Origin of the sequence: Rhizobium sp. BK619 (assembly GCF_014195245.1) — a bacterium.
Taxonomy (GTDB): Bacteria; Pseudomonadota; Alphaproteobacteria; order Rhizobiales; family Rhizobiaceae; genus Rhizobium; species Rhizobium acidisoli.
Window position 1 is genome coordinate 1 of record NZ_JACIBH010000004.1, and the last position, 57,671, is coordinate 57,671.

46 protein-coding genes and 5 pseudogenes (1 of these 51 running past the window's edge) are annotated in these 57,671 nt (G+C 61.9%); 30 read left to right on the plus strand and 21 right to left on the minus strand.

The features are described from left to right. Positions 1-752: 752 nt before the first annotated feature. The 4 genes from FHX14_RS08105 to FHX14_RS08120 all read left to right on the plus strand — a co-directional run bounded on the left by FHX14_RS08105 (position 753) and on the right by FHX14_RS08120 (position 7,338). On the plus strand, positions 753-3,011 hold the full coding sequence (locus FHX14_RS08105) for an EAL domain-containing protein (RefSeq protein WP_184377017.1): 2,259 nt from the start codon (positions 753-755) through the stop codon (positions 3,009-3,011). A gap of 4 nt (positions 3,012-3,015) precedes the next feature. Beyond that, positions 3,016-3,228, plus strand: a complete 213-nt coding sequence (locus FHX14_RS08110) for a hypothetical protein (protein WP_184376813.1) — start codon at positions 3,016-3,018, stop codon at positions 3,226-3,228. Positions 3,229-3,338: 110 nt separating this feature from the next. Further along, on the plus strand, positions 3,339-6,584 hold the full coding sequence (locus FHX14_RS08115) for an adenylate/guanylate cyclase domain-containing protein (protein WP_184376814.1): 3,246 nt from the start codon (positions 3,339-3,341) through the stop codon (positions 6,582-6,584). 73 nt (positions 6,585-6,657) lie between these two features. Further along, positions 6,658-7,338, plus strand: coding sequence for a peroxiredoxin-like family protein (locus tag FHX14_RS08120; RefSeq protein ID WP_003586427.1), 681 nt, complete (start codon positions 6,658-6,660; stop codon positions 7,336-7,338). Positions 7,339-7,375: 37 nt separating this feature from the next. Here the strand turns inward: FHX14_RS08120 and FHX14_RS08125 are convergent, their stop codons facing one another. Next, complete coding sequence (locus FHX14_RS08125; RefSeq protein WP_184376815.1) at positions 7,376-8,281, minus strand: LysR substrate-binding domain-containing protein; 906 nt, start codon at positions 8,279-8,281, stop codon at positions 7,376-7,378. A 103-nt stretch (positions 8,282-8,384) separates the two neighbouring features. Between FHX14_RS08125 and FHX14_RS08130 the strand changes: the two are divergent. The 4 genes and pseudogenes from FHX14_RS08130 (at position 8,385) to FHX14_RS08145 (ending at position 12,160) form a co-directional block, all read left to right on the plus strand. Then, positions 8,385-9,127, plus strand: a pseudogene (locus tag FHX14_RS08130) (SDR family oxidoreductase). A gap of 2 nt (positions 9,128-9,129) precedes the next feature. Continuing rightward, positions 9,130-9,834 carry a cupin domain-containing protein gene (locus FHX14_RS08135; protein WP_184376816.1) on the plus strand — a complete coding sequence of 235 codons (705 nt, stop codon included), beginning with the start codon at positions 9,130-9,132 and terminating at the stop codon, positions 9,832-9,834. Then, positions 9,831-10,934, plus strand: a complete 1,104-nt coding sequence (locus tag FHX14_RS08140; protein ID WP_003586433.1) for an FAD-dependent oxidoreductase — start codon at positions 9,831-9,833, stop codon at positions 10,932-10,934. The genes FHX14_RS08135 and FHX14_RS08140 overlap by 4 nt, the downstream gene beginning before the upstream one ends. Continuing rightward, positions 10,931-12,160, plus strand: a complete 1,230-nt coding sequence (locus tag FHX14_RS08145; RefSeq protein ID WP_184376817.1) for an MFS transporter — start codon at positions 10,931-10,933, stop codon at positions 12,158-12,160. Before FHX14_RS08140 ends, FHX14_RS08145 begins: the two co-directional genes overlap by 4 nt. Here the strand turns inward: FHX14_RS08145 and FHX14_RS08150 are convergent. Both FHX14_RS08150 and FHX14_RS08155 read right to left on the minus strand, forming a co-directional pair. Continuing rightward, positions 12,133-13,630 (minus strand): annotated as a pseudogene (locus FHX14_RS08150) (winged helix-turn-helix domain-containing protein). The gene FHX14_RS08145 and the pseudogene FHX14_RS08150 overlap by 28 nt on opposite strands. A gap of 78 nt (positions 13,631-13,708) precedes the next feature. Beyond that, positions 13,709-14,620, minus strand: a complete 912-nt coding sequence (locus FHX14_RS08155; protein WP_184376818.1) for an agmatinase — start codon at positions 14,618-14,620, stop codon at positions 13,709-13,711. Positions 14,621-14,787: 167 nt separating this feature from the next. Here FHX14_RS08155 and FHX14_RS08160 point away from each other — a divergent pair, with 167 nt between their 5' ends. After that, a complete protein-coding gene (locus tag FHX14_RS08160) occupies positions 14,788-15,957 on the plus strand; it encodes an MFS transporter (RefSeq protein WP_184376819.1) in 1,170 nt (389 codons plus the stop codon). Between the two features lie 34 nt (positions 15,958-15,991). Here the strand turns inward: FHX14_RS08160 and FHX14_RS08165 are convergent, their stop codons facing one another. Further along, positions 15,992-18,835 (minus strand): M16 family metallopeptidase, encoded by a 2,844-nt coding sequence (locus FHX14_RS08165; protein WP_184376820.1) that lies wholly within the window; start codon positions 18,833-18,835, stop codon positions 15,992-15,994. Positions 18,836-19,032: 197 nt separating this feature from the next. Here FHX14_RS08165 and FHX14_RS08170 point away from each other — a divergent pair, with 197 nt between their 5' ends. Next, positions 19,033-20,022, plus strand: coding sequence for a substrate-binding domain-containing protein (locus tag FHX14_RS08170; protein ID WP_184376821.1), 990 nt, complete (start codon positions 19,033-19,035; stop codon positions 20,020-20,022). Between the two features lie 62 nt (positions 20,023-20,084). On the opposite strand, the gene FHX14_RS08175 is transcribed toward FHX14_RS08170, so the two are convergent. The 6 genes from FHX14_RS08175 to FHX14_RS08200 all read right to left on the minus strand — a co-directional run bounded on the left by FHX14_RS08175 (position 20,085) and on the right by FHX14_RS08200 (position 25,768). Then, complete coding sequence (locus tag FHX14_RS08175; protein ID WP_184376822.1) at positions 20,085-21,350, minus strand: ABC transporter substrate-binding protein; 1,266 nt, start codon at positions 21,348-21,350, stop codon at positions 20,085-20,087. Between the two features lie 25 nt (positions 21,351-21,375). After that, complete coding sequence (locus FHX14_RS08180) at positions 21,376-22,212, minus strand: carbohydrate ABC transporter permease (RefSeq protein ID WP_184376823.1); 837 nt, start codon at positions 22,210-22,212, stop codon at positions 21,376-21,378. Next, entirely contained in the window at positions 22,209-23,132 is a 924-nt protein-coding gene (locus FHX14_RS08185) for a sugar ABC transporter permease (protein ID WP_184376824.1), read from the minus strand. The genes FHX14_RS08180 and FHX14_RS08185 overlap by 4 nt, the downstream gene beginning before the upstream one ends. Then, a complete protein-coding gene (locus tag FHX14_RS08190) occupies positions 23,125-24,348 on the minus strand; it encodes an ABC transporter ATP-binding protein (RefSeq protein ID WP_184376825.1) in 1,224 nt (407 codons plus the stop codon). Before FHX14_RS08190 ends, FHX14_RS08185 begins: the two co-directional genes overlap by 8 nt. Beyond that, positions 24,345-25,175: a metallophosphoesterase gene (locus FHX14_RS08195; protein WP_184376826.1), complete on the minus strand. Its 831-nt coding sequence runs from the start codon at positions 25,173-25,175 to the stop codon at positions 24,345-24,347. The genes FHX14_RS08190 and FHX14_RS08195 overlap by 4 nt, the downstream gene beginning before the upstream one ends. Before the next feature lie 197 nt (positions 25,176-25,372). Beyond that, positions 25,373-25,768 carry a hypothetical protein gene (locus FHX14_RS08200; protein ID WP_184376827.1) on the minus strand — a complete coding sequence of 132 codons (396 nt, stop codon included), beginning with the start codon at positions 25,766-25,768 and terminating at the stop codon, positions 25,373-25,375. 209 nt (positions 25,769-25,977) lie between these two features. Here FHX14_RS08200 and FHX14_RS08205 point away from each other — a divergent pair, with 209 nt between their 5' ends. After that, positions 25,978-26,166 carry a hypothetical protein gene (locus tag FHX14_RS08205; RefSeq protein ID WP_003586446.1) on the plus strand — a complete coding sequence of 63 codons (189 nt, stop codon included), beginning with the start codon at positions 25,978-25,980 and terminating at the stop codon, positions 26,164-26,166. A gap of 45 nt (positions 26,167-26,211) precedes the next feature. Here FHX14_RS08205 and FHX14_RS33450 read toward each other — a convergent pair. Next, positions 26,212-28,584 (minus strand): annotated as a pseudogene (locus FHX14_RS33450) (alpha-amylase family glycosyl hydrolase). Positions 28,585-28,915: 331 nt separating this feature from the next. Here FHX14_RS33450 and FHX14_RS08215 point away from each other — a divergent pair. Together FHX14_RS08215 and FHX14_RS08220 are read left to right on the plus strand one after the other, a co-directional pair. Then, positions 28,916-29,254, plus strand: a pseudogene (locus tag FHX14_RS08215) (calcium-binding protein); the annotation flags it as partial. A gap of 127 nt (positions 29,255-29,381) precedes the next feature. Further along, on the plus strand, positions 29,382-29,684 hold the full coding sequence (locus FHX14_RS08220) for a hypothetical protein (RefSeq protein ID WP_184376828.1): 303 nt from the start codon (positions 29,382-29,384) through the stop codon (positions 29,682-29,684). Between the two features lie 25 nt (positions 29,685-29,709). Here the strand turns inward: FHX14_RS08220 and FHX14_RS08225 are convergent, their stop codons facing one another. Then, positions 29,710-31,815 carry an ATP-binding protein gene (locus FHX14_RS08225; RefSeq protein ID WP_184376829.1) on the minus strand — a complete coding sequence of 702 codons (2,106 nt, stop codon included), beginning with the start codon at positions 31,813-31,815 and terminating at the stop codon, positions 29,710-29,712. Then, positions 31,812-32,552 carry a response regulator transcription factor gene (locus FHX14_RS08230; RefSeq protein WP_003586455.1) on the minus strand — a complete coding sequence of 247 codons (741 nt, stop codon included), beginning with the start codon at positions 32,550-32,552 and terminating at the stop codon, positions 31,812-31,814. Before FHX14_RS08230 ends, FHX14_RS08225 begins: the two co-directional genes overlap by 4 nt. 236 nt (positions 32,553-32,788) lie before the next feature. Between FHX14_RS08230 and FHX14_RS08235 the strand changes: the two genes are divergently transcribed. The 10 genes from FHX14_RS08235 to FHX14_RS08280 all read left to right on the plus strand — a co-directional run bounded on the left by FHX14_RS08235 (position 32,789) and on the right by FHX14_RS08280 (position 43,364). After that, positions 32,789-33,781, plus strand: a complete 993-nt coding sequence (locus FHX14_RS08235) for an ABC transporter substrate-binding protein (protein WP_037073079.1) — start codon at positions 32,789-32,791, stop codon at positions 33,779-33,781. A gap of 116 nt (positions 33,782-33,897) precedes the next feature. Further along, positions 33,898-34,923, plus strand: coding sequence for an ABC transporter substrate-binding protein (locus tag FHX14_RS08240; protein WP_012483807.1), 1,026 nt, complete (start codon positions 33,898-33,900; stop codon positions 34,921-34,923). Between the two features lie 88 nt (positions 34,924-35,011). Further along, positions 35,012-37,243, plus strand: coding sequence for an iron ABC transporter permease (locus tag FHX14_RS08245; protein ID WP_184376830.1), 2,232 nt, complete (start codon positions 35,012-35,014; stop codon positions 37,241-37,243). After that, complete coding sequence (locus FHX14_RS08250; protein WP_184376831.1) at positions 37,240-38,301, plus strand: ABC transporter ATP-binding protein; 1,062 nt, start codon at positions 37,240-37,242, stop codon at positions 38,299-38,301. The genes FHX14_RS08245 and FHX14_RS08250 overlap by 4 nt, the downstream gene beginning before the upstream one ends. A 31-nt stretch (positions 38,302-38,332) precedes the next feature. Continuing rightward, positions 38,333-39,154: an inositol monophosphatase family protein gene (locus FHX14_RS08255; protein ID WP_184376832.1), complete on the plus strand. Its 822-nt coding sequence runs from the start codon at positions 38,333-38,335 to the stop codon at positions 39,152-39,154. 132 nt (positions 39,155-39,286) lie between these two features. Beyond that, the gene (locus tag FHX14_RS08260; protein ID WP_184377018.1) at positions 39,287-39,820 is read left to right on the plus strand and encodes an NUDIX hydrolase; all 534 of its coding nucleotides are present in this window, start codon (positions 39,287-39,289) and stop codon (positions 39,818-39,820) included. A 60-nt stretch (positions 39,821-39,880) separates the two neighbouring features. Beyond that, the gene (locus FHX14_RS08265; RefSeq protein WP_184376833.1) at positions 39,881-40,387 is read left to right on the plus strand and encodes a helix-turn-helix domain-containing protein; all 507 of its coding nucleotides are present in this window, start codon (positions 39,881-39,883) and stop codon (positions 40,385-40,387) included. A gap of 13 nt (positions 40,388-40,400) precedes the next feature. Beyond that, positions 40,401-41,666 (plus strand): beta-ketoacyl-ACP synthase II, encoded by a 1,266-nt coding sequence (gene fabF / locus FHX14_RS08270; RefSeq protein ID WP_184376834.1) that lies wholly within the window; start codon positions 40,401-40,403, stop codon positions 41,664-41,666. Positions 41,667-41,746: 80 nt separating this feature from the next. Then, positions 41,747-42,175: a DUF4864 domain-containing protein gene (locus FHX14_RS08275; protein WP_003586468.1), complete on the plus strand. Its 429-nt coding sequence runs from the start codon at positions 41,747-41,749 to the stop codon at positions 42,173-42,175. Between the two features lie 106 nt (positions 42,176-42,281). After that, entirely contained in the window at positions 42,282-43,364 is a 1,083-nt protein-coding gene (locus FHX14_RS08280) for an acyltransferase (RefSeq protein ID WP_184376835.1), read from the plus strand. Positions 43,365-43,366: 2 nt separating this feature from the next. Here the strand turns inward: FHX14_RS08280 and tgt are convergent, their stop codons facing one another. From tgt to coaD, 5 genes are all read right to left on the minus strand, one after another. Then, the gene (tgt, locus tag FHX14_RS08285) at positions 43,367-44,497 is read right to left on the minus strand and encodes a tRNA guanosine(34) transglycosylase Tgt (protein ID WP_184376836.1); all 1,131 of its coding nucleotides are present in this window, start codon (positions 44,495-44,497) and stop codon (positions 43,367-43,369) included. Next, positions 44,494-45,579 carry a tRNA preQ1(34) S-adenosylmethionine ribosyltransferase-isomerase QueA gene (queA, locus tag FHX14_RS08290; RefSeq protein WP_184376837.1) on the minus strand — a complete coding sequence of 362 codons (1,086 nt, stop codon included), beginning with the start codon at positions 45,577-45,579 and terminating at the stop codon, positions 44,494-44,496. Before queA ends, tgt begins: the two co-directional genes overlap by 4 nt. Positions 45,580-45,655: 76 nt before the next feature. Beyond that, positions 45,656-46,165: a peptidylprolyl isomerase gene (locus FHX14_RS08295; protein WP_184376838.1), complete on the minus strand. Its 510-nt coding sequence runs from the start codon at positions 46,163-46,165 to the stop codon at positions 45,656-45,658. Positions 46,166-46,193: 28 nt separating this feature from the next. After that, positions 46,194-46,766 (minus strand): peptidylprolyl isomerase, encoded by a 573-nt coding sequence (locus FHX14_RS08300; protein WP_003586475.1) that lies wholly within the window; start codon positions 46,764-46,766, stop codon positions 46,194-46,196. An 89-nt stretch (positions 46,767-46,855) separates the two neighbouring features. Continuing rightward, entirely contained in the window at positions 46,856-47,350 is a 495-nt protein-coding gene (coaD, locus tag FHX14_RS08305) for a pantetheine-phosphate adenylyltransferase (RefSeq protein ID WP_012557666.1), read from the minus strand. Between the two features lie 195 nt (positions 47,351-47,545). Between coaD and FHX14_RS33000 the strand changes: the two genes are divergently transcribed. The 3 genes from FHX14_RS33000 to FHX14_RS33360 all read left to right on the plus strand — a co-directional run bounded on the left by FHX14_RS33000 (position 47,546) and on the right by FHX14_RS33360 (position 48,187). Further along, entirely contained in the window at positions 47,546-47,719 is a 174-nt protein-coding gene (locus tag FHX14_RS33000; RefSeq protein WP_246713365.1) for a hypothetical protein, read from the plus strand. A 141-nt stretch (positions 47,720-47,860) separates the two neighbouring features. Continuing rightward, entirely contained in the window at positions 47,861-48,016 is a 156-nt protein-coding gene (locus FHX14_RS08315) for a hypothetical protein (protein WP_003586478.1), read from the plus strand. Between the two features lie 36 nt (positions 48,017-48,052). Further along, positions 48,053-48,187, plus strand: coding sequence for a hypothetical protein (locus FHX14_RS33360; RefSeq protein ID WP_018445350.1), 135 nt, complete (start codon positions 48,053-48,055; stop codon positions 48,185-48,187). Between the two features lie 190 nt (positions 48,188-48,377). On the opposite strand, the gene gyrA is transcribed toward FHX14_RS33360, so the two are convergent. Beyond that, positions 48,378-51,203: a DNA gyrase subunit A gene (gene gyrA / locus FHX14_RS08320; protein WP_184376840.1), complete on the minus strand. Its 2,826-nt coding sequence runs from the start codon at positions 51,201-51,203 to the stop codon at positions 48,378-48,380. A gap of 249 nt (positions 51,204-51,452) precedes the next feature. Between gyrA and FHX14_RS08325 the strand changes: the two genes are divergently transcribed. Further along, complete coding sequence (locus tag FHX14_RS08325; RefSeq protein WP_012557663.1) at positions 51,453-52,100, plus strand: MarC family protein; 648 nt, start codon at positions 51,453-51,455, stop codon at positions 52,098-52,100. Positions 52,101-52,186: 86 nt separating this feature from the next. Here FHX14_RS08325 and FHX14_RS08330 read toward each other — a convergent pair whose 3' ends face one another. Next, positions 52,187-52,690, minus strand: coding sequence for a single-stranded DNA-binding protein (locus tag FHX14_RS08330; protein ID WP_184376841.1), 504 nt, complete (start codon positions 52,688-52,690; stop codon positions 52,187-52,189). A 283-nt stretch (positions 52,691-52,973) separates the two neighbouring features. Here FHX14_RS08330 and uvrA point away from each other — a divergent pair, with 283 nt between their 5' ends. The 3 genes and pseudogenes from uvrA (at position 52,974) to FHX14_RS08345 (ending at position 57,186) form a co-directional block, all read left to right on the plus strand. Next, entirely contained in the window at positions 52,974-55,895 is a 2,922-nt protein-coding gene (gene uvrA / locus FHX14_RS08335; RefSeq protein ID WP_184376842.1) for an excinuclease ABC subunit UvrA, read from the plus strand. Continuing rightward, a pseudogene (locus tag FHX14_RS08340) lies at positions 55,892-56,354 on the plus strand (GNAT family N-acetyltransferase). Before uvrA ends, FHX14_RS08340 begins: the two are co-directional and overlap by 4 nt. Positions 56,355-56,379: 25 nt before the next feature. Continuing rightward, positions 56,380-57,186, plus strand: a complete 807-nt coding sequence (locus FHX14_RS08345; RefSeq protein WP_184376843.1) for a DUF72 domain-containing protein — start codon at positions 56,380-56,382, stop codon at positions 57,184-57,186. A gap of 41 nt (positions 57,187-57,227) precedes the next feature. On the opposite strand, the gene FHX14_RS08350 is transcribed toward FHX14_RS08345, so the two are convergent. Further along, a protein-coding gene (locus FHX14_RS08350; RefSeq protein ID WP_184376844.1) for an NAD(P)H-hydrate dehydratase crosses the window boundary here: on the minus strand, positions 57,228-57,671 show its end. The gene runs 1,029 nt beyond the window's last position; only the last 444 of its 1,473 coding nucleotides appear in the window; the start codon falls outside the window, past its right edge — the gene reads right to left on this strand; its stop codon occupies positions 57,228-57,230.

Sequence of the window (57,671 nt, forward strand, 5' to 3'; positions counted from 1 at the left end):
ACCCGGCCCAGCCGGTTCGGTCGGGGGCTGATCGCCAGTGCCAGTGTCGCGTTTCTAACTGGCTGGCGGCGCCGCACCTCTAACCAGCTTTGACAGTTGTTGTAGCCGCAAAGTTAGCATGTCCTGTTTCTGCAAAGTTGGAATGTCACACTCCCCGCGTTTTCGATTACGTGGGAGATGAGATGACAAGCCAGCTGGCTGGCAATCCCTGAGAACAAAACTGGAGGCAAGCCTGCCATAACTGTAGAATGTTTAGCCCGTCGCGATGGTCGCGCAGCGATCCGAGCCAGCACATGGGACGACGAATTTCTTCGCGAAGCTCTCGCTGCATCATCCAAGATTCCGCAATCATTTCTGCGTGTTCCGCCGGGTATCATTCGTTCACCAGGTCGTTCAGCGACCAGCGACGTCAATGTCGGCAAGCAATTCGATATTTGGAAGCACGGTGCGGGCCCGTTCAAACGTAAAGCGGATAACCGTCCACCAAGATCAAGAGAATAGAAACTTAGGAAGCTGAAGCCGACGAGGCACCCTCACCCCGATCTGCCCAAGCAATCAGCACCAGCCAGTCAGATCGTGCCAGGTCATCGCGCAGTGTCGCAGACAAATGTCACAACAAAAACAATGACCTGGATATTTCGAAATATCTTGACGCGATACAGGATCGGCTTTTCTCGCAGGCTGGCCGGTTTAGCGTTGCCTTAAAGAAACTGTGCAAGGATGCACCTGTGTCCATCCGCGCCGGCAACCTGATGAAGTTTCGAAGAAATCCAAAGATAGTACGTGGCCTTGCCGCCTCCGCAGCCAGCCATGCAACCGCATTTGCTCCGGCACTATTTGCGGCGATTATTGCAGTCATTGTCGTCTGGGTCGCAACGAACTGGCGGCTGGAGCGATCGCTGGCCGAAGAACGCTCGATTGTGGCGGGCGAGCTTGCCACAATATCATCTCGGCTTCAGACGAACCTCAATAGCAATGTGAAGCTGCTGCAAGGTCTGGCGGCTGGCATCGCAGTCGACCCGGCAATGGGCCAAGACGGATTTTCCAAGCTTGCCGCGCAGATCCTGCAGCCCGATTCACAATTGCGCAGTTTCGCTGCGGCGCCCGACATGGTGGTCAAATGGGTTTACCCGGAAAAAGGAAACGAAAAGGCCATTGGGCTCGACTACCGAAAGAATGATAAGCAACGGGCTGCGGCGATGCTGGCGCGCAACACCCACAATATCGTTCTGACAGGGCCGGTGGAACTCGTCCAAGGCGGAACCGCTTTCGTCGTCAGGTGTCCGATTTATATGAATGACGGAAAGAGCCAGATCTTTTGGGGTCTGCTCTCCGGAATTGTAGACATTCCAAGGCTTTATGGCGATAGCGGCCTTGGATCGACCGAACTAGAGGTTGCCATCAGCACGGTGCCGGAGCCAAATTCGCCGAAACAGGTTTTTCTCGGAAATCTGGAAACTTTTTCGAAGCAGCCGGTCGTGACATCGGTTGACATGGCTTATGGCCGATGGACTTTCGGTGCGGTGCCCAAGAACGGATGGGGCCAAAATAACGGGATCGGCATTTTTGAGTTTTATGCAAGCCTGTTGGCCCTCTGTGTCGTTGCGCCGATCATTTGGATCGGCTTCCTGACCAAATCACGCCAAAGAACGATCGAGAAGCTTCGCCTTCACAAGAAGAAGCTCGTTCGAGCGCGGCAACGGCTGGAATATTTGTCGTTGCACGACGCCCTGACGGGGCTGGCGAACCGACGGTTCGTCGACCAGATGATCTCGCAACCACGGAGACCCGATGGCGAAGACTGTCTGATCCTCATTCATATCGACCTCGACCGATTTAAAGAGATCAACGATACCAAAGGGCATGCCGGCGGTGACATGGTCCTGCAAACAACCGCTTCGCGTCTCGCCGATTTGACCGGCCCAACCGACGTCGCGGCTCGGATCGGCGGGGACGAGTTCATCTTCGCCAGATGGAGCGCCAATCCCGAGCCTGAAGCAGCCGAATTGGCCAAACAGATCGTCGACGCGCTCCAGCAACCCATTCTTATCGACGGGGCGGAGTATGTGGTCGGAGCAAGCGTCGGCGTTGCCTGGGAGACTGAACCTGCCTCCGGGCGGGATCTCGGTCAGTTGCTTCTCAATGCCGATTTGGCTCTATACGAAGCGAAGAAGGCGGGCCGCGGCCGCGCGGCCATTTTCACCGAAGAGCTTCGCAGCGCCGCAATCCATTCAAAAGAATTGGCAGATGAGTTCAATCAGGCGCTCGACCGCGATGAGCTCGTTGCATTCTTCCAGCCGCAATTCCATGCAGATACGTTGGCTATATCAGGCGTCGAGGCCCTCGCCCGCTGGGATCACCCGCGAAAAGGTCTGCTCGGCCCGAACAATTTTCTCGACGCAGCGGAAAGGCTGGGGCGTAGCGGCGACATGGATAGGCTGATCCTGCACAAGGCCCTGTTCGAGCTGACGAGATGGGACAGCCTGGGAATGCAGATCCCGCGTGTCTCCGTCAATATATCGGCGCGCCGACTGGCGCAGGCAAATCTGCTCGCCGAACTGTCCGGGCTTCCCGCAACGAGGGGTCGCCTCTGTTTCGAGCTGCTCGAGACAATTTCCTTCGACGAGCTTCAGCCTGCCCTCAACGAGGTCATTCCGGCAATCAAAGCGCTCGGCATTGAAATCGAGATCGACGATTTCGGCACGGAACATGCCAGCATCATCAGTCTGCTTCGATTTGAGCCGCGACGACTTAAGATCGACCGCGAAATTATCAAGCCGATCATAGCCTCGCCATCACAACGCCGCCTGGTTTCCTCGATTATCGAAATCGGCCGGTCACAGAATATCGACATTGTCGCCGAGGGCGTGGAGACAATGGAGCACGCGAAGATCCTGAAAGATCTCGGTTGCCATTTGCTGCAAGGCTACGCTCTGGCGCGGCCAATGACGTCGGAGCAGTTGATCGAATTTTGCCGCACGAAGGACAAAGGACTGACGCAGGCAGGCTGATGCGATGATGGGCTTGCGAAGCTTCGATCTCATCCCGCCGCAAGCCGCAACGGTGGCGAGGGAATCCTCGTCCGTGCTCACCCTCGTCTCGATGGCTGCCCTTGGCCTGTCGGTGAACATGCGGACAGACTTTGCCTCCGGCGGGCGCGGGCTGCTGTCGATGCTGGCGCTGGCGTTTATGAGCGCCATCGGCCTGATGATCCTTCACGCCAACTGAAATCCTGCTTGCGGGCCTCACGCAGGAGGTTCATGCTTGTCTTCTGTTTTGAGGCGTCGGTTGCGGCCGGGATAGCCGTCGCATATCTGGCCTTTCGTGGGACGCGTGCGATGGAGTGCGCCGGCTGCGGTTTCGATATTCAGAGTGGTTTTGCCTTCTGCCCGCGATGCGGCGCCAGGCAGCCCCTCTCTTGTGCCGCCTGCGGCTGCGCCTGTCAGCCGGATTTTGCCTTCTGCCCGAGATGCGGCGCGGCGATCTCAGGCCAAGTCCCGCCTGCGCCGAAGCCAAGCATCGAGGTGGTGCCGCATAAATCAGACAGCGATGCCGACCGGCGGCCGGTCACGGTGCTCTTTGCTGATCTCTGCGGCTTCACTACGCTGAGCGAGCAGATCGACCCTGAAGTCATGCGGGTGCTGCAGAACGAATTGTTCGAAGAGATGACCCAGGCGGTCGAGGCTTATGGCGGCTTCGTCGACAAGTTCGTCGGCGATGCGCTGCTGGCGCTGTTCGGCGCGCCGGTTGCCCATGAAGACGACCCGGTCCGGGCGCTCGGTGCCGCACTCGACATGATCCGTCGGGCGACTGACGTCGGCGACCGCTGGCGCTCACGCGCCGGCGTACCGCTGCGTCTGCATATCGGCATCAATAGCGGGCCCGTCGTCACCGGCGGCTTCGGCGCGGTCAGCACCAAATCCTATTCGGTGACCGGCGACACGGTGAACACCGCCCAGCGGCTGCAGTCGATGGCCGGCGAAAACGATATCCTTGTTGGGCCGCTGACCTATCGCCTCACCCGCCATGCCTTTGCCTTCGACAGTCTCGGCGCGCAGACGCTGCGCGGCAAAAGCGGAAACGTCCTCGTCCATCGGCTGGCAGGACTGCTGGAAGCGCCGCATACGGCGCGCGGGCTCGAAAGTTTCGGCCTTCAGGCGCCGATGATCGGACGCGATGGCGAGTTGTCGCGGCTGCTGACCTGCCTCGATCTCGCCTGCGGCGGCGCGGCGCAACTCGTCCGCCTGATCGGCGAAGCCGGTATCGGCAAATCCCGGCTGGTCAACGAATTCGTCGGCACCGCCGGCGATGCGGACCGTTTCCCCGGCCTTGCCATCCGCAAAGCCACCTGCTCTCCCCTCGGCGAACAATCCTATGGCACGCTCGCCGCGGTCGTGCGCAGCGCTTACGGCATCGGCGAGCGGGATGATCTCGCCAAAACACGGCAGCTGCTGACAACCGGATTCCGCGCTCTCGATCTCACCCAAGAGGATGTTGAGGGGCTTTTGCCGCTCTTTCTGCATGTCCTCGGCCTCGGCGATCCCGACGGGGCATTACGGCACATCGAGCCGGAACAGCTGCGGCGACAAATCTTCTATGCGGTGCGCACAGTCTTCGAGCGGCGGCTTGCCCAAGGCCCTCTGCTGCTCGTCATCGAGGATCTGCATTGGGCGGACGTTGCCTCGCTGGAAGTGCTCCGCTTCATGATGGATCGGCTGGAGCGCAGCCGGTTGATGCTGCTGGCGATCTACCGGCCGACATCGCAGACCGACCCACTGAACTCCGATCGCGTCAATGTCACCGTGCAACGTCTCGACCCGCTCTTTGCGGCCGATGGGCAGAAGCTGCTTGCTGCCTTTTTTGGCGAGAGCCATAACAAGCTGCCGGTTGCCATGCGCAAGCGCATCCTGGATCGGGCCGGCGGCAATCCGCTTTTCATCGAAGAAATCCTGCGTGGACTGATCGACATGGGCACGCTGCACCATGACGGTCATCGCTGGCATGTCGCAGCCGACGACACCGATGTCGATATCCCGGTCAATCTGCAGGCGCTGCTGCTTGCCCGCGTCGATCGCCTGCCGCAAGAGATGAGACGCTTGGCGCAGGAGGCTGCGGTCGTCGGCCCAAAGTTCGATACCGCCCTGCTCCGCACCGTCGCATCCGACCCGGCCGGCGTCGACGCGGCGCTGGATTATCTCTGCGATGCCAATATCATCGAGGAACTGCGCGACCCGGATGTGGCCGGGTCACCGGGCTATCGCTTCAGCCAGACGCTGATGCATGACGTCATCTACCATAATCTGCTGCTGCAGCGACGCATGGAGCTGCATGGCAGGATCGGCCGGGTTCTGGAGCGCCAATATGGCGAGGCGCCCGACCGGGCCGAGCATCTGACGCAGCTCGGCCATCACTTCAGCCTGACCACTGAGAAGGCCAAGGGCGCCGGCTACCTGATGGCGGCGGGCGATCTGGCCCGCAAGACCTACGCCAATGACGATGCCATGCGGCTCTACCATCAGGCCCTTGCCGCCTTCGCCAACGAGCCGGAGGTGTCGCCGGAACAATTGGCACTGATGGAGCGTCTTGGCGATCTCTGCGGCCCCGCCGGCCGGCGCGATGCTGCCTTGACCCATTATCAGCGGGCGCTTGCGATCCACCGCACCAAGGACGATCGGATCGCCGCAGCACGGATCCTGCGAAAGACCGGCCGTCTGCATCTCGACGCGGGGCGCCGCGACCAGGCGGAGACCCATTGCGCCGCGGCCGAAGCGTTGATCGCGACGATCGATGCGCCGGTCGAACATGCGCACCTGCTGCAGGAGCGCGGCCATCTGGCCTTCCGCATGGGCGATCAGGCCGCTGCCGCCGAATGGGCGACGCAGGCGCTGCAACGCCTGCAAACGCTGCCGGTCGACGGAACGACCGAGGCCGGACGGGAGGCAGCGCGGGCGATGGCGGAGGCATTGAACACCAAGGGTGCGGCGCTGGCGCGGCTCGGGCGCCGCCGCGATGCGGTGCAGGAAGTCGAGCGCAGCCTGTCGGTCGCTGAAAAGGCCGATCTGCAAAGTGCGGCGTGCCGCGCCTATTCCAATCTCGGCGTTCTCTACACCATCGTCGATCCGGCCAACGCCATCAGGATCTGCCGGCGCGGACTGGAGGTCGCCACCCGTATCGGCGATCTCGGCTTCCAAGCGCGGCTTCTCGCCAATCTCGCGGTTTCCTGCTGCACCTTTACCGATCGCTGCGCGGCCGAGGGTGTGCCGGCGGCGGAGAAGGCCGTCGAAATCGACCGGGCGCTCGATCAGCGCGACCATCTCTCCGTGCCGCTGATCGTCCTAGGGCAGATTCATCAATGCCACGGGCAGCCGAAGCTAGCTCGTAAGTATTACGAGGAAGCCCTTGAGGTTGCGAAGGAAATTGACGAGCCGCAGCTGCTCTTTCCGTGCTATGATGGCTTGGCGACACTGAGCCTCGAACATGACGATATGGACGAGGCGGAACGGTACTTCACGCTGGCGCAGGATGTGTGCATCCGCCACAACCTCGATCCAGGCACACTCGTCGTTTTGCCGTTTCTCGACTGACCTTCCTCCTGGTGCGACTTTTCGGAGAGCGGTTAGTCCAATCAAGTCAAATAGATAAAGGGAGGAATTAATCATGCAGGAGAACCACTCGGAAAGACCATTACAGCCTGGAGATCGCGCGCCGAACGTGGTGCTGGATGCGATTACCCGCCAGGGCAAGATCGCCATCGATGATTTTCGCGGTCAGAAACCGGTGCTTGTCGGGCTGTTTCGCGGGCTGCATTGCCCCTTCTGCCGCCGGCAGATCGCCGCCATGGCCGAACTCACCGGTGCATTGCAGGAAAAGGGCATCGACAGCCTGACTGTCGTGAATACCCCGATCGAGCGTGCCCGCCTCTATTTCCGCTACCACCCGCTTCCCAACTTGCTGGCCGCCTCCGACCCGGAACGGATGTCGCACAGGGCGTTCGGCCTGCCGAATGTCCAGTTCACCGAAGACGAGAATGACTGGCCGCATAAGCTCAGCATGAGCACGGTGACCTCGATGCGTATCGACATGCCGGGCGAGCTCCCGGAGCCGATGGACGTGATGGCGGCGGTGGACTATCTCGACAAGGCCGATGGCTACGAATTCACCGAGGATGACACGCAGATGATTGCGACCGGCCACGGTCAGCTCGTCGGCGAATTCCTGCTCGACCGAGATGGCGTCGTACGCTGGTGTTTCACTGAAGTCGAGGACGGTGGCCGTCATATGTTCGGTGGTCCGGCCCCTCGGGAAGTGATGTCGGCAGCGTCGAATATGGCTGTTTGAAGCGAGTAGTCTTTCGTTCGGGATTACTCCTCGGCGTCTATCTCGGGCGCGAGGCCAGCCAGTCGTGAAAGGCTGCAACCTCGTATCGACGCAACGCCTTTGGCGCTGCGACGATGTAATACGCCCACTTCACAGGCCAGCGGACATCCGGCAACAGATGGACCAGCCTGCCGCTGTCGAGTTCCTGTGCCACGAGCGCCTTGCGCACGAGGGCGACGCCCCTCGCCGCGACGGCAGCCTGGATCACTGCCGCCGTGGAATTGATCTTCAGCCCGCGTTCTGCGGGAACCTGGTTTGCGCCGGATTTGGCCAGCCATTCCGCCCACGTCGGAAAGTCGCCGCCCGGATGCGGCGTGCCGTCATGGATCAGCGTCTGTTCGACGATCCAGCCGGCGGTCACCTCCCGATCCACCCGGAGCAGCCGATTGTGGCAAACCGCGATAATCTCCTCGCTCATGAGGAAAGTCGATTTCACACCCTTCCAGGCGCCAAGACCGCAGCGTATGCCGATATCAGCCTCGCCCTGGGCCAGATCGATGACCCTGTCGGAGACATCAAGCCGGACATCGATCGTCGGGTAGTTCGTCGAGAAGTCGTCCAATCTTGCCAGCAGCCAGTTGGCAACCAGCGCCTGGGACGCCGTGACCACCACGACCGACCGGGCTTTCCTGCCGCGAAGTTTCCGCAGCCCGGTTTCGAGACGATCGAGCCCTTCCGCGATATCATTGAGTGCATCCTGGGCCTCGTCGACGGGGGTCAGCCTTTCGGCACCTGAACGACTTCTTCTGAACAGTGGATAGCCGACCCAATCCTCCAGCGACCGGACGAGCTGTCCGACGGCCGGAGGCGTGACATCCAGCTCGGCTGCCGCTCCGACAAAGCTGCCATGTCTCGCGGAAGCCTCCAGCGCCTGCAGGGACTTCAATCTGTTCAGGTCTCTCATCCCGCTCACAACAAAGATTTTCTTTCTTTGCGGTATGCCCGCTTTTCCTCGCCAATGCAATCTCAAGCGCTACCCTGGAGGCAAGACAAAGAGGTTTGTGAAGATGTTTCAGGGAAAGACAGCGTTGATCACCGGCGGCTCGAGCGGGATCGGTCTCGCGGCCGCGAGGCAATTGCACGATGGCGGTGCGCGGGTGGCCATTGCCGGCCGATCGCAGGAGAAGCTCGACAACGCCGTGGATGATTTGGGCGGTGGTATCGTTGCGATCCGTGCCGACATGTCCTCGCTTGATGATCTGAATCGCATGCGCGAAGAGCTTCAGCATGCGTTCGGGTCGCTGGACATTCTCTTCGCAAATGCCGGTGTGGCGCTCGGTACGCCGCTCGCAACCACGGAGGAAGAAACCTACGACACGATCATGGATGCGAATGTGAAAGGTGTCTTCTTCACGGTGCAGGCTGTCCTGCCGCTGATGCGCGAGGGCGGCTCGATCATTCTCAATACCTCCTGGCTGAACCAGGTCGGCACGCCGGGACGGGCGGTCCTTTCCGCTTCCAAGGCGGCCGTTCGCTCCTTCGCGCGGACGATGTCGGCCGAACTGATCGACCGCAAGATCCGGGTGAATGCCGTCAGCCCCGGCTCGATCGAGACACCTATTCACCGCGAAAGAACCAGACCGAGGAAGAGTTTCGCGCCTATGCGGAGCGGGTCGGCGCACAGGTGCCGATCGGGCGCATGGGCAGGCCGGAGGAGATCGCAGCCGCCGTCTGCTTCCTTGCCAGCGACGCGTCGAGCTATATGCTCGGTGCGGAGATTGTCGTCGACGGCGGCAGATCGGAGCTTTGACCATGTTGCTCAACGACAACCTCTCTGAGCGCGCCCTCGTGCATGCCGGCCGGCTCGAATGGATGCCGAGCCCCACGAAAGGCGTGGATCGGCGGATGCTGTTCCGCATCGGCGGCGAAAAGGCCCGCGCCACCTCGATCGTGCGTTATGCGGCCGGCAGCCGGTTCCCGCATCACGAACATCCAGGCGGCGAAGAGTTTCTCGTTCTGGACGGCATCTTTCAGGACGAGAGCGGCGATTTCCCCACCGGCAGCTACGTTCGAAATCCTCCCGGAACCGGACATGCGCCGGGAAGCGAGAACGGGTGCGTGATCTTCGTCAAGCTCTGGCAGTTCAAGCAAGGCGACCGGGAACGGATCGTCCGCCTGCCCGGTCAAGGTCGAAGCGGCGAGCTTGGCGGTGCGGTAACGTCGTCGACAACCCTCTTCGATGGAGCAGACGAGCGTGTGAGGCTCGAGGACTGGCAGGCACACGCCGACATCGAGCTCGCCAATCCCCAAGGACTTGAGCTGCTGGTGATCGACGGCTCCCTGACTGAGGCCGGCGACACACTTGAACGCTGGAGCTGGCTGCGCCTTCCCCGGGGGCAAATATTCCGCGCGCGGGTCGGAGATCACGGCGCAAAGGTCTGGTACAAGTCGGCCCCTCTGCTTCACAACGACGTCTGTAGCTTCGACCAGGTCGACTATAAAGGGCACGCGAGATGAAGGCATGCAGAGTAGCCGTCGTTGGTGCCGGCCTCGCCGGCCTTTATGCGGCCCGCGCGCTCCATGCTTCGGGTATCGATGTGATCGTTCTCGAAGCGCGGGATCGGCTGGGCGGCCGCATTCTGACGGCCGATGAAACCGGCATGCCGGCGGAAGACGGCTTCGACCTCGGCCCGTCCTGGTACTGGCCGCAGATGCAGCCGGCGATGGAGACGATGATCGGCGAACTCGGCCTGCATTCCTTCGCGCAGAACAGCGAGGGCGACGTGATCATCGAAAGGATGTCCCGGGAGACGCCGCAGCGCTACCAGCCCACAATGATGGAGCAGCAGTCGATGCGGCTTTCCGGCGGCACAGCGTCGGCGGTGCGCGCATTGGCGCGCGACATTCCCGCCGACCGGATCCTTCGCAATGCGACGGTGACGGCGATGTCGCTGTCCGGCACCGGGGTTCAACTCACCGTCGAAAGAGGCCAGGGAAGCCGCGACACCCTCCATGCGGAGCAGGTTGTCGCCGCCCTCCCGCCGCGGCTGCTGGAAGCGACGGTAAGCTTCAGCCCGGAACAGGATCCGGCAACCGCTGCCCGCTGGCGCGACACTGCCACATGGATGGCGCCGCACGCGAAGTTCTTTGCCGTCTACGACGAAGCATTCTGGCGAACAGCCGGGTTGTCGGGCACCGCGCAGAGCATGGTCGGACCGCTGGTGGAAATCCATGACGCGACGACGGCCTCGGGCAACGCCGCCCTTTTCGGCTTCCTGGGTGTCGGCGCCGATCAGCGCGTCGCACTCGGCGAGGAGATGTTGAAACAAGCCTGCCTGGCACAGCTCGCCAAATTGTTCGGCTCCGCGGCTCTTAAGCCTCGGGCGGTTCTGTTGAAGGACTGGGCAGCCGATCCGCTGACTGCCACCGCCGCCGATCGTGTCGGCGGTGCGCATCCGCTGCCGGGAAACTCGCAATGGGTGTCTGGCCTGTGGAAGGACCGCCTCATCCTGGCCGGCAGCGAGACAAGTCCTTCCGAACCTGGTTATCTCGCCGGCGCAGTCGTCGCTGCCGGTCGTGCAGTCGCCGACATTCTTTCGAAGATGGATTCCCGATGAACGTCATGCATCAGGCCTCGGCCGACCCGGTAGCCGCAAAGCGCAACTCCTGGGTGCTCACCGTTGCGCAGGCCTTCGGGGGCGCCAATGCTCCAATCATCGTCTCGCTCGGCGGCCTGGTCGGGCAGCATCTGTCGACCGATCCGGATCTCGTCACGCTTCCCGTCAGCCTGCTCAGCCTTGGGCTGGCACTCGGGACTCTGCCTGCCGCCTGGGTGATGCGTCGGTTCGGACGCAAGCCCGGATATCTGCTGGGCTCGGTGATCGGCATGGTTTCGGGCCTGATCGCGGCGCTCGGGATCGTGCTCTCCAGCTTCCTGGTCTTCTGTCTCGGCACCTGCCTCGCAGGCTTCTATTCCTCCTATGTGCAGAGCTACCGCTTCGCCGCGACCGACAACACCACTGCAGCGCAGAGCCATAAAGCGATCGCCCGCGTCATGGTCGGCGGCCTGATCGCCGCGATCATTGGCCCGCAGCTCGTCATCTGGACGCGCGACGCTTTGCCGGGGACACCCTTCGCCGGGAGCTTCCTCAGCCAGGCCGTTCTCGCCGCCCTGGCGTTTCCGGTGCTGCTCATGCTGCGCACATCGACGCCGCCGACGGCTCACGCGTCGGAAAGCGCGCTGGAGCGGCCCCTTGCCCAGATCTTGACATCGCCGCGCTATCTGCTCGCCATCGCAACCGGTGTCGTGTCCTACGGGCTGATGACCTTCGTGATGACCGCATCGCCGATCGCCATGGTCGGGCATGGTCACTCGATCGACCAGGCGGCATTGGGCATCCAATGGCATATTCTCGCCATGTATGCGCCGAGCTTCGTCACCGGCCGCCTGATGGTGCGCTTCGGCAAGGAACGGGTCGCGGCCGTCGGCCTGCTCCTCATCGGCAGCTCGGCGGCCGTCGCGCTCTCCGGCTTCGACATCTCCCATTTCTGGCTCTCGCTGGTTCTGCTCGGGATCGGTTGGAACTTCGGCTTCATCGGAGCAACCGCCATGGTGGCCGACTGCCATACGCCGGCCGAACGCAGCAAGATACAGGGGGCAAACGACTTCGTGGTCTTCGGTACGGTCGCCTGCGCGTCCTTCTCCGCCGGGTCGCTTCTCCACAGCTCCGGCTGGGAAACGATCAACTGGATCGTGCTTCCGGCAGTCGCCCTGGTGCTGGTTCCCTTGGTCTGGCGGGCGGCGCGGCCCGGCGATCACTCGGGAAGTCCGGCCTTGCGGTAGCCATCGACGAAATGCTCGAGCGTGCGAGCGTCGCGGAATGGCTCGGTCGCCGCCCAGTGGCCAATGGAGAAATGCGGGTTGGCGACGAGGAAGAGCGCGTGCCTCGTCGAGCCGGCCGAGCTGGGCAAGGCTTGCCGCCAGGAAACGGCGTGAGCTTGTGCGATAGGTCTCGTCGCGGCGCAGCGTCTCGACGGCAGCCGCATATTGCCCGGCCGCATATTGCGCCTGGCCGAGCGTCAGATAGTACCAGCTTGCCGGAAACGGGTTCAGCCGGAACGCTTTGCGAATATGCTCGAGCCCCTCGCCGACCCGACCGGCAAGGACGGTGATGTCCGATAGCGCCGCAAAAGTATCGGCCTCATTCGGGTCGAGCTCGATCGCCTTGGCGAATGCCGCATCCGCTTCGGCGAAGTCGCGCTCATAGGCAAACAGGTAAGCCAGGACCCAACGGCAGCCGGCATCGTTGGGATCGAGCGTGACGGCCCTGCGTGCCAGTTCTAAAGCGAGGTTGCGGTTGAATTCCGTCGGCCCGCCGCTATGGATCCGTCCCATCCAGTGGTTCATGGCGAGCCAGCGATAGGCCTCGGCATAATCGGGGTCGAGGGAGACGGCTCGCGTCAGCATCAGATGCGCCTCCTCAGCCGCCTGCGGGGAAACATCCATCAGCCTGCGGGCCCGCACACAAAGGTCGTAAGCCTCGAGGCTGCTTGGCCGATTGCGCGGCGGTGGGGAGCGCAGCCGCCCGAGCAGCGCCTCGACGATCTTCTCCGCCACCTCGTCCTGAACGGCAAAGATATCGTCGAGGCTGCGATCGAAGCGTTCGGCCCACAGGTGATCGCCGCTGACGGCGTCGATCAGCTTGGCATTGATGCGGACCCGTCCTGCGGCGCGTCGGGCACTGCCTTCGAGCAGGTAGCGCACGCCGAGTTCCCCAGCGATCTCTCGCATGTCAACCGCCTTTCCCTTGTAGGAAAAAGTCGAGTTGCGGGCGATAACGAACAGGCCCGGCATCCTGGAAAGGTCGGTAATCAGGTCTTCGGTCAGCCCATCGGCGAAGAATTCCTGCTTGGGATCGTTACTGATATTGACGAAGGGCAGCACAGCAATGGATGGCCTGTCGGGCAGCGGCAAAGCCTTTCGTTTGACGCCGCCGAGCAGATTTAAGGCTCCGGTGAAGCGGTAGCCGACGCGCGGAACCGTGGCAATCCACTCGCCGCCGTCAGCAGCCGGGCCAAGCAGCTTTCGCAGCTGCGCGATCTGGACGGTGAGGTTGCCCTCCTCCACCGCCCTGCCCGGCCAGGCCGCATCCATCAACTCGGCTTTGCCGAGAATTTCGCCCGGCCGCCCGACGAGCGCCGCAAGCAGCTTCACCCCGCGGTCGCCGACGGCCACGGGATCCTCATTCCGAAGGAGCGTTCCCGCCGCCGGATCAAGCACGAACGGACCAAAGGCAAAACGCGATCCCTGCATAGGCGCATCCTAGAGTCTTTAAAGCTTGGATGAAACTGTTCGTCCGTGACACCATGCACGGCGCTGCGAGAAGCAGGATCAAGCCTGGCGGACGATGGCGCCGATCGCATTGACGAGAAGCCGCGAGGCGGTGAGCGCCGACAGGCCGTCAATGTCGGCGGGAGGATAGAACTCGACGAGGTCGAATCCCGCAATCCTCGTCCGCCTGCCGAGGCCGGCGATCAGGTCGATCACTTCAGTGTAGGTGAGGCCGCCAGGGGTCCGCGCCGCCACACCGGGCATGATGCCTGGATCGATGCTGTCGCAATCAAGGGTGACGACGACCTGCGCTCCTTCCGGGATATGCTGGAGGGCGGCGCCGACGCCCTGGCTATGAACCTCGCGAGCGGTGACAAAATAGCTGCCATAGCGTTGCGCCGCTTCGATGTCGGCGGTGCGCGCGCTGCCGACGCTGCGCAGGCCGACTTGCACCATGCCGGCGACATGCGGCATCTCGCTCGCCCGGCGCATCGGACTTGAATAGCCGTGATGTTCGCCATGCACCTCGTCGCGCCAATCGATATGGGCGTCGATCTGCAGGACCCAGACCGGCCCTTGCGCCGCAAAGCCGGCAAGGAAAGGAATGGTCACGGAACAGTCGCCGCCGAGCAGGATCGGTATGGCCGGCAGTGCCAATACCTCACGCGTCTTCACCTCGATCCGAGTTCGGTTGCCGATATTGTCGTGCATGGCGGTCTCGACATCGCCGGCGTCGATGCATGAGATCGGCTGGCCGTCGAACAACGGACCGCCGAGATCGAAATCCCAGTGCTCGACGAGCCCGGCATCGTCCTGGCTTGCCGCACGGATGGCGCCGGCGGCCAAGGCATAGCCGCTGCCGTCCTTGCCGGGATAGGTGGTGCCGTGGGCGGCCGCGAAAATCACCGCGCGGGGCAAACGCTCATCGGCGAGGCGATTGGGAAAGCCGAGAAAGGAGGGCGAGGCGGTCATTTCCTGATGGTCCTGCGTTCGATCCTGACCTGTTTAGCGCCTTTGGAAATTTTTGAGAACTTTTTGGGAGAGCTTAATTACGCCGCTCGCCATATCCCGCAGAATTCATCCTCCCGAGCCCGGGTTCCAAGGTTCTAAGAACATTGAGGTCTGACGAGGACATCTGCATGAGCGCCGAAAACATCCTATCACCGAGGGAGGCCCGTATCCTATGGGCGGCGATGGCGGGGATCATCGCGACCGTTACGGTATTCGCCGTGGCGCAGGGGCTGACCTATCCGCTGCTGAGCTTCATCCTGGAGCGGCAGGGAACGACATCCGTCCTGATCGGCCTGTCGGCGGCGATGACGCCGTTGGGTTTCATTGTATCGGCGCCCTTCATTCCGGCACTCTCGCTGCACCTCGGCGGGGCGCGGCTGGCCATTCTATGTTCGATCCTGGCCGCCCTCACCCTGATTTCGATTGGCTGGACGCAGAATGTTTGGGCCTGGATGCCACTGCGCTTTCTGCTCGGCGTCTTCGCCAATCCGCTCTATGTGATCAGCGAGACCTGGCTGATCTCGATCACGCCGGCGCCGCGGCGCGGCCGCATCATGGGCCTATATTCGTCGATCGTTTCGGCTGGCTTCGCCATCGGTCCGCTGTCGCTCGGCCTTACCGGCACGGAGGGCTGGCCGCCCTTCATGATCGGTGTCGCGGCCTTCATCACCTGCGGCTTCATTGTGGTTGCCGTCGCACCAGGCGTGCCAAAGATGCCTCGCCACGGCGAGGCAACATCGCTCGGCAGCTTCTTCGCACTGGCGCCGCTGCTGTTGTTTGCCGTTTTCACGGCTGCCGCCTTCGAGCAGATCCTGCTTTCCCTATTCGCGGTCTATGGTGCGGCCCTCGGCAGTGCCGAGGAACGGATCGCTTCGCTCATCACCTGTTTCATCGCCGGCAATGCCGTGATGCAGATCCTGCTCGGCCGCTTGGCCGAACGGCTGGGCTCGACAGGGACCATGTCATTTTGCGTCCTGGCTTGCGTTGCCGGCTGCCTGCTGCTGCCGCTGGTCTTCAACGCATGGCTGATCTGGCCGCTGGTTTTCGCCTGGGGCGGGGTGTCGTTCGGGATCTACACCATGTCGCTGATCCAGCTCGGCGAGCGTTTCACCGGCCAGGCCCTGATCGCCGGCAACGCGGCCTTCGCCTTGGCGTGGGGCATCGGCGGCATGGCGGGCTCGCCCGCGGCGGGATTGGCGATGCAGCTGATCGGACACCAAGGGCTGCCGATGTCGCTTGGCCTGCTCAGCTGTGTCCTGGCGGTGTTTCTGATGGCTGGGAGACGGCGCCGCGGCTGAGCGATGGCACGACGACGCTCAAGCCCCAGTCCGCCTATCTTACCGCCGCCGGCAGCACTTCGAATTTCCAGAAGTTCTCCGGGCTGAAATAGGTCCCGGCAAACGCGCGAATATCCCCGACGGTGACCTTGTCGTAGCCACTGAGACTGTCGCGTATCCGCTCCAAGCGACGCGGATCCGTCTGAGCGCCCCGCAGAGATTCGATCCAATATTCGTTGCTCTGCCGCTGATGCTTCAGTGTCTCGATGATCGGTTCCCGGGCGCGCGCGAACTCGTCCGGGGAGACATCATGCGACCGCAGGTCATTGGCGATTTCGTCGGCAAGTGCATAGAAACGCCCGATCTTTGCCGGCTCCGTCTCGACGTAGAAAAATGCGTAGCCATAGCCGGGGATTTCCCGTGACAGGTTCGCGTCACCCTCCAGGACATAACTTGCGCCTTCCGCAATACGAAACTGGTCAATCAGCCTGTTCTGGAAAATCTGGGTGGCGATATTGGCGGTAAAGGACCGCGGCAGATCTGAGAGCAAATCGCCGATCGGAGCCCCGAAGGCGGCGGCCGCATTATCCGCCCTGCCGCTATGGGTCAGCAAAACGGGCGTCTTGTTCGCCGCCGGAAAACGCACGTCACCCCAATCCTTGGCCGGCGCCGCCTCCGGCCGCGGCGGCAAAGCGCCAAAGGTTTCGGCTGTCATCCGGATCGCGTCATCCACCGAGACGTCGCCGACGATGGTGACATCGATCGGGCCGTTGGAAACCATAGGCCGGAACTGCGCCTCGAAATCGTCCGGCCTGGCGGCGGACAAGGCAGCGCGATCGGGGAAGGTCCAGCGCGGATCGCCGGAATGCACGAGACCTCCGAAATCGCGACTGACAACGCCGCCCGGGGTCGCCTGATACTGATCGAGGCCGCTCAAATAGGCCTGCTGCACCCGCTTGAATGCCTCCGGGCGGTATGCGGGATCGGCGGTGTATGCCGTCATCAATTGCAATTGCGTCGCTAGATCTTCAGTCCGCGTGCGACCGTCGAAACTGAAGGAACTGTCGCCGACCGAGAAGTCGATGCCGACGATGTTGGGCGTCAGCGCTTTCTGGATGTCCTGGTAATCCATGGCCTTGACGCCGGACAGCGCGACAGCCGGAGATGCCCAGATCGGGACGGGACGGTCCTGCGGCAGGTCCAGCCGGCCGCGGCCGATATCTTCGCGCACCAGCACTTCATTGGCGCGCAGCTTGGTCGGCTTGACCGTAAGCCGGACGCCGTTGGAAAAGCGCACCATGGTCACGCCGAGATCGTCGACGGCGCGGCGTTCGACCACGGCGCCCGGCTCGCCGAAATGGATGTAGGGCCAGGCGACGTCGGCTGCACCGGATGATGCCGAGACGGTTATAGCCTTTGACGCATCATAGGCTTGCCGAACCGCGTCGGCTCCACCCTGGGGTGATTGGGCCGTCTGCAGCACGACCTGCGGACCGTTACCGGAGAAGGCATGCCGTAGCGCCTGATTGACCTCGGCCGCCGTGACGTCCTTGGTGATCGTCTCGAACAGCGAAAGGTCTTCGGCGGGCGACGTGAAGACCTGATTGTCATCGACGCTGCTGGCCAGCATGGAAGCGATGTCGGTGGTCGTCCGCGTCGCGGCTCCGGCCGCAGCAGCCCGGAGGAACGAGCGATATTCCAGGATTTCACGATCGAGTTCAGCCTGCGAAACGCCGAACTCCTCGATACGCCGCTGTTCCTGGTCGATGGTCGCGAGCGCCGCCTGCCATTTATCCGGCTCGGAATTCGCCACGATCAGGACGATATGAGCGGAATCGAGGAGATCCTGGGAGCCGGCAATCGCACTGATGAAAGGTGCATCCGCCTTGCTGGCAATGGTGCTCACCCGGCGTTTGAGCACCAACAGGCCGAGATCTTCGATCAGCTGCGTGCGGCGCTTGGCAAATGTGTCAGGCGCGGCGTCATTAGGACGCGTCCAGGCAATCTGGATGCTGGTCATGCCGCCGGGAACAGCGAGGACGTCGGCGCTTTCCCCTTTCGTCTCCAGTGTGCCCAGATCCGGTTTTGTCGGTGCCGGACCCACGGCCTTCCAGTCGCCGAAGTGTTGCCGGATTTGGGCTTCCATGGCGGCCGGGTCGATATCGCCCACCACCATCAGCGTTGCCCGCTCGGGCCGGTAATTGGCCCGGTAGTAATCACGCACGAGGTCCACAGGCGCATTGCTGATGATGTCGGTTTTGCCGATCGGCACGCGGATGGTGGCGCGGCGGCCGGCAAGCAAGGAATTCATGATTCCGAGCCCTGCGCGATATTGCGGCGTGTCGCGCAGCCGCTCCTCCGACAGGATGACGCCGCGTTCGCGATCGAAGGCGCCGGCATCGAGGGTCAGTTCGCTTGCCGTCTCCCGCATCAGCATCAAGCCCGTCGAAACCGTGTCGGCATCGACCTCGGGAAGATCGAGCGCATAGACAGTCTCGTCGTAAGAAGTGTGGGCGTTGGTATCAGGCCCGAAGGCCAGGCCTTTGCGCTGCAGGATACGGATAATCTCCCCTTCGGCGACATGCGTCGAACCCTTGAAGGCCATGTGCTCCAGAAAATGCGCCAGGCCCTGCTGGTTGTCGTTTTCCTCAAGTGAGCCGGAGCCGATGCGAAAGCGGATCGCTGCCTGCCCGGGTGGCGTGGCATTGCGCATGATCGCAAACCGCATTCCATTGGCGAGCGTGCCGAAATGGACGTTGGTGTCGGCTTGGAGGTCGCTTTGCGTTTGTGGCCAGGACGTCGACGAGGTGTCCGCATAGGCCGACGACGCGAAGCTTGCGACCAGGGCGACCGTCGCGAAAAACCGCCAGGCAGCGGAGCATTTGATTTTATGAGACATTCTTGTCCAGGGATGAGCGTGAAAGAGATGGATCGCGTTGATCCGACTATTCCACAGGTTGCATTTCTCTTCAACTTCTATGTGTGCCAATGGACGAGACGGCAAAACTCCGGCCAGCCGCTTCCGCCAATGTCAGACCAATGTCATCGAAACCTCCTAAGGGATTGCGCCTTATCTGTCACCAGGAGGCGTTTTCGATGGCAACATTGCAGCAGGTCGCTTTCCGGGCCGGATGTTCGCTGGCAACAGCAAGCCGGGTTCTCAACCGTGACGGACCGGCGAGCGACCTGATGGTGCGCAAGGTACGCCGCGCCGCCGCAGAACTCGGCTATCGCCCGGCCGGCCTTTCCGCCGGGCGACTCGGGCGCCGGCCGGTGGTCGGCGTACTGATTCCGAGCATCACCAATCCTGTGTTTGCCTCGTCGCTGTCGAGCATCCAGAACCGCATGCTGGTCGCCGGCCACGGCGTGTTGATCGCCCAGTCGAATTACGATCCGGCGCGCGAGGCTGACGCCGTCGCCGCCCTGCTCAACGACCGGCCGACCGGGCTGATCCTCACTGTCTGCGATCCGTCGACCAGCGAGGCGCTGCTGGCCAGACTGCCGCCGACCGTGCTGCTCAACAACCTGCCGACCGCGCAGTTTCCGGCGGCCGTCACCGCCGACAATCGCGGCGCGGGCCGCGAGATCGCCACCTTCCTGATCGGCATGGGCCATCGCCGCATTCTCTTCCTCTCCGGCAATTTCGCCGCCTCCGACCGCGCCCGCCTGCGCTACCGGGGTTATCTCGACGCCATGGCCGAGAACGGGCTGCCACCGCTCGACGCCGTGCAGATTCCCTTCGTCGGCGGCTACGACCAGATCGACCTCGGCACTGCGATGACCGCGCTTGCGCCGACGGCGATCATCGCCTCCAACGACCTCCTGGCGCTTGGCGTCATCGGCGCGCTGAAGCGCGAGGGGCTGTCAGTGCCGGGGGATGTGTCGGTCGCCGGCTTCGACGGCATCGCCATCGGCCGGCTCATCGATCCGCCGCTGACGACAATCGAAATGCCGGATGCCAGCATGGGGGCGACGGCCGCCTCGCTGTTGCTCGACATGGCGGAGAACGCTGCCCCTGCCCGCCATCTCGATGTCGCCTATGCACTACGCCGCGGTGGCACGGTGCGGGCCATCCAAGACGCTTGAAAACAAGGAGGGCCGCCATGCGCTCGGCGTAGCGGCCCGGCCCTTCCTTATCGGAAAAGCGATCAGCTGCGCGGCAGCATGCCCTCGACATCGGCGGCCGCGTCGTCGAGCGCTTCCTTCGGCTCGGCCGACTGGTCGACGATGCGCGAGAGGTTGTCGACGATCGTCTGGGTGACCTTGACGCCGTTCGAGCCGGGGAAGGCATACCACGGGATCATCACCGGCATCTGGCTGAGGCCTGCCTGGAACAGCGGGTTCTGCTTGTAGAAATCGCCGAGATATTCAGGCGACTTGGCGGCAAGCTCGTTGTTCGGGACGTAACCGGTGCCGGGCACGACGACGGAAGCGCCGTAAGGGCCGGCGGCGAATTTGGCGAACTTCCAGGCGGCATCCTGCTTGGCGGCGTCATGCGTCAGGATGACGACGGCGTTGCCGCCGGTGGGAAGACGGCCGTTCACCGGATCGATCAACGGGATCTTGGCGGTGCGCAGATCGAACTTGTCGCCGACATTCTTGATCGTGTTGCGCAGCGCGCCCGTCGTCTGGAATTCGAAACCGACCTTGCCGGCTGCGAAAGCCTGTTCGCCGGCGGGCTTGGTGAAGACCGGCATGCCGCCCTCGGTGACCAAACGATGCAAGACCTCGACGGCCTTTTCGCCTTCCGAGCCGTTGAAGGCGACCTTGCTTTCGTCATCGCTCAGCATCCTGCCGCCGGCGCCGAAGAGCAGTGCCGAGAACATCCAGTCGTCGCCCTGCCAGCGGAAATCGATGCCGTCGACGCCGTTGCCGAGCGCCTTGATCTTGCCGCCGAGCGCGATGACCTCGTCCCAGGTCTTCGGCGGATTGTCGGGATTGCCGCCGGCCGCCTTCACGAGATCGGCGTTGTAATACATGATCGGATTGGAGGTCGCGAAAGCGAGGCCCACCTGCTTGCCCTTGACCTGGGCAAGTTTGAGGATCGTGTCGGAGAAGCCCTGCTCGGCCATGTTGCCGTCTTTCTTGACGAGCGGGCCGAGGTCGACGGCAACGTCGCGTTCGTCGAGCATGCGCAGGCGGTTCAGGCCGATGAAGGTGATGTCGGGCATTTCGCTGGTGCCGACCTGGCGAAGGATCGTCTGGATGCCTTCTTCATAGGTTGCCGAGGGGCTGGCGAACTGGATCTTGATATCGGGATTTTCCGCCATGAACTTCTTCGAGATCGTGTCCATCACGTCCTTGAAGAAGCCCGGCATCGGGTAGTGAACCGTCAGCGTCGTCTCGGCATGCGCGGGAAGCGCGATTGCCATCGATACGGCCGCTGCGGCGAGAAGCTGGGTGATATGTTTCATCGCTCGTTCTCCTGGTTGAAGCCGGTCAGCCTTTGAGACCGGTCATGGTGATGCCCTCGACGAATCGCTTCTGCGCAAGCAGGAAGGCGGCGACGAGAGGAAGGGTAATGATCAGGGTCGCCGCCATCAGCGCGCCGTAGTCGTCGCCGGCCTCGGCGGCGCGGAAATACATCAGCCCGAGCGGCGGCGTGGCATAGTCCTGCTTGCTGATGACGATCAGCGGCCAGTAGAGATCGTTCCAATGGGCGACGACCGAGAAGATCGCGAAGGCGGTGACCGCCGGCCAGGCATTCGGCACGATGACGCGGGCGACGATGCCGAGTTCCGACATGCCATCAAGACGGGCGGCATGGATGAGATCATCCGGCATGGCGCGGAAGAACTGCAGGAACATGAAGATCGCGAAGACCGAAATGGTGAAGGGCGCGACAAGAGCGGCATAGCTGTTGAGCAGCGAGGCGCGGTCGAAGGCGACATAGAGGGGCAGCGCCGTCGCATGGATCGGCACGAGAAGGCCGAGCATGACCAGCACCATCATGGCCCGCGCCGCGCCGAAGCGCAGCTTCGCCATGGCGTAGGCGCAAGGGATCGCCACCAGCACCTGGAAGAAGAAGATCAGCCCGCAGACGACGACGCCGTTCCACAGGAGCCGTGCCATCGGCACCCGGCTCAAGGCCTTGGCGAAATTCTCGGCATAGGCGAGATGCGCCGGGATCAGCGACAGCGACGAGGTGAAGATGTCGCTCTGCGTCTTGCCGGCCGCCGAGATCATGAAGATGTAGGGCGCGAGGAAGACGATCGCCCCAAGGGAAAGCAGGCTGAGGCGGATGATCCTGCCGAGGGAAAAAGCGCTCGTCATCATGTGTAATGCACCCGGCGGTCGAGAATGCGGTACTGCAGGAACATCAGCACCACGAGGATCAGCAGAAACACCACGGTCATCGCCGAGGCATAACCGACGCGCAGGTAGACGAAGCCCTCCTGGTAGATCGTAAAGAGCAGTACCTCGGACGCCCTGTTCGGACCGCCCTCGGTCAGCGTCTTCACCGTCTCGAACACCTTGACCGCATTGGTGATGCTGATGGTGATGACGAAGAGCGTCGTCGGCCCGAGCATCGGCCAGGTCACCAGCAGGAAGCGGTCGAAGGCGGATCTGGCGCCGTCCACTTCGGCTGCGGCGTAAAGCTCGCGCGGGATCGCCGTCAGCCCGGCGAGGAAGAGCACCATGTTGAAGCCGGCAGATTGCCAGACGCCGATGATCGACAGGCTGTAGAGCACCGTGCCGGAGCTGCCCAGCCAGTTCGGGCGCGGCAATCCGGCAAGCGCCAGCAGCGCGTTGAGCGGGCCGATCGTCGGGTGGAACATATATTGCCAGACGGTCGCCATGGCGACGATCAGCGAGGCGACCGGCAGGAAATAGGCGGTGCGGAAGAAGCTGCGGGCGGCGGTTTCGCTTTCGATCAGCATGGCGATGCCGAGACCGAGAAGGATCGAGACCGGTGCCACGATCGCCGTATAGACCGTGGTATTCCACAGTGACTTGCGAAATGTGCGGTCGGTGATCAGGTGAGCGTAGTTCTCGAAGCCGACAAAACGGAACTTGCCGTAGCCGAGTTCGAAATCGGTAAAGCCGAGCACCACGACAGCCGCGACCGGCAACAGCACGAAGAGAAACAGCAGGATGATCGCCGGCAGCACCAGCATCCAGGCGATGCGCGCCTCGCTGCGGCGATGGGCAATGGCGGAATGACCAGGGATGGCCAGGGAGGCGACGCTAGCCATGCGCCCTCTCCCGCTCGGCATCGGCATCGGCATTGGTATCGGTACCGGCGAGCCCGGCATCAGCGGCGCTGAGCCCGGCATCGCCACCGGCGACGAAGCCGGCCAGCCGACTGCCGTCCTCGGCAAAGATCAGCGTCCGGCCGGGCGACAATCGCAGCCCCACGGCATTGCCCGCCGCAAGCCCGCTGGCCTCGGACGGCTGCACCTTGGCGATGATAGTCTCGCCGATCGCGTCGAGCCGGCAATGGAGGATGACTTCGGATCCCAGGAATTCGACGCGTTCGATCCGGGCGGCAAGGCCGTCATGCCGGCTCTTGGCGAGAAAAACGAATTCCGGGCGAATGGCGAGCGTCACCGGCATCTTCCTGTCCGGCGCATTTTCAAGCGTCAGCCGCAGGCCGCCGCAGAGAACGACGCCGCCTTCGGCAAAGGCCGGAAGCAGGTTGATGCGCGGCTGACCGATGAAGCGGGCGACCTCGATATGGGCCGGATCGTCGTAGATGACCTGAGGGCTTGCGATCTGCAGCAATCGGCCGCCCATCATCACGGCGACGCGGTCTGCCATCGACAGCGCTTCCGCCTGGTCATGAGTGACATAGAGCGTCGGCACGCCGGCGCGGCGATGCAGTTCGACGATCTCGCCGCGGGCATGGACGCGCAGGTTGGCGTCGAGGTTGGACAGCGGCTCGTCCATCAGGAAGATGCTCGGCTGGCGCACCATGGCGCGGGCGAGCGCCACGCGCTGCCGCTGGCCGCCCGACATCTGGCCGGGCTTGCGGTCGAGCAGATGATCGATCTTCAGCGATGTCGCCATTTCCCTGACGTCGCGGGCGATCGCCGCACGCGTGGCGCGCTGGCCCGGAATCAGCGAGCCCACGAAAGGCAGCCGCTCTGTTCTCGACAGCCGGCGCATTGCCAGCGGCACGGCGATATTCTCGGAGGCGGTCAGATGCGGATAGAGTGCATAGGACTGAAAGACCATGGCGATGTTGCGGTCGGCAGCCGCCACGCCAGACATATCCCGTCCGCCGATCAGGATTTCGCCATGATCCGCATGGTCGAGGCCGGCCAGGACGCGCAGCAGCGTGCTCTTGCCGCAGCCGGAAGGGCCGACCAGCGCGATGAATTCGCCGGCGCCGACATCGAGGCTGACGCCATTGAGGATCTGGTTGCCGCCGAAGGCCTTGGTGATGCCGCGAAGCGAGAGCGCGCTCATTCGACGGGTTCCCGCGGCTTGACAGCCTGGGGATAGACCTCGAGCACGACGTCGTCGAGTACATGCGCGGTCATGCCGGGAACGGCGACGATCTCGCTTTCGACCGCTGTATCGAACTCGTGGACGACGGCGCCGATCAGGCGCTCGCCCGGCATCTCGCGCTCCATCTTGTCGATGATGAAGGCCGCTGACGGACCCCAGGTCAGCTGAGTGTTGTCGAAGCGGCCCTGCCAGGCCCAGTGAAGGTGGCCGCTGGCAAACAGCGCCACGTCATGGGCTGCTATCAGATCATAAAGCCGCCGGCGCTGCGCTGGGCGAACGCTCCAGTAGCCGGTATCGCCTTCATCGCGTGCATCGACGAACAGTGGCTTATGCGCGAAGAGAGCCACGCGCCGACCTGCCCTGTCTTCGAGCGCCTTGGCGAGCCATTCGAACTGCGCCTCTTCCTCCTCGTCCTCATGGCCGAGCAGCAGCGAATTCAAGCCGATGAAGCGCCAGCCGGCCGCATCCTCCAGCCAGCGATCGTCACCGGCAAGGCTGCGCCAGCGGGCTAGCCGCTCTGGATTGACGGGCTGGTCGGATCCCTTGAGATGGCCGACATCGTGATTGCCGGGAACGATCAGCATCGGGATCGACACCTGGCGCATCAGATCCATCGAGAAGGTGATGTCCTCGTCCTTGTCGGCGCCATCGACGGTGAGATCGCCGGTATGGATGACCAGATCGGCGCCGGTCGCTTCGATCCAGCTCAGAAGCGGCGCCCAGTTGCCGTTGAAATGCGGCTTGTTCGGGCTGAAATGGGTGTCGGTGATCTGAATGATTTTCATGAGCGCGTCTCCGAGACCTTGGAAGCGCGTCGTGCGCACTTCCTTCTCGGGCCCTCTCTAGAAGGCTCCCATGTCAATCAGACATCTGATGTTTTCAGCTGTTTCTCAGTTTTGACATCGATCTGTCATGCAAGGAGAAGGCTGCCCGCCGGAATGGGCAGCCTTTTCCAGCCTTTGGAATTCAAAAGGGGGTGCGATCAGTGCGGTCGCGCGTTGGCAGGAATGGACGATACCGTTGCCGAGACAGGGTCGCTTGCCGGAAAGCTGTCCTCAAGACCTTCATTGAGCTCCTCCTCCAGCACCGCGCTGTCGTGGGTCGAACGGGCGCTCGGTTGGCCGATCAGGCCCTTGCTGCCTTCGTCGAAATTGCCGTTGCTCAAGGCATCGTATCGATTGATGCTGCCATCCGCCTCCCCGCCGGCAAAGCTGGTCAGCTGAACCATCATCACCTTGGCGTGGTCGACGGCCTTGGAGTGGTCGAGTTCGCCGTGAGAGTTGTCGATCTTGACGGATATCGATTCCCCTCCCTCGCCCAAGAATTCGACGGTGAAGATGTCACCGGCCTGTGACACTCGCGTATCGATCAACTGCATGGAAACCTCCTGTGTCCGTCGATATCAACGGCAATCACGGTCCGTGAGTTCCACGGCAAGGTCATCCAGCGCCGACGTGTGTGGCCCGGACCCTGGCAACCGCTGAGCCTTTCAGTGGCGCTTATGGTTAATTTATTAATAATTCAGGATTTATAAAGGGAACGAAGCGGCCTTTCCGAGTGTTGATGGTGCGCCGCGGAGGAACCCCGATGATCCTGAAAATCCTTGCCCCCAAGATCGACACCGATAGCCACGACACCGGCACTTATGCCGATGGGATCTTTGCCGAAAACCGGATCGATCTGTCGGCTCGCCGCGACGGCCGCCGCCGCTCGCAGCACGAGCGCGATTACGGTGCCGGCAGAAAACTGGAAAACCTGCCGGTCGGGTTTGCCTGAGCGCCGTGCGCACCACTTGCCTGCTGCCTTGGAAGGCGCGACGCGTCACAGCCTGCGAAACACCAGGACGCCTGAGGCAGGCAGCACGGCATCGAGCATTCCCGCCGTGGCTCTGATCCTTCCGCCGCCGTTGCCGACATTCCAGCCGCCATAAGCCTCAGCATCGCTGTTGAAAATCTCTTCCCAGAGGTCGTCTCCCAGACGCTCGCTGCGCAGCCGATAGCCATGCTCGAACGCAGCGTCCTTCAGCGATCCCACCACGAGGAAATCGTCGTCATCGTTCCACCGATGAAACGCGACCACCCGGTCTTCGTCATGGACATAAGGAATGGCGATGTTGCGAGAGCGAATGGCTGCCTCTTTGATGCTGAGGGAGATCAGGTCGCGATAACAGCTGATAATCCCCGCCCCGTTGCCCGCAGCCTCGCCGAGGATATTCTCCCGGTTCTCCAGGAAATCATTGTAGCGATAGGGCTTCTGGGCGCCGATTTCCTCGCCCATGAAAAACATCGGCGTCCCGGCCGATAGCAGCGTCATCGCCGCCGCAAACCTGGACCTCGCCTCCGCCCAAGCCCTGGTCTCGCCGACGATCGGCGCGAAATTGACCGCGATGACAGCGGTTCGTGCCGACCCTTCACGATTGCCGCAATCGTCGTGCGACTGGTTGTAGACCACCTTCGATCGCGCGCTCGTTTGCAATGCGCCGGCAAGCGACGACATGGTCAGCGCCCGATTGTCGCCAAAACCGGCATTCTTCAAAAGCTGCGCCTGCGCGCCGCCGTGATATTCGACAAGGTTGTGATGAAAATCGCCGTACCAGGTGGCGTCGAAGCCGAGCCCATCGCCGGTCAGGCTCGGCGCCGTCATTGCCGACCAGTCCGAATAATCCTCGGCCGTCAGGAAAAGCTGCGGCTTGAGCAGCCGCATCGTGCGGGTCCACTGCTTCAGGAATTTGGCGCCGAAGGCTGCAGCCCGATCGGCGCGGCGGCCGTCGGCATGCAGCACCGGATATTGATGGATCGAACTGGTCTGATCGAGCCGGAAGCCATCGATATGGCAGACGGAGACGAGAAATGCCGCACTCGAGATGAAAAGCTGCCGAACCGCCTCCTCGTCGAAGGCAGGCGCCCATCCCGTCGAGATGTTGTCGATATAGCCGCCCGTGGGATCGGCGTAGTCGTGGGGGCGTCCCTCATACCAGTAGTAGATATTGCGGGTGGGATCGTTGGAATCATAGGCCTATTGCGCCCGCTCGCCATCCGGATCGAAGTGGTTGTAACAGACATCCAGGATGACGGCGATGCCCTGCTGATGGCAGGCTTTGACGAACAATTTCAGCCGGTCGGTGCCGCCGGCGCCCTGATCGGCGGCAAAGAAATGCGACGTGCCGTAACCCCAATTGGCCCGCGTCTCGAATTCGGCGATCGGCAACAGTTCGACGGCGTTGACGCCGAGCGCTGAGAGATGCGCGACGAAGGCGATCGCATCATCGAGCGTTCCCGGCGCTGGTTTGCCGAAACCGAGCGCGCCGACATGCAATTCATAGATCACCAGATCCTCGAGCCGGTCCGGAAGGTTGCGGCCGGCCACGAATTCGTCAGCCCAGAAAGCCTCTGCGGCAAGCACCCGTCCGGACGGCAGCACCACCCGCTTCGGGTCGCAGACGACCGAGCAGCTCTGCGGTCCGTCCAAACCAGCCGGCGATCCGTGATAGGCCGCACCATCCGGATCGAAATCTCCCGCCCCGATCTGCATCAGCGACCATATGTCGGTCCGGTAGGCAAGCGATCCGTCATCCTTGGTGATGCGATACATATAGGGCGTGCCGACCATCCCGTCGAAATCCGAAAGGCGGTGATCGTCGCCGGTTTCAACGGTCCAGAACCCGTCGACGGTTCTTCGCATGCCGATGGTCCCGAGCGCTCCGGTGCCGTCGTCGGCGACGTAGCCGATGGCGGGATCGGCGAGCACCAGCAAGACCTCCCGGGCGTTCGGCGCCCAGACCGAGTAACGAATGCCGTCGGCACCGTTGCGCCTTTCAATCCGGTTCGCCCCCAGACGGCCAATCCATGTCAGATAATAGGTCTGCGGCTCCATGCCCGGTTGGAGTTCGAAGGAGCATTCCCGACGCGACGAGGCCTCGTCGTCCAGTTCCGCGGCGATCGCCCATAGATCCGCCACGCCCGGCCGGTCAAGCTCGATACCCCAGCGAAAATTCGTGCCGATCTCGCCATCGGGAAAGGAAACCCTGGCGACGAAGACATCATAGCCATCTTCGTCCTCGGAGCGCTGCATGGGAACCGACGTCCAGTCGGCCGAAGGGCGGCCGCGCTGGTCCCAACTGCCGCAGAGACGGACATTGTCGAAGGCCGTCGACGGCAGACCGCTGCGAAACCGGAAATGAACATTGACGGTCATCGGAACCTCCAGATGCTTCGGATTTCCCGGCTTTGCTGATGCGGCCGTCTCACCCAGGCATGATCTGCCGCCCGACGGGAAAAATGCAAGCAAAGATTAATTGTCTTATTGCATAAATTGCCGCCCGATACGGGCCACATTCAAGACAACAAATCATGATTAACAAGCGGCAATGCACGGCCCTCCGCGTGTATTAAAACGAATTGGCGACGGAAAGTAGGGATATTTTCCCATGGCCGATTACGGTGTAAACTGGGAGAAGACTGTGCCTCAAGCCGTTAGAATAAACGAGATTATTCGCTCCCTCGGAATTGATACTCATATCGATAGCAAAGCCGATGCAGACATGCTGACCGGCGGCGATAGCTTCGCCTTCGATGTGAAGCCCGACAATATGAGCGTCGACAAAATCCGGGATTTCTCCTCCGCGGCTGAAGACAAGCTGCTGCTCGACCATTCGATTTTCGCCGCGCTCAGCCTGTCCGCATTTTCGGATGAGAGTTTCGTTCACGGCAAGAAAGCGCTCGAGGCGGATGACAAGCTGATCTACGATCAGGCGAGCGGCATTCTATCTTTTGACGCGGACGGGAGTGCGGCGGGCGCGGCAATCCATGTCGCGGAGCTCGACAATTCCGCAGAGCTTCACTTCAAAGATTTCCTGCTGATCTGACCCGGTCAGGGCCGTCGCGGTTCTGCGGCGGCTGCCACACCACACCGCGTTTCCAGCCTGCTCTTGCCGGCACGGCATTCCCGGCCACATTCCTCCGTTGACGCCACTTGCAGCACTGGAGACGTTCTTGCCCTGGATCGCCTATATCGTCCATTTCATCGCCGCGGCATTTCTGACCAACGGCATCCCGCATTTCGTCAACGGCGTCAGCGGCCGGCGCTTCCGCATCCCGTTTTCGCCACGGGGAAAGCTCGGCTCGCCGATAGCAAATGTCGTCTGGGGCTGGGCGAATTTCCTGATTGCCTTCCTGCTGTTTGCCAATATCGGGCCGCTCTACATCGGTACGCCCGGCGATACGATCTTCGTCGCAGCCGGCATGCTTGTTACCGGCATCGTGCTCGCCCGGATTTTCGAGGGCGATGAGCGCTAATTTGGCGGCGCTTCCTGACCGCTGATCACGAGCGCAACTCGGTCGGGAAGCTAAGCCTAACGGTCGTTCCGTGCCCAGGGGAGGAATAGATGGATGCCTCCCCGCCGCTCTGACGGACAAAGCCGTACACCATGGCAAGGCCGAGCCCTGCTCCACCGTGGGAACCTCGCGTGGTGAAATAGGGCTCGAAAGCTTTGTCTATCACCTCTGGGCTCATGCCTATGCCGCTGTCGGTCACCGAAATAAGCAAGATTTCCGTCGTTGCCGTCGCGCCGATAACGATGATGCCTCCCAGCGGCATCGCTGCCGAAGCGTTGAGACAGAGGTTCAGAACGGACTGTTCCAAGAGGGCCGCGTCGAGCGATACGACCGGCAGGCCGGCATCCAGGTCCAGCTTGATATGGCATTTTGCACCGACGGCGATCTCCAGGATATCGGCCATCCCGCGAAGGAGACTGGCGACATCCACCGGGCTTGGATAGAACGGCTGCTGGCTGCCGATCGATAACATGCTGCCGGCTAGCGATCGTCCCCTCTCGGCCGCCTTGCGGATCCGGGCAATGTTGCGTTTTTGCCGATCGTTGAAGCCGGTTTCACGCTCCAGAAGGCCGAGGCTGCCGGTGATGATGCCGATCATGTTGCCCACTTCGTGGCTCACCTGATGCGTCATGCGCATGATACCGTCCAGCCGCTGAACCTTTGCCGCTTCCGCCTCCTGTCGATCCATCAGCGTTACGTCGCGTGCCAGAAGAACGATGCCGCCCTCCGGCTGTCGTGACATGGAGATCTCAATTACCCGCTGGTCGCCGGTCCGATGGCGGACGACGGCACGCTCCAACAGGGCGCCGCGGTCGGGATCGGAGGGCAGCAAGGCGGGATCAATCTCCGGCACGGGCTCGACAAACCGGCGCAGCGGCAATTTGCGCGCGGAACCGGAGTGCCCAAACAGTTCGATGATCCGCCTGTTCATGGTGATCGGTCGCCCCATCTTGTCGAAAAGCGCGATCCCCTCGTTCATGTTGCGAAAGGTCGACCGGATGGTGCGGGCGGCGGCTTCTGCCGTGCGTCTCAATCGAGACACGCGATCCACGCTGTCCTTGAACGCGCGGAACGCATCCAGCAGACGCACAAGCTCGGTTTCATTTCCGCCGTAGGCTGGCGGACCGACTTCGTTTTCACCCTTGGCGAGCGCATTCATGCCGTTCGACAGCGCCACGATGCCCCGTGACACGCGCATGACCGACCGGATGGAGAATATGGCCATGACGAGCACGAGCAGAAACGCCAAGGCCACGGTGACCAGGAGCCGGCTCAAGGCATCGGAGGTCGAAAGCAGATCGTCATTCAGCTGGCGTGCAACTGCATCGCTTTGCGTCTCCGTTGCATGAGAGAGGTCGCGGGAGACGGCATGCAGCTTTGCGACCGCCGCCCGGATCGCGAACATATTCAAAAGGTATCGTGTTTGAGCTTCGAACACACGCTCATACGGCTGCAACTCGGCAGGCGAAATCCTCGACTCCGGCTCGGTCCCCCCTTGCGCCTTGGTGGTACCCGCCACGTATCGCCTGCGAAGTTCGCCAAGCTGGAAAAGACTGTCGGACGTGGAAGCCGCTTGCACGATTCCGTTCACTTGACGGCGCAGATCGGGATCGACAATGCCCTTGCCGGTCGCCACCTCCCCTAGCGCCGCCGCGGCTTCAGCCTTGTGGTTCTGGGCGGCGTCGGCGTCCCTGGCAAGCACAAGCGTCTGTGTCCTGATAAGGTCGAGAAGCTCAACCATCCTCGCGCTGGCAAAGCCGCGCGCAGACTGGTCTGCTCCGTGCGGCTCGGCCGTCTTCAGCAGGCTGTCGACCTGCAGCACGACAGCGCGGCTCTCGCTCGCCACCCGGTAAGGCGAGGTCGAGTTCATCAGGAAGGGCGCGCTCGACACCAGATCGGATACTTGCCGGGAAACAAGCGAGGCTTTGGCCAGGCTCGTGAAGGCCTGTAGGCCATAGGCAGCCATTTCGTCACGGGCGCGCTGCAGCCCGTAGATCGCGATCGCTGAAAGACTGAATACCAGGAAGCAGATGAAGGCAATCGCGAAAGGCAAGCGAAAGGCAATCGACGACAGAAAGGAGCGGCTGATCACGCTGACGGCTCGCCGTCGCCGGTGTGCAGGACATAGCCCTTTCCGCGTCGTGTCTTGATATGGCGCGGAAGGTCGGGATTACGTTCGATTTTCCGCCGGAGCCGCAGAACCAGGACGTCGACGTTGCGGTCGATGTAGCGATCACTTTCCGAGCCGAGCCGATCGAGGATCTGCGCCCGGCTCACCGGCTGATTGGGGGTCTGGGCAAGGATTTCAAGCAAGGCGAATTCAGCCGTCGTCAGCGTTTTACTGCGATCTGCGAGGCAGACGGCTTGCCGGCCCATCAGATCGATGGCCCAGTCGCCAAGCAGCAAAGAGGGACGTCCGTGCTCCCGCTCGCTCTCCTTTTCCTGTTTCAGCGACGGCACGGTTCGCCGTAAGACAGCTTTGATGCGGGCCGTCAGTTCGATCGGTTCGAACGGCTTGACGACATAATCATCCGCAGCGGTTTCCAGGCCGAGGACGCGATCTGCAGCACTGCCGGCTGCCGTCACCATGACGATGCCGATATTGATCTCTGACCTCAGTTTTTGGGCGAAAGCCCGGCCTGAAGTACGCGGCAGGTTATGATCGACAAGCACCAGATGCATCTGCTCTCGCGCCAGGATATCGGTCGCCTCCTCGGCGGATCCCGCGCAGGTCGGTATCCACCCCTCGGCCTCGACGAGATCGGAGATAAGCTCCGCCATATCAGGATCGTCCTCGACGATCAGAATTCTAACCTTCTGATTCAGCACAGCTTGATCCTCCCCCCGCTATCATAGGCATGCCGCCGCCAATGTTCAAAGACTTGCTGATGATGAGGTTTGTCACATTTGTAATGAATGTAACGTCGTTCGGCTCGGCGGTGAAAAATCGGTAACCATTCTTCGATTGCGGTGACGTGAAGATCTGACATGCTGGCTGTGGAGATTGGAACGGGAAGGTTCCAAGGGAGGCTTGCGTGAGAACATTGACCGCTTTTGCTGCGGGCATGGCTTTCTGGCTGTGCGGCGCAAGCCAAGGCATGACCGAGGCGAGATTGAACGTCCTGTGCGGCGTCGACGAAGCTTGGTGCATGGCCATGGAAAAAGCGTTCGAGGCCCGGGCGGGTATCGATATCTCGATGGTTCGCAAGAGCACCGGCGATATACTCGATCAGATCCGTGCCGAAAAATCACATCCGACAGTGGATGTCTGGTGGGGTGGAACTGGCGATGCCCATCTCCAGGCTGCCTCAGAGGATCTGCTCGATCGATATCAGCCCGACCATGAACACGATATGCTGCCTTGGGCGCAGAACTTTTTTGCTATGTCCGGGTCACGTTCGGCCGCCATATATGCGGGGGCTTTGGGGTTCGCCTACAATTCCGATCTCCTTGCAGCGCTGAAGCTTCCGGCCCCGACCTGCTGGCAGGACCTGACGAAAGCGGCCTATCGCGGCCATATCCAGTCCGGCAATCCAAACTCCTCCGGAACGGCTTTCACGATGCTCGCCACGCTTGTGCAACTCCTCGGCGAAGAGGAAGCGTTCCGGTACATGGCCGCGCTCAACCGCAATATTGTCGAGTATACCCGGTCCGGCTCGGCGCCGGTAAAGGCTGCCGCCCGGGGCGAGATCCTGATCGGCATCTCGTTCATGCATGATGCGGTCACCCTGAAGGAAGCAGGCGCCCCTCTTGTCATCGTCGCTCCCTGCGAAGGGACGGGTTACGAGATCGGTGCGGTCAGCATCGTCAAGGGCAGCCGCAACGCCAGAGCCGCCCAGGCCTTTGTCGATTTCGCCCTCAGTCCGGAAGGCCAGGCGACAGGAGCCGCCGCCGGCCAGAACCAGGTTCCGTCGAACGCCAAAGCGGCTTTGCCGCCGGCCGCCCCCGACATCACCATGATCAAGATGGTGGATTATGACTTTGCAACATTCGGCTTGTCCGACGAGCGAAGTCGGCTGTTGACCCGTTTCGACACCGAGATTTCCCCGACCCAATAGGCCGGCATCCGACTGCCATCCGACATTCGACACACGGTGCGATCGACGCGCCGCGACGGGCAGCGCGTGTGTCGCTGACCCACCCCCTCTCAGACGCAAGCAACAGGAGGATACCCATGCGACTGACAGTTCTTTCCACGCTTCTCTTTGCCGGAACGGCGCTGGCTGCCGGTTCGGTCCAGGCCGCTGGCGAGCTCAACCTCATCTGCTCGGCCGATGTCGTCATCTGCGAGCAGATGCAGGGCGACTTCGAAAAGGCTCACGACATCAAGGTGAATATGGTGCGCCTGTCCTCGGGCGAAACCTATGCCAAGATACGCGCCGAGGCTCGCAATCCAAAGACCGACATCTGGTGGGCCGGCACCGGGGATCCGCATGTCCAGGCAGCATCGGAAAACCTGACTCTGGAATACAAGTCGCCGATGCTCGATCAGTTGCAGGATTGGGCGAAAAAGCAGGCCGAGAGCACCGGCTTCAAGACGGTCGGCGTCTACGCCGGCGCGCTCGGCTGGGGCTACAACACCGAGATTTTCAAGACCAAGGGTTATAAGGAACCCCGATGCTGGGCCGATCTCCTGGCGCCGGAATTGAAGGGCGAAATCCAGATCGCCAATCCGAACTCGTCGGGCACAGCCTATACGGCACTCGCTTCGCTGGTGCAGATCATGGGCGAAGACCAGGCCATCGACTATCTGAAAAAGCTGAACGCCAACGTCTCGCAATACACCAAGTCCGGATCGGCTCCGGTCAAGGCGGCGGCGCGGGGCGAAACGGCGCTTGGTATCGTGTTCATGCATGATGCCGTCGCCCAGACCGCCGAAGGCTTTCCAGTCAAGTCGGTCGCGCCCTGCGAGGGCACCGGCTATGAAATCGGCTCCATGTCGATCATCAAAGGCGCCCGCAATCTCGACAACGCCAAAGTCTGGTACGACTGGGCGCTGCGGCCCGAAGTTCAGTCGCGCATGAAGGATGCCAAGTCCTTCCAGCTGCCGTCGAACAAATCGGCGGAGGTGCCGAAGGAAGCTCCGAAGTTCGAAGACATCAAGCTGATCGACTACGACTTCAAGACCTATGGCGATCCGGCAAAGCGCAAAGCCCTGCTGGAGCGCTGGGACCGGGAAGTCGGCGCCATTGCCAACTGAAGATCGATGAATGACGCGGCATCCCGGACGAATCCAGGATGCCGCTCCATTCCCCCATTTCATCAACGTGAAATAAGTGAGGTATGCCATGAGACGTGGCAATCGCCGATTGGACATCGTCCTTGGCCTGGGGGCGGCTGCCCTGATCCTGGTCCCGTGGTATCGCATCGAGGGCGGCTTCTTCGGATTCAAGTGGCTGTCTGCATTCCCCTTCTCTGCCGATACGGCGCCAGGCCTGCTGCAAATCCTACAGCATGGAAGAACTTGGCTTGCCGGCGTTGTCCTGCTCTTTCTGCTCGGCTGTTTGGCGCGTCTGGTGGGCGATCCGATGCGGCGCGGAACCCTGCTCGCCTGGATCGGCGCCGTCGGCCTCGTCTTCCTGTCTCTGCAGGGACTGGCAATCGGCTTTTCTGGCTGGACCTGGGCAATCAGTGAAAACCTGTTCGGCATGTTGTCCGAAGGACAGCCTTCGATGGGTGCCGGCGCGGTCCTCTTGGCGCTCGTCTTCGTTCTCCTCTTTGCCTTCGGACTGGCCGAACGCGGAGTGATGAAGGGAGACGCCTTCATCGTCGGCTCGATTTCCATTCTGGCGTTTCTGGTCACCGTTTTCGTTTTCTACCCGATCGGCAGCATGTTCATCGCTTCGGTGCAGGATTTCGATGGCTCCTTCAATCCGGATGGTCTTATACGCAACATCCAGGACCCCGGCATTTGGAGCCTGGCCTGCATAGCGGGCGAAGAACGTTGCGGTGTTGCCTGGCGTACGCTCCTTCTCGCCCTCATGACCGCTTCCGGCTCGACCCTGCTCGGCCTCGGCTTTGCGCTGGTGGCGACGCGCACGCGCTTTCCGTTCAAAAAGGGCTTGCGCCTGCTGACGGTGTTGCCGATCATCACTCCGCCCTTCGTCATCGGCCTGGCGCTGACGCTTCTGTTTGGCCGCGCCGGCGTCATCACCGAGGCCTTGTCCAGCCTCCTGGGTATAGAGCCAGGCCGCTGGCTCTATGGGCTCACCGGCATCTGGATCGCCCAGGTCCTGTCCTTCACGCCGATCTCCTTCCTGGTCCTCATCGGCGTCGTCGAAGGCGTCAGCCCCTCGATGGAGGAGGCATCGCAGACCCTGCGTGCCGGTCGCTGGCGCACATTCTGGCGCGTCTCCCTGCCGCTGATGAAGCCGGGTCTCGCCAACGCCTTCCTGATCGGATTCATCGAGAGCATGGCCGATTTCGGCAATCCGCTCGTGCTCGGCGGCACGCATGGCGTGCTTTCGACGGAAATCTTCTTTGCGGTCGTCGGATCGCAGAACGATCCGTCTCGCGCGGCCGTTCTGGCCATCGTGCTCCTCTGCTTCACTCTCTCGGCATTCCTTGCCCAGCGTCTCTGGCTGTCGGGCAAGAGCTTCGCCACGGTCACCGGCAAAGGCGACAGCGGTGCTCATATCGCCTTGCCGCGCGGCCTTTCCATTGCCGTGCATGCGGTGGTCGTTCCGTGGATGGCCTTCACCGTCGTCGTCTATGGAATGATCCTCATCGGCGGCTTTGTGAAAACCTGGGGTCTCGACAACTCGTTGACGCTCGACCACTACATTCGCGCCTTCTCGATCGGTTTCTCCAATGGTGAGATCGCGTGGACCGGCGTGGCGTGGAATTCCTTCTGGACGACGATGGAGATCGCGCTCGTCTCCGCACCCTTGACCGCTGCGGTGGGCTTGCTCACGGCCTACATCATCGTACGGCAGAAATTCGTCGGGCGGAACGTCTTCGAATTCGCCCTGATGATGAGCTTCGCCATTCCCGGAACGGTCATCGGCGTCAGCTATATCATGGCTTTCAACCTGCCTCCGGTCGAGATGACCGGTTCGGCGCTGATCCTTATCCTGTGCTTCGTCTTCCGCAATATGCCGGTCGGCGTTCGCGGCGGCATCGCGGCGATGAGCCAGCTCGACAAGAGCCTGGACGAGGCGTCGCTGACTTTGCGTGCGGACAGTTTCCGCACGATCCGCAAGGTGATCCTGCCGTTGCTGCGGCCAGCCATCACCGCTGCGCTGGTCTACTCCTTCGTTCGCGCCATAACCTCGATCAGCGCCGTCATCTTTCTCGTCAGCGCGGAATACAACATGGCCACGTCCTACATTGTCGGCCTCGTCGAGAATGGCGAATACGGCGTGGCGATCGCCTATTCATCCATGCTGATCGTGGTGATGAGCATCATCATCGCCGGCTTCCAGCTTGCCGTCGGCGAACGCCGCCTGCGCCGCGAAAATCGCGTCGCCGGCACCAGCCCAGCTCCCTCTGTTCCTCTCGGTCAGGAGAAAACCGCATGATCACCGTCAAACCCGGTTCCGTCACCTTCCAGAACGTGCGCAAGTCTTTCGGTGCATTCACGGCCATTCCGGACCTTTCTCTCACCATCGAGCCCGGCACGCTGGTAACCTTGCTCGGCCCATCCGGCTGCGGCAAAACCACCACGCTGCGCATGCTGGCCGGGCTCGAGCATCCGACATCCGGGCGCATCCTGATCGGCGGCACGGATGTCACCATGCTGCCGGCCAATGAGCGCGATGTCTCGATGGTGTTCCAGTCCTATGCCTTGTTTCCGCACATGACGTCGCTTGATAACGTCGCCTACGGTCTGCAGTCGTCGGGCCTCGGCAAGAAGGAAGCCCGGGAAAAGGCCGAGGAAGGATTGAAGCTCGTCGGCCTTGCGGGCATGGGCCATCGCCTGCCTGCCGAGCTTTCCGGTGGCCAGCAGCAACGCGTCGCGGTTGCCCGCGCCCTTGTGCTTGAGCCGCAGGTGCTGCTGCTCGACGAACCGCTTTCCAACCTCGATGCGCGTCTGCGCCGCCGGGTGCGTACGGAAATTCGCGAATTGCAGCAGCGGCTCGGTTTCACCGCCGTCTATGTCACTCACGACCAGGACGAGGCTCTCGCGGTGTCCGACCGCATAATCGTCATGAAGGATGGCGAGATCGCCCAGTCCGGGACGCCGCGCGAGCTTTACGAAGCGCCGGCCTCGTCCTTCATCGCCGACTTCATGGGAGAGGCCAATGTCATCCCCTGCGAGGTGGTCCGCCTTGAAGGTACGGAGGCGCTCATCCGCGTGGCCGGTGTGGACCACCGCCTGCCAGGCCGCAGCGCGAAGCCCGGCATGGCGAAACTTGCTGTCAGGCCCGGATCGATCACCATAGCACCGCCCGGCCAGCAAGGCCTGGCGGGACGCGTTCTCCACAGTGCTTATCTCGGCGGACATGTCGAATATGAAATCGAGACCGACGTCGGGACGCTGTTCATCATCGACCATGCCGTCGAGAGAAACCTTCCGCCTTCGAGCGATGTTACACTCGGGTTCGAGAACCGTGGCATTGCGCTGATCAATACCTGAAACATTTGGAATGCGAATAAAGGATAGCAACATGACTATGCATGACACCGACCTGGAGCGGCGCTTTGCCCTGGCCAAATCCCTTGCTGCGGAGGCTGGCGCTTTGGCGCTCGATTATTTCAACAAGCGCGAGACTCTTGTAATCGAGACAAAGCGCGATCTTCAGGATGTCGTGTCGATCGCGGATCGGAACGTCGAGACCTTTCTGCGCCAGCGGGTTGCAGCAGCAATTCCCGAGGACGGTTTCCTCGGCGAGGAGTTTGGCCATCAAGTGGGACGTTCCGGCTACACCTGGGTTGTCGATCCGATCGACGGCACCGCGCCCTTCGTTAATGGCATGCCGACCTGGTGCGTTTCGATCGCTGTCCTCTATCAAGGCGTCCCGGTCATCGGCGTGATCCAAGCGCCCTGTGCGAATGAGCTTTATGCCGCAGCCGCCGGCCTTGGAGCGAGCTTGAATGGCGAGAGGCTTTCGCTCGATCCTTCCCGCACGATACAGAACGCCATGACGGGTATTGGCTGCAATACCCACGTCGCTCCAGAGATTGTCGGCTCCATCATAACAGCGTTGCTTGCCAGCGGCGGCACGTTCATCCGGAACGGCTCCGGAGCGCTCATGCTTGCCTATGTGGCTGCAGGACGTCTTGTCGGCTATTACGAACCTCACATGCGGGCTTGGGACTGCATGGCGGGCTATTGCCTGGTCAAGGAGGCTGGGGGCGAGTACCTACCCTTTCCGACCGAGGGGGAAGATCTGTTTAAGGGGCATCCTGTCCTTGCGAGCAACGTTTCCGCCTATCCGGAATTGTTGGCTATCCACAATCTGCGCGACGGCAACGGGATCGGATTGTAGAGCAGGCTAGGTGGCGGCGAGCGCAAGACTGACAACGGCGGTTGTTTGCTCGTACAACTGATTGTCATAGTCTGCCATGAACACGCTCAGGCAGATGAAGAACAAGCAAATTCACCCCCCCCCCCCCGCGCCATGAAGACTCCGAAAAAACGCAGCAAGCCTCGAACAGACAAGTCTCAGCCATTGCTGCGGCAGCTCGCCGCCGTTCCTGCCAAGCTGTTTTCGGGCGCATTCCGCCAACAGTACGGCGCGATTTGCTTCCGCTTCATCAATGACGGACCGGGGATCGAAATCCTGGTGATCACATCGCGCGAGAGTGCGCGCTGGGTCATTCCGAAAGGGTGGCCGATGAAAGGGAAGAAGCCGTTTGAAGCGGCGGCGATCGAAGCCTGGGAGGAAGCAGGCGTGCGTGGAGCGGTGAAGAAAAAACCGGTCGGCCGCTACACCTATCTGAAAGACCTCGACGATGGCGACGTAGCCCCCTGTATCGTCGATCTGTTTCAGGTTGAAGTCATCGAAATCAGCAACGACTTCAAGGAGCACGGCCAGCGCATTCTCGAATGGGTCAGCCCCGATGAAGCGGCGCGACGCGTTCGTGAGGTCGAACTGAAATCGCTGCTCGTCGAATTCGAAGTGCGCCCGCGCAATAAGCGCAACCCTCGCTGACGGCCGTCACCTCCGTTAAGTGACTTGCATGATGATAGTCAATGCTGTAGTGACATCCCTATGCAGCGGACAAGCTTCAGCCAATTCAAATGCCCGGCGGCGCGCGCGCTCGACAGCGTCGGCGACTGGTGGAGCATCCTCATCCTGCGCGACGCCTTTCAGGGGCTGTCGCGCTTCGACGATTTCCAGAAGAGCCTCGGCGTGGCGCCGAACATCCTGACGCGGCGGCTGAAACACCTGACGGATCAGGGGCTGTTCGAGCGGCGGCTCTATCATCAGCGCCCTGCCCGCTACGAATATCGGCTGACGGACAAGGGCCGTGATTTCTTTCCGGTGCTGATGACGCTGTTTTCCTGGGGAAGCCGGCACATTCCGGAAGAAGATCTTGCCTTTCTGCTCGGCGACGCCGCCTCCGGCAAAGAGCGCCAGGCGGTGCTGGTCGACGCACTGACCGGCGAACAAGTGACTCCCGAAAACACCAGCCTGCTTGCAGGCCCCGCAGCCGACGACGCGGTGCACGAGCGGATCACCCGCATGCGCGCCTGGTATCTCGGCATCGACGCATAGAGAGGAAAATACCATGGATCGCATCGTCGTCACCGGCATGGGACTTGTCTCGCCGCTCGGCACTGGCGTCGAGCTCGCCTGGAGGCGCCTTCTTGACGGCGGCTCGGGGCTGAGGCTGCTTTCGGACGATGTCGTCGGCGAGCTGCCGGCCAAGGTCGGCGGCATTGTTCCGGGCACGACCGAGGATGTGGAGGCCGGTTTCGATCCCGACCGTTACATCACGCCCAAGGACCAGAAGAAGATGGACCGCTTCATCCAATTCGCCATGGCGGCGACGGAGGAAGCGGTGAAGCAGGCCGGCTGGATGCCGGTCGACGAAGCGAAACGCGAGCGCACCGCGACGATCATTGCCTCCGGGGTCGGCGGTTTTCCTGCCATCACCGAAGCGGTGCGGATCGGTGAGGCGCGCGGCGTCCGGCGGCTGTCCCCCTTCACCGTGCCCTCCTTCCTCGTCAATCTCGCCGCCGGTCAGGTCAGCATCCGTTACGGCTTCAAGGGGCCGCTCGGCGCGCCGGTGACGGCGTGCGCGGCCAGCGTCCAGGCGATCGGCGATGCGGCGAGGCTGATCCGCTCCGGCGAAGCGGATGTGGCGATCTGCGGCGGCGCCGAGGCCTGTATCGACAAGGTGAGCCTCGGCGGCTTTGCCGCTGCGCGCGCCCTTTCCACCGGCTTCAACGAGACGCCGGAGCTGGCGTCACGCCCCTTCGACACGGCGCGCGACGGTTTCGTCATGGGCGAAGGCGCCGGCATCCTGGTCATCGAAACTCTTGAGCACGCGCTTGCCCGCGGGGCGACACCGCTCGCCGAACTCGTCGGCTACGGCACGGCGGCGGATGCCTACCATATGACCTCGGGCCCCGAAGACGGCGACGGCGCGCGCCGGGCGATGGAGGCAGCCCTCCGGCAAGCGAAGATCCCGGCATCCGAAGTCAAGCACCTCAACGCGCATGCGACCTCGACACCGGTCGGTGACAGAGGCGAGATCGCGGCGGTCGCCACGGTCTTCGGCCGCAATGGCGGCATTGCCGTCAGCGCGACAAAATCGGCGACCGGCCATCTGCTGGGCGCTGCCGGCGGGCTGGAGGCGATCTTCACCATCCTGGCGTTGCGCGACCAGATCGCGCCGCCGACCCGCAACCTGGATCAGGCCGATGCCGCCGCCGATGGCATCGATATCGTCGGCAAGACGGCGCGGCCGCTGGCAATGGACTACGCCATCACCAACGGTTTCGGCTTCGGCGGCGTCAATGCCAGCGCCCTCTTCCGCCGTTGGCCGTAAAGTCCGCTTTTCTTAAGTAAAAAATCGCCTACACTTCTGCTCTATCGGGGATCATTCTCCGATAGAGCCGGAGATCCCCTATGCGCGCCTTCTTCGCAGTTGTCATTCTGTGTGCCGCGTCCTTCTTCTCCACCGTCTCGGCTCGCGCCGAAGACCCGATCGACACGACGCGGACGATGATCGAGGAACAGATCACGGCCTTCCTCAAGGACGACGCCGAAACCGCCTATTCCTTCGCCGCTCCCGGCATCAGGGCGATGTATCCCGACAAGAACCTGTTCTTCGCCATGGTGAAAAAGAGTTACGAGCCGGTCTATCATCCAGGCAACTACGCCTTCGGCCGCAGCCGCTCGATCGACAACGGCGCGCTGATCTATCACGAAGTGCTGATCTCAGGCCGCGACGGCAAGGACTGGACGGCGATCTACCAGGTCACCCGCCAGCCGGACGGCAGTTACAGGATCAACGGCGTGCAGATCATGCCGGATGCCGACAGCAAGGGTATTTGATGCGCTATTCTTGGCTGGATGAAACACTGCCCAGCGCCTGGATCTGTTGCACTAACTATTTTGAAATGGTGCTGGAGTAAAAATCCGCCAGCAGGGGATTGGCAGATTGAATACCGGCAAACAATTTTTCACGGCTCTTGAAGCGTTGCGGGGAATCGCGGCCATCATGGTCATGTTCCTACACACCGGCGGCACGCTTGGTCCGATACCTGTCAATATCAGCTACCTTGCCGTTGATCTCTTCTTTCTCTTGAGCGGCGTCGTTCTTGCAAATTCATACGAAAGGCAACTGGCAACGGGACAGATTTCGCCTGCCGGATTTCTGCTGCAGCGGATCATTCGGCTTTATCCTGTTTATCTGCTTTCTCTTCCTGTTGGCCTTGTCAGCTATTCAGTTCAATTCGGCTTCGATTACCTCACCCTGGCCGGCCTTCTGCTGAGGGCGATTCTGTTCATTCCAAATGCAGGCACGGGCGGCGCCTTTCCGTTAAACGGGCCGAGTTGGTCGCTCTTCTTCGAACTCTGGGCTGGAGTGCTGTTTTCCGTTCTTCTCGTACGACTATCGTCCAAAACCTTGCTCGCCATCGCCCTCGGGACAGCGGGTATCACCTTTTACGGAGCCCTTGGAGGCAATTTCGACATTGGCCATCAGGCGGGCTACTTCGGATTTGGCTTTTCGAGAATTTTGTTCTCGTTCTCGCTCGGGATCTGCCTTCACAGGTTGTACGAACTTCGGACGCTGAATGAAGTCAATAGAGGCAACACCATCGGCATTTTCCTCTGCGGTTGCCTGATTGCGATCACGAATATACCCGCAAGCACATTCTACGGTTTTCCCTATTTTGATCTTTTCATATGCTTGGTGATTTTCCCGGCCATTGTCTGGGGTGCGATGCGCACTGGGCAGACCGGCCTTGTCGAGCTGGCATTTCGTTGGCTGGGGATCGTTTCCTATCCGATTTATATCCTGCACGCGCCCATCTTCGAGTTGCTGCATTTGCTGCGGCAAAAGGGCTTTGACCTTCCGGCCTCCCCTGCAGCCGGTATGGTCGTCGTGATGGCGATTTTCATCATGGCCGGCGTCGTCGCCATTCACTTCGACGAGCCAGTGCGCAAAAAGCTCAAAACAATGATTGCGCCAAGACCAGCATCTGAGCTTACCGCGGAGAGCCGCGCTGGAGCGAGCTAGCCTTAAACCGGGTCGAGATCGCCTCTTGCCCATTCCTCCATCGTCTCCGCCATGAAATCGGCGAAGCGGCCTTCGGCGATCGCCTTGCGGATGCCCTGCATCAGTTCCTGGTAATAGGCGAGATTGTGCCAGGAGAGCAGCATGCCGCCGAGCGCCTCGTTGGCGCGGACGAGATGGTGCAGATAGGCGCGGGAATAATCGCGCGAGGCCGGGCAGTTCGACTGATCGTCGAGCGGGCGCATATCCTCGGCGTGGCGGGCATTGCGGATATTGACCTTGCCGCGGCGGGTGAAGGCCAGGCCGTGGCGGCCGGAACGGGTCGGCATGACGCAGTCGAACATATCGATGCCGCGGGCGACCGATTTCAGGATATCATCCGGCGTGCCGACGCCCATGAGGTAACGCGGTTTTTGTCCGGGCAGCACCGGCAGTGTCGTGTCCAGCATCTGCAGCATGACGTCCTGCGGCTCGCCGACGGCAAGGCCGCCGATCGCATAACCCTTGAGGTCCAGCTCGCTCAGCGCCTGCGCCGAACGAACGCGCAAAGCGGGAATATCGCCTCCCTGGACGATGCCGAACATCGCCTTGCCAGGCTGCTCGCCGAAGGCGACCCGGCAGCGCTCGGCCCAACGCAGCGACATTTCCATGGCGCGCTCGATCTCCCGCGGCTCGGCCGGCAGTGCCACGCATTCGTCGAGCTGCATCTGGATGTCGGAGCCGAGCAGGCCCTGGATTTCGATGGAGCGCTCCGGCGACATGTGGTGCAGGCTGCCGTCGACATGCGACTTGAAGGTGACGCCCTGCTCGTCGAGCTTGCGCAGGCCGGAGAGCGACATGACCTGGAAGCCGCCGGAATCCGTCAGGATCGGATGCTCCCAGCGGATCAGCTTGTGCAGGCCGCCGAGGCGGGCGACACGCTCGGCGCTGGGGCGCAGCATCAGGTGATAGGTATTGCCGAGGATGATGTCGGCGCCGGTTTCGCGTACCTGATCGAGATACATTGCCTTGACCGTGCCGACGGTACCAACAGGCATGAAGGCCGGCGTGCGGATCGTGCCGCGCGGCATGGAGATCTCGCCGAGGCGCGCGCCGGCATCGATCTTCTTCAAGGTAAATTGGAAGTTCTCTGTCATTTGTCTTTCCGGAAAAGAAGGCTCGCGTCGCCGTAGGAGTAGAAGCGGTAGCCTGTCGAAATGGCGTGTTTATAGGCCGCGTGCATGGTTTCAAAGCCTGAAAAAGCCGAGACCAGCATGAACAGCGTCGAGCGCGGCAGGTGGAAATTGGTCATCAGCATGTCCACAGCCTTGAAACGGTAGCCGGGCGTGATGAAGATGCCGGTGGCGCCGCTCCAGCCGCGGATCTCGCCGCTTTCTTCCGCAGCACTTTCGATCAGCCGCAGCGAGGTGGTGCCGACGCAGACGATGCGCCCGCCCCTTGCCTTGACGGCATTCAGCCGGGCGGCGGTCTCTGCGCTGACAGTGCCGCTTTCCAGATGCATCCGATGATCGGCGGTATCGTCGGCCTTGACGGGCAGGAAGGTGCCGGCGCCGACATGCAGCGTGACGAAGTGACGTTCGATGCCGGCCTTGTCGAGCGCTTCGAACAGCGCAGGCGTGAAATGCAGGCCGGCGGTGGGCGCGGCGACGGCGCCCTCCTCGCGGGCATAGATCGTCTGGTAATCAGCGCGGTCGCGCTCGTCCTCGGGGCGCTTGGCGGCGATATAGGGCGGCAACGGAATGTGGCCGACGGCGGCGATCGCCTCGTCGAGCGCCGGGCCGGAAAGATCGAATGCGAGCGTCACTTCGCCGGCCTCGCCCTTTTCCTCGACGGTGGCATCGAGCGAGCCGAGGAAGCAGCTTTCGCCGGAATGACCGAAGGCGATGCGGTCGCCCTCCTTGATGCGCTTGCCGGGCTTGGCGAAGGCCTTCCAGCGGCTGGGGCCGACGCGCATGTGCAGCGTCGCCGACACCTGCTGGCCGCCGGCGCCGTCCCGGTGGCGGATGCCTTCGAGCTGGGCCGGAATGACCTTGGTATCATTGAAGACCAGCGCGTCGCCCGCCCGCAGGAAGGATGGCAGATCGCCGACGCGATGATCGGAGAGCACGCTTTCCGCATGGGGATCGATGACCAACAGGCGCGCGCTATCGCGCGGCTCGGCAGGCCGCAACGCGATACGTTCATCCGGCAGATCGAAATCGAAAAGGTCTACGCGCATAACGGCACTTTCAGGAAAAGCGAAACCCGCCCCCGCGCGGTTGACGCGCAAGAGCGGGTTTCAGCAGAAATCACAATCAGACGTCGGCGGCAACCCGCATCGAGACGATCGAGTCCGGATCGGAAACCGGCTCGCCGCGCTTGATCTTGTCGACGTTGTCCATGCCTTCGATGACCTGGCCCCAGACGGAATACTGCTTGTTCAGCCAGGGCGCGTCGGTGAAGCAGATGAAGAACTGCGAATTGGCCGAGTTCGGGTTCTGCGAACGGGCCATCGAGCAAGTGCCGCGCGTATGCGTGGTCGCGGAGAATTCAGCCTTCAGATCCGGCTTGGAGGAGCCGCCCATGCCGGCACGGCCGGGATTGAAGGTGTCCGAGCCCTTCTTGCCGAATTCGACATCGCCCGTCTGGGCCATGAAATCCTGGATGACGCGGTGGAAGACGACGCCGTCATAGGCCTTTTCGCGGGCGAGTTCCTTGATGCGGGCGACATGCTCCGGGGCGACCTGCGGCAAAAGCTGAATGACAACCTTGCCCTTGGTGGTTTCCAGAATGATGGTGTTTTCGGGATCCTTGATCTCGGCCATTGTCTTCTCCTCTTGTTTCTCTCGTAACTTACTTCTTGCCCAGGGTGACCTTGATCATCCGGTCGGGACTTTTGACTTCGCCGTTCTGGCCTTCGCCGCGCTTGATCTTGTCGACATTCTCCATGCCGGAAACGACCTTGCCGACAACGGTGTACTGGCCGTTGAGGAAGGAGCCATCGGCGAACATGATGAAGAACTGCGAATTGGCGGAATTCGGATCCTGCGAGCGGGCCATGCCGACCGTGCCGCGCACGAACGGGGTCTTGGAGAACTCGGCCGGAATATCCGGCATGTCGGAGGAGCCGGTGCCGGCGAGGCTCGCATCGAAACCCTTTTCCATATTGCCGTATTTGACGTCGCCGGTCTGGGCCATGAAGCCGTCGATGACGCGGTGGAAGGCGACGTTGTCATATTCGCCCTTCTTGGCCAGCGCCTCGATCTGGGCGACATGCTTCGGCGCAACCTCAGGCATCAGCTGGATGACGACGGGGCCATTCTTCAACTGGATGGTGAGATAATGATCGGCTGACTGGGCGAAGGCATCCCCCGCGAAGGAGGCGAGATACAACACGCCGGCAAATGCGAGATAAAAGAGTTTCATGTGGGCTCCGTTGCGGCGGGTTCCGCCTGGTCTTTGCGCTTGCTGGACTTGGTTCTTATCAGACTTTGTACTTGTTAGACTTGTACTCGTCAGTCTGGGCGCTTGGATGTGAGGGCTTGCAAGACGGCGGCCGGCACGAAGGCGCTGACATCGCCGCCCATGGCGGCGATCTGGCGGACCAATGTGGCGGTAATGGGCCGCGAGGCCGTGCCCGCCGGCAAAAAGATGGTCTGGATATCAGGCGCCATCGTCCGGTTCATGCCGGCCATCTGCATTTCGTAATCAAGATCGGTGCCGTCGCGAAGACCGCGGATCAAAAGCGTGGCGCCATGGCTGCGGGCGGCATCGACGACCAGATTGTCGAAGGCGACGACGTCGATGTCGCCGGTCTTGCCGGGCAGCACTTCAGCCAGCGAAAGGCGGATCAGCTCGGCTCTCTCCTCGAAGGAAAAGAGCGGCGCCTTGCCGGGATGAATGCCGATCGCGACGATCACCTTTTCGGCGACGTTCAGCGCCTGGACCAGAACATCCACATGCCCGTTGGTGATCGGGTCGAAGGACCCGGGATAAAAAGCTGTCGTCATCTGGCCCGACCGTTGGTTTGACGCCTTTTGTCACGGATGCTGCCTTCTCGCAAGTGATTTGGCCAATCATCCCGGACGGTTGAACGGCGGATGAATGGCCCGTTCAAGGCGGTTTCAGACAGGATCTGCTTAACTCGGATCATCAACGCAGCCGATGCCATTCCGGCAACCGGCGCTCCCCGAAAGGCCAAGTCCATGCTGATCGTGCTCGTTGCACTTGCCGTCGTTTCCTCCCTCGCCGCTGAGATGGCCTATGGCTATTTCGCCGACCGCTACGAGGTGAACTGGGTACGGCCCGCGCTTGCCGAGCATGCGGCGATCGTGCGCGCCCAAGGCCGGTTGCGTGCGAAAAACGAGGTTCGAATCTGAACGCCAGATGAACGAGACATTCAAGGAGGCTTCAGATCGGCATTGGTAAACACCCGTCAACATCCGGCGGAACCATTTTAAAACGGATGCGTTCATTCAACCGACACATAGATGCGATTATCGCGGCAGGAAGGACTAAAGATGCCCGGCAAGATTACGATGATTAACGTGCTCTGGATGGTAATGGTCACGGGCATGCTGACCGCAACTGTCGCTCTCTATGATCAGAAGATTGATACGTCCAAGGTTTATGGTCCCTATGCTTCGGCCCGGACGGCCGTACTGGGCCAGTACTGAGGGGCGAGAACGCAACTCCCCAGGAAAGGAATGCCTATGTTCACGATCTTGACAGTGCTCACCGCCCTCATCAGTGTCATGTTCATAGTGTCTGTCGCCTCGACGATATCAGCGCTCCGGCGCGAAGGTGAAGAGGTAAAGGCGCTGAACGAAAAACATAGAGCGTTCTAACCTTCCTTTTTCCAAGCCCTTCCCCTCCTTGAGCGGCACCCTTCCGCTGCCCAGGGCCTTTCAAAGCCGGATGCACCCAGCGTCCGGCTTTTTCTTTGGGCCTGGTCTTGAACCACTCCCTAAAGCGCGTCGCGATCCATGCTTTAGCTTGAAAAGAAAAGGGCGGCCCGAAGCCGCCCCGTTCATCTGATCATTCCTCGGCCGGCCCGGCCGGATCACCATCGGCAATCGGCGCCTCACCGGCAGCACCTTCGTCGGTCGCAGGGGCGCCGCCTTCGGCAACCTCGACAGCCTCCTCCGTCTCATCTTCCTCAGGCTCGCTAATGCGCTCGACCGAGACGACCTTCTCGTCCTTGGCCGTTGAGAAGATGGTGACGCCCTTGGTGGCGCGGCTGGCGATGCGGATGCCACCGACCGGCACGCGGATCAGCTGGCCGCCATCGGAAACCAGCATGATCTGGTCGCCGTCATCAACGGGGAAGGCCGCGACCAGTTCGCCGATCTCGCCTGTCTTCGACGTGTCGGTGGCGCGGATGCCCTTGCCGCCGCGGCCGGAGATGCGGAAGTCATAAGACGACGAACGTTTGCCGAAGCCCTTCTCGGAGACGGTGAGCACGAACTGCTCGAGTTGCTTCAACTCATCGTAACGCTCGTCGGAGAGCTGTCCCTCTTCAGTGACTTCCTCGCCGACCAGCGCGATCTCCTCGGCCTCACCCGTCGTCAGGCGGCGGTCGTTGGCGGCGCGCTTCAGATAGGCGGCGCGTTCCCACGGCTCGGCGTTGACATGGCGCACGATGGTCATCGAGATGATGCGGTCGCCGCCGGCAAGGCTGATGCCGCGCACGCCGATCGAGTTGCGGCCGGCAAAGACGCGGACGTCGTCGACGGAGAAGCGGATGCATTGGCCGAGCGCCGTCGTCAGCAGCACGTCGTCATTCTCAGTGCAGGTCTCGACGGAGAGGATTTCGTCGCCCTCCTCCTCGAGCTTCATGGCGATCTTGCCGTTGCGGTTGACCTGGACGAAGTCCGACAGTTTGTTGCGGCGAACCGTGCCACGCGTCGTCGAGAACATGACGTCGAGATTGTCCCAGCTCTCCTCGTCCTCGGGCAAGGGCAGGATTGTGGTGATGCGCTCGCCTGGAGCGAGCGGCAGCATGTTGATCAGCGCCTTGCCGCGCGAAGTCGGCGTGCCGATCGGCAGACGCCAGACCTTTTCCTTGTAGACGATACCGCGCGAGGAGAAGAACAGGACCGGCGTGTGGGTATTGACAACAAATAGCCGGCTAACGAAATCCTCGTCGCGAGTGGTCATGCCGGAGCGACCCTTGCCGCCGCGGCGCTGGGCGCGGTAGGTGGTCAGCGGCACGCGCTTGATATAGCCGAGATGCGAGACGGTAACGACCATGTCCTCGCGGGCGATTAGATCCTCGTCGTCCATTTCGAGGCCACCATCGACGATCTCGGTGCGGCGCGGCGTGCCGAATTCGTCGCGGACGGCGATGAGCTCATCCTTGACGATGGTCTGGATGCGGACGCGCGAGGAGAGAATGTCGAGGTAATCCTTGATTTCCTCGCCGATCTTGTTGAGTTCGTCGCCGATTTCGTCGCGGCCAAGCGCCGTCAGGCGGGCAAGGCGCAGTTCGAGGATGGCGCGGGCCTGCTCTTCGGAGAGGTTGTAGGTCAGGTCCTCATTGATGCGATGGCGCGGATCGTCGATCAGACGAATCAGACTTTCGACATCTTCGGCCGGCCAGCGGCGGGTCATCAGCTCTTCGCGGGCCGACTGCGGATCAGGCGCCTGACGGATGACGCGAATGACTTCATCGATATTGGCGACGGCAATGGCGAGACCGACCAACACATGAGCGCGGTCACGCGCTTTGCGCAGCAGGAATTTCGTTCTCCGGCTAACGACTTCCTCGCGGAAGGAGACGAAGGCGCGCAGCATGTCGAGCAGGGTCAGCTGCTCCGGCTTGCCGCCGTTCAGCGCCACCATGTTGCAGCCGAAGGACGTCTGCAGCGGCGTATAGCGATAAAGCTGGTTGAGAATGACCTCGGCATTGGCGTCGCGCTTCAATTCGACGACGACGCGATAACCCTGGCGGTCGGATTCGTCGCGCAGGTCGGAGATGCCTTCGATGCGCTTGTCGCGCACCAATTCGGCCATCTTCTCGATCATCGTCGCCTTGTTCACCTGGTAGGGAATTTCGGTGATGATGATCTGCTCGCGGTCGCCGCGCATCGGCTCGATGGCCGCAACGCCACGCATGATGACCGAACCGCGGCCGGTCTCATAAGCCGAGCGAATGCCGGCACGGCCGAGGATCTTTGCACCCGTCGGGAAGTCGGGGCCGGGAATGATCTGCATCAGGTCCGGCAGTTCGATGGCCGGATCGTTGATCAGCGCGATGCAGCCGTCGATGACTTCGGAGAGATTGTGCGGCGGGATATTGGTCGCCATGCCGACGGCGATGCCGCCGGCGCCGTTGACGAGCAGGTTCGGGAACTTAGCCGGTACCACGACCGGCTCGGAGAGCGTGCCGTCGTAGTTGTCGCGGAAATCGACGGTTTCCTTGTCGAGATCGTCGAGCAGCGAATGGGCAGCCTTTTCGAGGCGGCATTCTGTGTAACGTTCAGCCGCCGGCGGATCACCGTCGACCGAGCCGAAATTGCCCTGGCCATCGATCAGCGGCAAACGCAGCGACCAGGGCTGAGCCATGCGGGCCAGCGCATCATAGATCGCCGAATTGCCGTGCGGATGGTATTTACCCATCACGTCACCGGTGACGCGGGCGCATTTGACGTATTTCTTGTTCCAGTCGATGCCGAGCTCGGACATGCCGTAGAGGATGCGCCGGTGCACGGGCTTCAGGCCGTCGCGCACGTCGGGCAGCGCGCGGCTGACGATGACGCTCATGGCGTAATCGAGATACGACCGCTGCATTTCCTCCATGATGGAGATGGGCTCGATGCCTGGCGGGAGCTTCCCGCCGCCGGGGGGTGTTTGCTCAGTCAAAACAGATCACGATCTCTTCTAGAATCACTTGAAGATTTATAGCGGAAAGCCTGTTGCCGCGCCAATTTCACCGGGCGTTTTGAACAGGCTTTTGCGGCTTAAAGAGGGTAAAACATGCAAGTCGCGCGGCTGCACCGGACAAATAAGCGGCGGGCCGCCGCGGGATATTTGCCAAATCGGAATCGCCGCTTCACAATCACAAAAACCACGCATAAAAACCACGCGACTATATGGGGTTTTCGAGGGACGATGGCAAGCGCCGACCAATTGATCAACGCCTTCACGACGCTCATCGTCACCATCGATCCGCCGGGACTCGCACCGATCTTCCTGGGGCTGACGACCGGCATGAGCCGCGCCCAGCGCACCCAGGTGGCGCTGCGCGGCTCGACCATCGCCTTTATCATCCTTGCCGTCTTCGCCCTGTTCGGCGCGAGCGTGCTCGGCGTGCTCGGGATCTCGATCGGCGCCTTCCGCATCGCCGGCGGGCTGCTGCTCTTCTGGATCGCCTTCGAGATGGTGTTCGAACGGCGCCAGGAGCGCAAGGAGAAGGCCACCGAGGCGGCTGTCACCAAGGATCATATCGAGAATATCGCCGTCTTTCCCCTCGCCTTGCCGCTGATCGCCGGCCCGGGCGCGATCTCGGCGACGATCCTGCTTGCCGGCACGCTGCCGACATCCGTCGAAAAAGCCCAGTTCATCGCCGTCATCGCCGCCAATCTGTTGCTGACCTTTCTCATGCTGCTGATCGCCGATAGGCTCGACCGCTTCCTCGGTGTCACCGGCCGGGCGATCCTGACCCGGCTCCTCGGCGTCATCCTCGCCGCCCTTGCAGTGCAATTCGTCGTCGACGGCGCGAAAGCGGCGCTCAATCTGATCAGCGCGACGCCGCACTGAACGGCGCAAAACCAAAGAAAAAGAGCATGACGCCATCAAAGGCATCATGCTCTCGGATAGTCTATAGATCCAGGAAAAGCGGTCGATCAGAACGGGATGTCGTCGTCGAGATCGCGCGAGAAGTTGCCGCCACCGCCGCGGCTCGGCGATGAAGAGGGAGCCGGAGCGCCGTAGTCATCGCCATAATCATTGTTGCTGCTGCCTCGGCCGCCGCCGGAGCTTGCACCGCCGCCTTCGCCGCGGCCGTCGAGCATGGTCAGGGTCGAACCGAAGCCCTGCAGCACCACTTCCGTCGAGTAGCGGTCCTGGCCCTGCTGGTCCTGCCATTTGCGGGTCTGCAGCTGGCCTTCGATATAGAGCTTGGCGCCCTTCTTCACATATTGCTCGACAACCTTGCAGAGGCCCTCGTTGAAGACGACGACGGTGTGCCATTCGGTCTTTTCACGGCGCTCGCCGGAATTGCGGTCGCGCCAGGTCTCCGAGGTCGCGATACGGAGATTGGCGATCGGCCGGCCATCCTGCGTGCGGCGGATTTCCGGGTCCGCACCGACGTTTCCAATCAGAATTACCTTGTTTACGCTACCAGCCATGCTTCTCACCCTGCCTGCCGCCCTGCCCGGCGGCGTTTCAATCGATCGGCGCACCTTAAACCATCACGGACCGCCGATGCGCATGGGCGGCATTTAATCCACATCTTTATCCATCAGAACGCCGCATGCATCCATCAGGAATTTTGTTCTTTATTTGTTCTAGTTTATCCGTATGATCCTGTCAACAGAATCGAAAACCTTCAGTGTTGCGGACATTCAGCCTCGACTCGCCGGTCGGCATCACTAAATAAGGGCTGTTATCCCAAAGGACCAAGCTGAGACGATGAGCGAACTGAAGACGATCTCCATCCGCGGCGCGCGCGAGCACAATCTCAAGGGCATCGATCTCGATCTGCCGCGCAACAAGCTGATCGTCATGACTGGGCTTTCGGGCTCCGGCAAGTCCTCGCTTGCCTTCGACACGATCTATGCCGAGGGCCAGCGCCGTTATGTCGAGAGCCTGTCGGCCTATGCCCGGCAGTTCCTCGAAATGATGCAGAAGCCCGACGTCGACCAGATCGACGGGCTGTCGCCGGCGATCTCGATCGAGCAGAAGACCACCTCGCGCAACCCGCGCTCGACGGTCGGCACGGTCACCGAGATTTACGACTATATGCGCCTGCTCTTTGCCCGCGTCGGCGTTCCCTATTCGCCGGCGACCGGCCTGCCGATCGAGAGCCAGACGGTCAGCCAGATGGTCGACCGCATCCTCGATTTCGGCGAGGGCACCCGTCTTTATATTCTCGCGCCGCTCGTGCGCGGGCGCAAGGGCGAATACAAGAAGGAACTGGCGGAGCTGATGAAGAAGGGCTTCCAGCGCGTCAAGGTCGACGGGCAGTTCTACGAGATCGCTGAGGCGCCGGTACTCGACAAGAAATACAAGCACGACATCGACGTGGTGGTCGATCGCATCGTCGTGCGCTCGGATGTCTCGGCCCGCCTGGCCGACAGCCTGGAGACCTGCCTGAAGCTCGCCGACGGGCTGGCGGTTGCCGAATTTGCCGACAAGCCGCTGCCGCCGGAGGAGACCTCGGCCGGCGGCTCGGCCAACAAGTCGCTGAACGAGACGCATGAGCGCGTGCTGTTTTCGGAGAAATTCGCCTGCCCGGTTTCCGGCTTCACCATTCCCGAGATCGAACCCAGGCTGTTCTCGTTCAACAATCCCTTCGGCGCCTGCCCGACCTGCGACGGCCTCGGCGCCCAGCAGAAGATCGATCCGGATCTGATCGTGCCCGAGCCCGAACGGACGCTGCGCGACGGCGCGATCGCTCCCTGGGCCAAGTCGACCTCGCCCTATTACAACCAGACGCTCGAGGCGCTCGGCAAACATTACGGCTTCAAGCTCGGCACCCGCTGGAATGATCTTTCCGACGAGGCCAAGGACGTCATCCTCAACGGCACCGAGGACAAGATCGAATTCCATTATGCCGACGGCGCCCGCTCCTATACGACACAAAAGAATTTCGAGGGCATCATCACCAATCTCGAGCGCCGCTGGAAGGAGACCGATTCCGCCTGGGCACGCGAGGATATCGAACGCTTCATGTCGGCGGCCCCCTGCCCTGTTTGTAACGGCTTCCGGCTGAAGCCGGAAGCGCTGGCGGTGAAGATCGCCACGCTGCATATCGGTGAGGTCACCGGCATGTCGATCCGCGTCGCCCGCGACTGGTTCGAGACGCTGCCGGCCAGCTTCAACGCCAAGCAGAACGAAATCGCCGTGCGCATCCTCAAGGAAATCCGCGACCGACTGCGCTTCCTCAACGATGTCGGCCTGGAATATCTGAGCCTGTCGCGCAACTCCGGCACGCTGTCAGGCGGCGAAAGCCAGCGCATCCGGCTGGCCTCGCAGATCGGCTCGGGGCTGACCGGCGTGCTCTACGTGCTCGACGAGCCGTCGATCGGCCTGCATCAGCGCGATAATGCCCGGCTGCTCGACACGCTGAAGCACCTGCGCGACATCGGCAACACCGTCATCGTCGTCGAACATGACGAGGATGCGATCATGACGGCCGACGACGTGGTCGATATCGGCCCCGCCGCCGGTATTCACGGCGGCCAGGTCATCGCCCACGGCACGCCGCAGGATATTATGGACAATCCGCAGTCGCTGACCGGCAAATACCTGTCCGGCGAACTCGGCGTTCCCGTTCCCCACGAGCGTCGCAAGCAGAAGAAGGGCCGCGAGATCAAGGTGGTCGGGGCGCGCGGCAACAATCTGAAGAACGTCACGGCGGCAATCCCGCTCGGCGTGTTCACGGCGGTGACCGGCGTTTCCGGCGGCGGCAAATCCACCTTCCTGATCGAGACGCTGTATAAATCGGCCGCACGCCGCGTCATGGGCGCACGCGAAAACCCGGCCGATCACGACCGCATCGACGGCTTCGAGCATATCGACAAGGTGATCGACATCGACCAGTCACCGATCGGCCGCACGCCGCGCTCGAACCCGGCGACCTATACCGGCGCCTTCACGCCGATCCGCGACTGGTTCGCCGGCCTGCCGGAAGCAAAAGCGCGCGGCTACCAGCCGGGCCGCTTCTCTTTCAACGTCAAGGGCGGGCGCTGCGAAGCCTGCCAGGGCGACGGTGTCATCAAGATCGAAATGCACTTCCTGCCCGATGTCTACGTCACCTGCGACGTCTGCCACGGCAAGCGCTATAACAGAGAGACGCTCGACGTCACCTTCAAGCAGAAGTCGATCGCCGACGTGCTGGATATGACGGTGGAGGAAGGCGTCGATTTCTTCGCGGCAGTGCCCGCCGTGCGCGACAAGCTGCAGGCGCTGAAGGATGTCGGCCTCGGTTACATCAAGGTCGGCCAGCAGGCCAACACACTTTCCGGCGGCGAGGCGCAGCGCGTCAAGCTCGCCAAGGAGTTGTCGAAACGCTCGACGGGACGCACTCTCTACATTCTCGACGAACCGACGACCGGCCTGCATTTCCACGACGTCGCCAAGCTGCTCGAAATGCTGCACGAACTGGTGAACCAGGGCAATTCCGTGGTGGTGATCGAGCACAATCTCGAAGTCATCAAGACGGCCGACTGGGTGCTCGATTTCGGCCCCGAAGGCGGCGATGGCGGGGGCGAGATCGTGGCTTTCGGCACGCCGGAGGCGATCGTCAAGGAGAAGCGCTCCTATACCGGACAGTTCCTCAAGGAATTGCTGGAGCGGCGGCCGGCGAAGAAGGCAGTTGCGGCGGAATGACGATGAAGCCGGCGTCGCCTGATGATCTGGAAAGGGTCGCGACGCTGACGGCAGCCGCCTATCGGCCCTATACCGAGCTCTTCGGCGCTCCGCCGATCCCGGTGACGGAAGACTACATGCCGCGGATCGAACGCGGCGAGGTCTGGCTGCGCGAGGTCGGCGGCGAAACGGCCGGCCTGATGGTCGTCGAACGGCATTCCAATCACCTCATGCTGTTCAGCATCGCAGTGTCGCCGGCCTTTCAGGGTGGCGGGCATGGGCTGGCGATGCTCCATTGGCTGGAGGGCAAGGCGCGCGAATGGGCGCAGCCGGAGATCCGGCTTTACACCCAACGCCCTGATGGAACGGAACATCGCGCTTTACAGCGCCTTCGGGTTTCAGGAAACGGGTCGCAGGCCGAACCCTTATCGGCCAGGATGGACGCCCGTCGACATGGCGAAACAGATCGACGCAGCCTGAGCAGCTGCGAAATGGGGAGGACGACATGACGAAATCCGGCACTATCCGCACCGGCATCGGCGGCTGGACCTTCGAGCCTTGGCGCGGGCATTTCTTTCCCGATGACCTGAAACAGAAGGACGAGCTGAACTTTGCCAGCCGCCAGCTGAAGGTCATCGAGGTCAACGGCACCTATTACAGCACCCAGAAGCCGGCGGTGTTTGCCAAATGGGCAGCAGACGTGCCCGACGGTTTCATCTTTTCCCTGAAGGCGACGCGGTTCGTCACCAATCGGCGGGTGCTTGCCGAAGCCGGTGAATCGATGGAGCGGTTCCTGTCATCCGGAATCAGCGAGCTCGGCGATCATCTCGGGCCGCTGCTCTGGCAATTCGCGCCGACGAAGAAATTCGATCCGGACGATTTCGAGGCCTTCCTGAAGCTGCTGCCGGAAAAGCAGGATGGGCTGGCGCTTCGCCACGTGGTCGAGGTGCGCCATGATTCCTTCAAGGTGCCGGAGTTCGTGGCGCTGCTTGCCAAATACGGCGTGGCGCCTGTTTGCGCCGAACATTTCGAATATCCGATGATCGCCGACGTCACGGCCGATTTCGTCTATGCCAGGCTGCAGAAGGGATCGGACGACATTGCGACCTGCTACCCCGACAAGGACCTGAAGGCCTGGGCGGACCGCCTCGAGACCTGGGCCGAGGGCAAGGTTCCAGACGATCTGCCGCTGATCGACGGGGATCGCAAGGTCGAGGCCGAGCCGCGCGACGTCTTCGCCTTCATGATCCATGAGGGCAAGGTCAACGCGCCGCATGGGGCGATCGCCCTGCAGAAACTGCTGGCGAAGTAAGCCAGCGCCCCGAGCCTCGGAGTGGCTATGTACCGACCGGGCTAAAGTGGCAAGACGTGGGCCGCAAGGTCTTCCGCCGTCAGCCCCTTGCCGGCACGATGGGCGGCATCTCCATGCAGCCAGACGCCGGCGGCCGCGGCCTCGAAAGCCGGCAGGCCCTGGGCGAGCAACCCGCCGATGATGCCGGCGAGCACGTCGCCGGAACCGGCGGTGGCAAGCCAGGCAGGAGCGTTGGTATTGATCAGCGCGCGGCCGTCCGGCGCGGCGATGACGGTATCGGCGCCTTTGTAGACGATCGCGGCATTGGCGCGGCGAGCAGCGGCCAGGGCCTTATCCACCTTCCCCAGCGCATCGTCGCCTGATATATCGGGAAAGAGCCGCGAAAATTCGCCCTCATGCGGCGTCAGCACCAGGCGCGGCTCGCCGCCGAAAAGATCGAAAAGCTGCTGCGGATCGTCCTTGAACGAGGAGATGCCGTCGGCATC

Coding starts and splice junctions, on each gene's coding strand:
- FHX14_RS08240 (WP_012483807.1), top strand. CDS start 33,898: ATGCGACTGACAGTTCTTTCCACGCTTCTCTTTGCCGGAACGGCGCTG.
- FHX14_RS08245 (WP_184376830.1), top strand. CDS start 35,012: ATGAGACGTGGCAATCGCCGATTGGACATCGTCCTTGGCCTGGGGGCG.
- FHX14_RS08235 (WP_037073079.1), top strand. CDS start 32,789: ATGGCTTTCTGGCTGTGCGGCGCAAGCCAAGGCATGACCGAGGCGAGA.
- FHX14_RS08105 (WP_184377017.1), top strand. CDS start 753: ATGAAGTTTCGAAGAAATCCAAAGATAGTACGTGGCCTTGCCGCCTCC.
- FHX14_RS08110 (WP_184376813.1), top strand. CDS start 3,016: ATGATGGGCTTGCGAAGCTTCGATCTCATCCCGCCGCAAGCCGCAACG.
- FHX14_RS08145 (WP_184376817.1), top strand. CDS start 10,931: ATGAACGTCATGCATCAGGCCTCGGCCGACCCGGTAGCCGCAAAGCGC.
- FHX14_RS08200 (WP_184376827.1), bottom strand. CDS start 25,768: ATGCAGTTGATCGATACGCGAGTGTCACAGGCCGGTGACATCTTCACC.
- uvrA (WP_184376842.1), top strand. CDS start 52,974: ATGAGCGAACTGAAGACGATCTCCATCCGCGGCGCGCGCGAGCACAAT.
- FHX14_RS08300 (WP_003586475.1), bottom strand. CDS start 46,766: ATGAAACTCTTTTATCTCGCATTTGCCGGCGTGTTGTATCTCGCCTCC.
- FHX14_RS08315 (WP_003586478.1), top strand. CDS start 47,861: ATGCCCGGCAAGATTACGATGATTAACGTGCTCTGGATGGTAATGGTC.
- FHX14_RS08325 (WP_012557663.1), top strand. CDS start 51,453: ATGGCAAGCGCCGACCAATTGATCAACGCCTTCACGACGCTCATCGTC.
- FHX14_RS08260 (WP_184377018.1), top strand. CDS start 39,287: ATGAAGACTCCGAAAAAACGCAGCAAGCCTCGAACAGACAAGTCTCAG.
- FHX14_RS08140 (WP_003586433.1), top strand. CDS start 9,831: ATGAAGGCATGCAGAGTAGCCGTCGTTGGTGCCGGCCTCGCCGGCCTT.
- queA (WP_184376837.1), bottom strand. CDS start 45,579: ATGCGCGTAGACCTTTTCGATTTCGATCTGCCGGATGAACGTATCGCG.
- FHX14_RS08345 (WP_184376843.1), top strand. CDS start 56,380: ATGACGAAATCCGGCACTATCCGCACCGGCATCGGCGGCTGGACCTTC.
- FHX14_RS08165 (WP_184376820.1), bottom strand. CDS start 18,835: ATGTCTCATAAAATCAAATGCTCCGCTGCCTGGCGGTTTTTCGCGACG.
- FHX14_RS33360 (WP_018445350.1), top strand. CDS start 48,053: ATGTTCACGATCTTGACAGTGCTCACCGCCCTCATCAGTGTCATGTTC.
- FHX14_RS08255 (WP_184376832.1), top strand. CDS start 38,333: ATGACTATGCATGACACCGACCTGGAGCGGCGCTTTGCCCTGGCCAAA.
- FHX14_RS08295 (WP_184376838.1), bottom strand. CDS start 46,165: ATGGCCGAGATCAAGGATCCCGAAAACACCATCATTCTGGAAACCACC.
- FHX14_RS08330 (WP_184376841.1), bottom strand. CDS start 52,690: ATGGCTGGTAGCGTAAACAAGGTAATTCTGATTGGAAACGTCGGTGCG.
- coaD (WP_012557666.1), bottom strand. CDS start 47,350: ATGACGACAGCTTTTTATCCCGGGTCCTTCGACCCGATCACCAACGGG.
- FHX14_RS08170 (WP_184376821.1), top strand. CDS start 19,033: ATGGCAACATTGCAGCAGGTCGCTTTCCGGGCCGGATGTTCGCTGGCA.
- FHX14_RS08175 (WP_184376822.1), bottom strand. CDS start 21,350: ATGAAACATATCACCCAGCTTCTCGCCGCAGCGGCCGTATCGATGGCA.
- FHX14_RS08265 (WP_184376833.1), top strand. CDS start 39,881: ATGCAGCGGACAAGCTTCAGCCAATTCAAATGCCCGGCGGCGCGCGCG.
- FHX14_RS33000 (WP_246713365.1), top strand. CDS start 47,546: ATGCTGATCGTGCTCGTTGCACTTGCCGTCGTTTCCTCCCTCGCCGCT.
- FHX14_RS08155 (WP_184376818.1), bottom strand. CDS start 14,620: ATGACCGCCTCGCCCTCCTTTCTCGGCTTTCCCAATCGCCTCGCCGAT.
- fabF (WP_184376834.1), top strand. CDS start 40,401: ATGGATCGCATCGTCGTCACCGGCATGGGACTTGTCTCGCCGCTCGGC.
- FHX14_RS08135 (WP_184376816.1), top strand. CDS start 9,130: ATGTTGCTCAACGACAACCTCTCTGAGCGCGCCCTCGTGCATGCCGGC.
- FHX14_RS08160 (WP_184376819.1), top strand. CDS start 14,788: ATGAGCGCCGAAAACATCCTATCACCGAGGGAGGCCCGTATCCTATGG.
- FHX14_RS08250 (WP_184376831.1), top strand. CDS start 37,240: ATGATCACCGTCAAACCCGGTTCCGTCACCTTCCAGAACGTGCGCAAG.
- FHX14_RS08190 (WP_184376825.1), bottom strand. CDS start 24,348: ATGAGCGCGCTCTCGCTTCGCGGCATCACCAAGGCCTTCGGCGGCAAC.
- tgt (WP_184376836.1), bottom strand. CDS start 44,497: ATGACAGAGAACTTCCAATTTACCTTGAAGAAGATCGATGCCGGCGCG.
- FHX14_RS08205 (WP_003586446.1), top strand. CDS start 25,978: ATGATCCTGAAAATCCTTGCCCCCAAGATCGACACCGATAGCCACGAC.
- FHX14_RS08185 (WP_184376824.1), bottom strand. CDS start 23,132: ATGGCTAGCGTCGCCTCCCTGGCCATCCCTGGTCATTCCGCCATTGCC.
- FHX14_RS08120 (WP_003586427.1), top strand. CDS start 6,658: ATGCAGGAGAACCACTCGGAAAGACCATTACAGCCTGGAGATCGCGCG.
- FHX14_RS08125 (WP_184376815.1), bottom strand. CDS start 8,281: ATGAGAGACCTGAACAGATTGAAGTCCCTGCAGGCGCTGGAGGCTTCC.
- FHX14_RS08180 (WP_184376823.1), bottom strand. CDS start 22,212: ATGATGACGAGCGCTTTTTCCCTCGGCAGGATCATCCGCCTCAGCCTG.
- FHX14_RS08195 (WP_184376826.1), bottom strand. CDS start 25,175: ATGAAAATCATTCAGATCACCGACACCCATTTCAGCCCGAACAAGCCG.
- FHX14_RS08275 (WP_003586468.1), top strand. CDS start 41,747: ATGCGCGCCTTCTTCGCAGTTGTCATTCTGTGTGCCGCGTCCTTCTTC.
- FHX14_RS08115 (WP_184376814.1), top strand. CDS start 3,339: ATGGAGTGCGCCGGCTGCGGTTTCGATATTCAGAGTGGTTTTGCCTTC.